54 protein-coding genes and 1 pseudogene (2 of these 55 cut by a window edge) are annotated in these 57,671 nt (G+C 62.5%); 29 read left to right on the forward strand and 26 right to left on the reverse strand.

What is annotated here, in order from left to right; all coding sequences use genetic code 11:
- The 6 genes from NY08_RS10495 to NY08_RS10520 all read left to right on the forward strand — a co-directional run.
- Positions 1-397, forward strand: partial view of an alpha/beta fold hydrolase gene (locus tag NY08_RS10495; protein WP_235387159.1) — the 3' end only. The gene continues 533 nt to the left of window position 1, outside the view; the window shows 397 of its 930 coding nt (coding positions 534-930); the start codon falls outside the window, past its left edge; it ends in the stop codon at positions 395-397.
- 2 nt (positions 398-399) lie between these two features.
- Positions 400-1,278, forward strand: coding sequence for a metal-dependent hydrolase (locus tag NY08_RS10500; RefSeq protein ID WP_045196259.1), 879 nt, complete (start codon positions 400-402; stop codon positions 1,276-1,278).
- Positions 1,275-2,381 (forward strand): PDR/VanB family oxidoreductase, encoded by a 1,107-nt coding sequence (locus NY08_RS10505; protein WP_045200145.1) that lies wholly within the window; start codon positions 1,275-1,277, stop codon positions 2,379-2,381. The genes NY08_RS10500 and NY08_RS10505 overlap by 4 nt, the downstream gene beginning before the upstream one ends.
- Before the next feature lie 51 nt (positions 2,382-2,432).
- A complete protein-coding gene (locus NY08_RS10510) occupies positions 2,433-4,223 on the forward strand; it encodes an N-acyl-D-amino-acid deacylase family protein (protein WP_045196261.1) in 1,791 nt (596 codons plus the stop codon).
- 153 nt (positions 4,224-4,376) lie between these two features.
- Positions 4,377-5,063, forward strand: coding sequence for a TetR/AcrR family transcriptional regulator (locus NY08_RS10515; protein ID WP_045196263.1), 687 nt, complete (start codon positions 4,377-4,379; stop codon positions 5,061-5,063).
- Positions 5,064-5,119: 56 nt separating this feature from the next.
- Complete coding sequence (locus NY08_RS10520; protein WP_144407344.1) at positions 5,120-5,569, forward strand: hypothetical protein; 450 nt, start codon at positions 5,120-5,122, stop codon at positions 5,567-5,569.
- A 56-nt stretch (positions 5,570-5,625) separates the two neighbouring features.
- Here the strand turns inward: NY08_RS10520 and NY08_RS10525 are convergent, their stop codons facing one another.
- Genes NY08_RS10525 through NY08_RS10570 form a run of 10 tightly spaced genes read right to left on the reverse strand, consistent with a single transcriptional unit; the run spans position 5,626 to position 14,954 of the window.
- Complete coding sequence (locus NY08_RS10525) at positions 5,626-6,366, reverse strand: TetR/AcrR family transcriptional regulator (RefSeq protein ID WP_082073758.1); 741 nt, start codon at positions 6,364-6,366, stop codon at positions 5,626-5,628.
- Entirely contained in the window at positions 6,363-6,956 is a 594-nt protein-coding gene (locus tag NY08_RS10530) for a hypothetical protein (protein WP_052683750.1), read from the reverse strand. The genes NY08_RS10525 and NY08_RS10530 overlap by 4 nt, the downstream gene beginning before the upstream one ends.
- Positions 6,957-6,993: 37 nt before the next feature.
- Positions 6,994-8,115 carry an MlaD family protein gene (locus tag NY08_RS10535; protein ID WP_082073759.1) on the reverse strand — a complete coding sequence of 374 codons (1,122 nt, stop codon included), beginning with the start codon at positions 8,113-8,115 and terminating at the stop codon, positions 6,994-6,996.
- Positions 8,112-9,137, reverse strand: a complete 1,026-nt coding sequence (locus tag NY08_RS10540; RefSeq protein ID WP_045196269.1) for an MCE family protein — start codon at positions 9,135-9,137, stop codon at positions 8,112-8,114. Before NY08_RS10540 ends, NY08_RS10535 begins: the two co-directional genes overlap by 4 nt.
- Positions 9,134-10,207, reverse strand: a complete 1,074-nt coding sequence (locus NY08_RS10545; RefSeq protein ID WP_045200149.1) for an MCE family protein — start codon at positions 10,205-10,207, stop codon at positions 9,134-9,136. Before NY08_RS10545 ends, NY08_RS10540 begins: the two co-directional genes overlap by 4 nt.
- Entirely contained in the window at positions 10,204-11,193 is a 990-nt protein-coding gene (locus NY08_RS10550; protein WP_045200151.1) for an MCE family protein, read from the reverse strand. The genes NY08_RS10545 and NY08_RS10550 overlap by 4 nt, the downstream gene beginning before the upstream one ends.
- Positions 11,190-12,194 (reverse strand): MCE family protein, encoded by a 1,005-nt coding sequence (locus NY08_RS10555; RefSeq protein ID WP_045196271.1) that lies wholly within the window; start codon positions 12,192-12,194, stop codon positions 11,190-11,192. Before NY08_RS10555 ends, NY08_RS10550 begins: the two co-directional genes overlap by 4 nt.
- On the reverse strand, positions 12,191-13,315 hold the full coding sequence (locus tag NY08_RS10560) for an MCE family protein (protein WP_045196273.1): 1,125 nt from the start codon (positions 13,313-13,315) through the stop codon (positions 12,191-12,193). The genes NY08_RS10555 and NY08_RS10560 overlap by 4 nt, the downstream gene beginning before the upstream one ends.
- Positions 13,312-14,157, reverse strand: a complete 846-nt coding sequence (locus NY08_RS10565; protein ID WP_045196275.1) for an ABC transporter permease — start codon at positions 14,155-14,157, stop codon at positions 13,312-13,314. Before NY08_RS10565 ends, NY08_RS10560 begins: the two co-directional genes overlap by 4 nt.
- Positions 14,157-14,954, reverse strand: coding sequence for an MlaE family ABC transporter permease (locus NY08_RS10570; RefSeq protein ID WP_045196277.1), 798 nt, complete (start codon positions 14,952-14,954; stop codon positions 14,157-14,159). Before NY08_RS10570 ends, NY08_RS10565 begins: the two co-directional genes overlap by 1 nt.
- Positions 14,955-15,187: 233 nt before the next feature.
- Between NY08_RS10570 and NY08_RS10575 the strand changes: the two genes are divergently transcribed.
- A complete protein-coding gene (locus tag NY08_RS10575; protein WP_052683753.1) occupies positions 15,188-17,185 on the forward strand; it encodes an SDR family oxidoreductase in 1,998 nt (665 codons plus the stop codon).
- Positions 17,186-18,159: 974 nt separating this feature from the next.
- Here the strand turns inward: NY08_RS10575 and NY08_RS10580 are convergent.
- Positions 18,160-18,678 carry an SDR family oxidoreductase gene (locus tag NY08_RS10580; protein ID WP_235387163.1) on the reverse strand — a complete coding sequence of 173 codons (519 nt, stop codon included), beginning with the start codon at positions 18,676-18,678 and terminating at the stop codon, positions 18,160-18,162.
- A gap of 542 nt (positions 18,679-19,220) precedes the next feature.
- Here NY08_RS10580 and NY08_RS10585 point away from each other — a divergent pair.
- Positions 19,221-20,117 (forward strand): metal-dependent hydrolase, encoded by an 897-nt coding sequence (locus tag NY08_RS10585; RefSeq protein WP_045196281.1) that lies wholly within the window; start codon positions 19,221-19,223, stop codon positions 20,115-20,117.
- Positions 20,118-20,355: 238 nt separating this feature from the next.
- On the opposite strand, the gene NY08_RS10590 is transcribed toward NY08_RS10585, so the two are convergent.
- From NY08_RS10590 to NY08_RS10610, 5 genes are all read right to left on the reverse strand, one after another.
- Positions 20,356-21,381 carry an NADP-dependent oxidoreductase gene (locus tag NY08_RS10590; protein WP_052683754.1) on the reverse strand — a complete coding sequence of 342 codons (1,026 nt, stop codon included), beginning with the start codon at positions 21,379-21,381 and terminating at the stop codon, positions 20,356-20,358.
- 143 nt (positions 21,382-21,524) lie between these two features.
- A complete protein-coding gene (locus NY08_RS10595) occupies positions 21,525-22,415 on the reverse strand; it encodes a dipeptidase (RefSeq protein ID WP_235387165.1) in 891 nt (296 codons plus the stop codon).
- 241 nt (positions 22,416-22,656) lie between these two features.
- Entirely contained in the window at positions 22,657-23,391 is a 735-nt protein-coding gene (locus NY08_RS10600; RefSeq protein WP_052683964.1) for a dienelactone hydrolase family protein, read from the reverse strand.
- A gap of 102 nt (positions 23,392-23,493) precedes the next feature.
- Positions 23,494-24,585, reverse strand: coding sequence for a 2-dehydropantoate 2-reductase (locus NY08_RS10605; protein ID WP_052683755.1), 1,092 nt, complete (start codon positions 24,583-24,585; stop codon positions 23,494-23,496).
- Positions 24,586-24,619: 34 nt separating this feature from the next.
- Complete coding sequence (locus tag NY08_RS10610) at positions 24,620-25,114, reverse strand: SRPBCC family protein (RefSeq protein ID WP_045196285.1); 495 nt, start codon at positions 25,112-25,114, stop codon at positions 24,620-24,622.
- A 264-nt stretch (positions 25,115-25,378) separates the two neighbouring features.
- Here NY08_RS10610 and NY08_RS10615 point away from each other — a divergent pair, with 264 nt between their 5' ends.
- Positions 25,379-26,086 carry a TetR/AcrR family transcriptional regulator gene (locus NY08_RS10615; protein ID WP_082073763.1) on the forward strand — a complete coding sequence of 236 codons (708 nt, stop codon included), beginning with the start codon at positions 25,379-25,381 and terminating at the stop codon, positions 26,084-26,086.
- Positions 26,087-26,781: 695 nt separating this feature from the next.
- Entirely contained in the window at positions 26,782-27,885 is a 1,104-nt protein-coding gene (locus NY08_RS10625) for a membrane protein (protein WP_045196289.1), read from the forward strand.
- A gap of 1,368 nt (positions 27,886-29,253) precedes the next feature.
- Here the strand turns inward: NY08_RS10625 and NY08_RS10635 are convergent.
- The gene (locus NY08_RS10635) at positions 29,254-30,546 is read right to left on the reverse strand and encodes a PucR family transcriptional regulator (protein WP_052683758.1); all 1,293 of its coding nucleotides are present in this window, start codon (positions 30,544-30,546) and stop codon (positions 29,254-29,256) included.
- Between the two features lie 170 nt (positions 30,547-30,716).
- On the opposite strand from NY08_RS10635, the gene NY08_RS10640 reads away from it, so the two are divergent.
- From NY08_RS10640 to NY08_RS26590, 4 genes are all read left to right on the forward strand, one after another.
- The gene (locus NY08_RS10640; RefSeq protein WP_045196292.1) at positions 30,717-32,195 is read left to right on the forward strand and encodes a class I adenylate-forming enzyme family protein; all 1,479 of its coding nucleotides are present in this window, start codon (positions 30,717-30,719) and stop codon (positions 32,193-32,195) included.
- Between the two features lie 32 nt (positions 32,196-32,227).
- Positions 32,228-33,970, forward strand: a complete 1,743-nt coding sequence (locus NY08_RS10645; RefSeq protein ID WP_045196294.1) for a DUF3556 domain-containing protein — start codon at positions 32,228-32,230, stop codon at positions 33,968-33,970.
- Positions 33,967-35,385: a phytoene desaturase family protein gene (locus tag NY08_RS10650; RefSeq protein ID WP_045196296.1), complete on the forward strand. Its 1,419-nt coding sequence runs from the start codon at positions 33,967-33,969 to the stop codon at positions 35,383-35,385. Before NY08_RS10645 ends, NY08_RS10650 begins: the two co-directional genes overlap by 4 nt.
- Before the next feature lie 84 nt (positions 35,386-35,469).
- A complete protein-coding gene (locus NY08_RS26590) occupies positions 35,470-35,604 on the forward strand; it encodes a hypothetical protein (protein WP_268748831.1) in 135 nt (44 codons plus the stop codon).
- 174 nt (positions 35,605-35,778) lie between these two features.
- On the opposite strand, the gene NY08_RS10655 is transcribed toward NY08_RS26590, so the two are convergent.
- Together NY08_RS10655 and NY08_RS10660 are read right to left on the reverse strand one after the other, a co-directional pair.
- Positions 35,779-36,729 carry an alpha/beta hydrolase gene (locus NY08_RS10655; RefSeq protein ID WP_045196298.1) on the reverse strand — a complete coding sequence of 317 codons (951 nt, stop codon included), beginning with the start codon at positions 36,727-36,729 and terminating at the stop codon, positions 35,779-35,781.
- A gap of 40 nt (positions 36,730-36,769) precedes the next feature.
- A complete protein-coding gene (locus NY08_RS10660) occupies positions 36,770-37,567 on the reverse strand; it encodes an SDR family NAD(P)-dependent oxidoreductase (RefSeq protein ID WP_045196300.1) in 798 nt (265 codons plus the stop codon).
- A 77-nt stretch (positions 37,568-37,644) separates the two neighbouring features.
- Here NY08_RS10660 and NY08_RS10665 point away from each other — a divergent pair, with 77 nt between their 5' ends.
- Positions 37,645-38,208 (forward strand): TetR/AcrR family transcriptional regulator, encoded by a 564-nt coding sequence (locus NY08_RS10665; RefSeq protein WP_045196302.1) that lies wholly within the window; start codon positions 37,645-37,647, stop codon positions 38,206-38,208.
- Entirely contained in the window at positions 38,205-39,518 is a 1,314-nt protein-coding gene (locus NY08_RS10670; RefSeq protein ID WP_045196304.1) for a lipase family protein, read from the forward strand. The genes NY08_RS10665 and NY08_RS10670 overlap by 4 nt, the downstream gene beginning before the upstream one ends.
- Before the next feature lie 413 nt (positions 39,519-39,931).
- On the opposite strand, the gene NY08_RS10675 is transcribed toward NY08_RS10670, so the two are convergent.
- The 3 genes from NY08_RS10675 to NY08_RS10685 form a co-directional block, all read right to left on the reverse strand.
- Entirely contained in the window at positions 39,932-40,174 is a 243-nt protein-coding gene (locus NY08_RS10675; RefSeq protein ID WP_045196306.1) for a hypothetical protein, read from the reverse strand.
- Between the two features lie 5 nt (positions 40,175-40,179).
- Entirely contained in the window at positions 40,180-40,425 is a 246-nt protein-coding gene (locus NY08_RS10680) for a hypothetical protein (protein WP_045196307.1), read from the reverse strand.
- Positions 40,426-40,671: 246 nt separating this feature from the next.
- A complete protein-coding gene (locus NY08_RS10685; protein ID WP_200893185.1) occupies positions 40,672-41,388 on the reverse strand; it encodes a helix-turn-helix domain-containing protein in 717 nt (238 codons plus the stop codon).
- A 66-nt stretch (positions 41,389-41,454) separates the two neighbouring features.
- On the opposite strand from NY08_RS10685, the gene NY08_RS10690 reads away from it, so the two are divergent.
- Entirely contained in the window at positions 41,455-42,891 is a 1,437-nt protein-coding gene (locus NY08_RS10690) for a CoA transferase (RefSeq protein WP_045200161.1), read from the forward strand.
- Positions 42,892-43,118: 227 nt separating this feature from the next.
- Here NY08_RS10690 and NY08_RS26640 read toward each other — a convergent pair whose 3' ends face one another.
- On the reverse strand, positions 43,119-43,484 hold the full coding sequence (locus NY08_RS26640; RefSeq protein WP_144407345.1) for an acetyl-CoA hydrolase/transferase C-terminal domain-containing protein: 366 nt from the start codon (positions 43,482-43,484) through the stop codon (positions 43,119-43,121).
- Here NY08_RS26640 and NY08_RS25495 point away from each other — a divergent pair.
- Positions 43,374-43,730 (forward strand): IS3 family transposase, encoded by a 357-nt coding sequence (locus tag NY08_RS25495; protein ID WP_442970824.1) that lies wholly within the window; start codon positions 43,374-43,376, stop codon positions 43,728-43,730. The two genes, NY08_RS26640 and NY08_RS25495, sit on opposite strands and share 111 nt — an antisense overlap.
- On the opposite strand, the gene NY08_RS10705 is transcribed toward NY08_RS25495, so the two are convergent.
- The gene (locus tag NY08_RS10705; protein ID WP_045196313.1) at positions 43,699-44,601 is read right to left on the reverse strand and encodes a LysR family transcriptional regulator; all 903 of its coding nucleotides are present in this window, start codon (positions 44,599-44,601) and stop codon (positions 43,699-43,701) included. The genes NY08_RS25495 and NY08_RS10705 overlap by 32 nt on opposite strands.
- A 70-nt stretch (positions 44,602-44,671) precedes the next feature.
- Here NY08_RS10705 and NY08_RS10710 point away from each other — a divergent pair, with 70 nt between their 5' ends.
- The 8 genes and pseudogenes from NY08_RS10710 (at position 44,672) to NY08_RS10745 (ending at position 52,186) form a co-directional block, all read left to right on the forward strand.
- A complete protein-coding gene (locus NY08_RS10710; RefSeq protein ID WP_268748832.1) occupies positions 44,672-45,922 on the forward strand; it encodes a CaiB/BaiF CoA transferase family protein in 1,251 nt (416 codons plus the stop codon).
- Complete coding sequence (locus NY08_RS10715) at positions 45,919-47,211, forward strand: MFS transporter (protein WP_045196317.1); 1,293 nt, start codon at positions 45,919-45,921, stop codon at positions 47,209-47,211. Before NY08_RS10710 ends, NY08_RS10715 begins: the two co-directional genes overlap by 4 nt.
- Before the next feature lie 44 nt (positions 47,212-47,255).
- Positions 47,256-48,050: an enoyl-CoA hydratase/isomerase family protein gene (locus NY08_RS10720; protein WP_045196319.1), complete on the forward strand. Its 795-nt coding sequence runs from the start codon at positions 47,256-47,258 to the stop codon at positions 48,048-48,050.
- A gap of 66 nt (positions 48,051-48,116) precedes the next feature.
- Entirely contained in the window at positions 48,117-48,899 is a 783-nt protein-coding gene (locus NY08_RS10725; protein WP_144407346.1) for an enoyl-CoA hydratase/isomerase family protein, read from the forward strand.
- 98 nt (positions 48,900-48,997) lie between these two features.
- Positions 48,998-49,664: pseudogene (locus NY08_RS10730) on the forward strand (IS256 family transposase); the annotation flags it as partial.
- Between the two features lie 800 nt (positions 49,665-50,464).
- Entirely contained in the window at positions 50,465-51,070 is a 606-nt protein-coding gene (locus NY08_RS10735; RefSeq protein WP_158462528.1) for a fumarylacetoacetate hydrolase family protein, read from the forward strand.
- Between the two features lie 13 nt (positions 51,071-51,083).
- Entirely contained in the window at positions 51,084-51,719 is a 636-nt protein-coding gene (locus NY08_RS25130) for a TetR/AcrR family transcriptional regulator (RefSeq protein ID WP_052683763.1), read from the forward strand.
- Between the two features lie 29 nt (positions 51,720-51,748).
- On the forward strand, positions 51,749-52,186 hold the full coding sequence (locus NY08_RS10745; RefSeq protein WP_082074015.1) for a nuclear transport factor 2 family protein: 438 nt from the start codon (positions 51,749-51,751) through the stop codon (positions 52,184-52,186).
- A gap of 85 nt (positions 52,187-52,271) precedes the next feature.
- Here the strand turns inward: NY08_RS10745 and NY08_RS10750 are convergent, their stop codons facing one another.
- Entirely contained in the window at positions 52,272-53,195 is a 924-nt protein-coding gene (locus NY08_RS10750; protein ID WP_045196323.1) for a malate dehydrogenase, read from the reverse strand.
- Positions 53,196-53,441: 246 nt separating this feature from the next.
- Between NY08_RS10750 and NY08_RS10755 the strand changes: the two genes are divergently transcribed.
- From NY08_RS10755 to NY08_RS10765, 3 genes are all read left to right on the forward strand, one after another.
- Positions 53,442-54,632: a 4-hydroxybenzoate 3-monooxygenase gene (locus tag NY08_RS10755; protein WP_045196324.1), complete on the forward strand. Its 1,191-nt coding sequence runs from the start codon at positions 53,442-53,444 to the stop codon at positions 54,630-54,632.
- 54 nt (positions 54,633-54,686) lie between these two features.
- Positions 54,687-56,150 carry a benzaldehyde dehydrogenase gene (locus tag NY08_RS10760; protein WP_045196326.1) on the forward strand — a complete coding sequence of 488 codons (1,464 nt, stop codon included), beginning with the start codon at positions 54,687-54,689 and terminating at the stop codon, positions 56,148-56,150.
- A 205-nt stretch (positions 56,151-56,355) separates the two neighbouring features.
- Positions 56,356-57,099, forward strand: a complete 744-nt coding sequence (locus NY08_RS10765) for an IclR family transcriptional regulator (RefSeq protein WP_045196327.1) — start codon at positions 56,356-56,358, stop codon at positions 57,097-57,099.
- Positions 57,100-57,140: 41 nt separating this feature from the next.
- Here NY08_RS10765 and NY08_RS10770 read toward each other — a convergent pair whose 3' ends face one another.
- Positions 57,141-57,671 carry the 3' portion of an IclR family transcriptional regulator gene (locus NY08_RS10770; protein ID WP_045200169.1) on the reverse strand. The gene runs 207 nt beyond the window's last position, so the window shows 531 of its 738 coding nt (coding positions 208-738); its start codon lies beyond the right edge, outside the window; it ends in the stop codon at positions 57,141-57,143.

Here is a 57,671-nt window from a genome sequence, read left to right on the forward strand (position 1 = left end):
CATGTCAGGGGTACTGCCGCGGGCGTTCTTCCGCGTGTTCGGAACGCGCTATCTGTGGTCGTTGTTCCTGCGCATCGTCGAACGGATCGACCGCCGAGACATCCACCTGGCCGAGACGCTGACCGACGACATGGTCTCGGGCCTGCGTATATACCGCGCCAACATCTTCCGCACCGTTCTGTTTCCGCACGACCGTTTCACCTCTGTACCGACCCAGTTGCTGATACCCACTCGAGACCCGGCCGTGCGTCCGGCCTCGTTCTCGAACATCGACCAGTGGACCGCCGAGGTCGACATCCGTCGAGTCAAGTCCGGGCACTGGCTTCCCTTCAAGGACCCCGAGCTGGTGGCTTCGGCCGCAACAGCTTTCATCGACAAGCACACAGGAAAGGATTAGCCGTGGACCCCCTCGATCCAGGTGTCGTCTCGCTCACCGCGCGCAACGTCGAATTCGATTGGACAGCGACACCGCTGCATTGGCTTCCCGACGAACCGGTCGCCTCGCACACCATCAGCGCCTTGAACTTACTGCTCCCGGAGGGCGAGAGGTGGTTCTGCTCCACCTACGCCGAAGCTCTCCCGCTGATCGAGGACGAAAGGCTGCGGGAAGATGTCCGCGGCTTCATCGGACAGGAAACGATGCACGCCGAGACCCACAATGTGGTGCTCTACGACTTTCTGGACACCCATGGAATAGATCCCCGCCCGTTTGCCGCGCAGGCCGAATTTCTCATGCGCCGTGTTCTCGGCCCACGCCCCACCGGTTCACCGAAACGTCGACGTCAGCAACTGATCGAACGTATCGCCTTGATCGGGGCCATCGAGCACATGACGGCCTTCCTGGGGGACTACGCACTGAATTCGCAGTGGGACGAGCTGGGCGGCGACCCCACCATGATCGATCTCTATCGATGGCACGGTGCCGAAGAGGTCGAGCACCGCAACGTCGCGCACGACGTCGCGCAATACTTCGGGGTCGGATACTTCCGCCGCAATATCGCCATGATCATCGCGTTCGTCGGATTCTTGGTTCTCATGCTCCGCGGCACGAAGTACATAGTCCGCCAGGACCCAGCGCTGAAGAACATGGGATACCTGCGCATCTACATTGCTTGGACGAAAGCGATGAAGCGCGACGCCTTACCGTCACTTGCCCACATGACCTGGGGGGTAGCGCGATATCTCAAACCCTCCTACTCGCCGGAACACGAAGGCAACACCGCCCAGGCTGTCGCCTACCTCGCATGGTCCCCGGCAGCGCGCGCGGCAGCGCGATGACCAACGCTTTTCCGATTCCCACCGATGCGCCGCCGCATCTGTACGGACGCCGCCGCCGGGATCTGTTTCTCGGTGTCATCTCCACCCTGATGAACGCACACATGGCCGCGGTCGGAATGCTCCGCAGAACGATGCCTGCCGGGCAACCGGTGGACAGAACTCTCGCGGTCGTCGTCAGCAGCCGCAGTGTCGAAGCCCACGACGACAACGTCGTCGCCCTCACCTTCACTCGACCCTCCGGCGAAGCTCTCCCGCCCTGGCGACCCGGTGCCCATATCGATCTCACGCTCCCCTCGGGCCTGCGGCGTCAGTACTCACTGAGCGGAGATCCGGCCGAGGCGGACCGATACCGGATCGCTGTGCGGCGAATACCCGACGGTGGGGGCGGGTCGGTGGAGGTGCACGACGTTCTGGACGTGGGGACCGAGATCGTGATTTCGGAACCGCGGAATGCGTTCGCTTTTGCGGTGCCGGGCTACGGGTCACCGGCCCGGCATCTACATTTCGTCGCAGGTGGTATCGGGATAACCCCCATCCTGCCGATGCTCCGCCTCGCGGACAGCCTCGGCATCAGCTGGTCGATGGTCTACACCGGCCGCAGTACCGACTCGTTGCCGTTCGTAGCGGAGGTGCTCGCATTCGGCGACAAGGTGACCATCCGCACCGACGATGTCGACGGCCTACCGACGTCTGCCGAACTTCTCACCGGCATCCGCCCGTTCGCAGCGATCTATGCCTGTGGACCCGCTCCGATGATCAGTACGTTGCGGATCGGTGCCGACGCCCTCGCCGACTGCGAGTTTCACTACGAAAGATTTTCTGCGCCACCGATTGTCGACGGGCAAGCGTTCACGGTCGAACTCGCCCGGTCCGGTCGAGTCGTCGACGTGCCCGCCGACGTATCCGCACTCGACGCGATCGTTGCGGTGCAACCCGACACCACGTACTCCTGCCGGCAGGGGTTCTGCCGCACCTGCATCGTCGGAGTACTCGGCGGCGAACCGGATCACCGTGACGGCGCTCTGACCGACGCAGAGCGAACCGACCACATGCTGATCTGCGTATCACGCTCACAGGGTGATCGGCTCGTGCTCGACCTCTGATCGCGCCTCGAACAACTCGCCAACGCCCCACCCTCGAAAGGAGCACCACCGATGCACGACTTCGACCTGGTCGTAGAGAACGGGCTGTGGTTCGACGGCACCGGAGCCGAAGGACGGATGCGCAACCTGGGCATCCGCAACGGACTAATCGCCGAGATCTCTGCGGATCCACTACCTGTGGGGAGCGCCACCGAGATCGTCGATGCGAAAGGTAAGTGGGTGATGCCCGGATTCGTCGACGTACACACCCATTACGACGCGGAAGTCCTCGTGAATCCGGCCCTACCGGAGTCGGTGCGGCACGGCGTCACGACCGTGGTCATCGGCAACTGCTCACTCTCGACCGTTTTCTCCAGCCCCGAAGAGTGCGCGGATCTGTTCAGTCGAGTCGAGGCCATCCCGCGCCAGTCCATGCTCGACATTCTCAGCGACCACCGAACGTGGACGAGTCCCTCCGCCTACGTATCGGTCCTGGAATCTCTGCCGCTCGGTCCCAACATCGCGGCGTTCATCGGCCATTCCGATATCCGCACCACGGTGCTGGGCATGGCCAAGGCCACCTCGGATAGGTACCGCCCCTCGCAGATCGAACTCGATGCGATGGGTGAGATGCTCACCGAGAGCCTCGACGCCGGCTTTTTGGGTCTGTCGTCGATGACCAACAAGCTCGACAAGATCGACGGCAAGGAATTCCGATCACGCTCACTGCCCTCGACGTACTCGCGGTGGCGTGAAATGCGTTTCCTCAATCGAATCCTGCGTGATCGTGGCCGCATCCTGCAAAGCGCGCCGACCATCAACTTTCATCCCAACATCGCCGCGTTCTTCGCCGAAAGCTCCGGGTTCGGCGGTCGGCCCAAGCTGAAGACATCACTGCTCTCGGCCGCGGATTCCAAGGCATACCCACCGATCGTCTACTTCATGCTTGCCGCGGCTCCCCTGTTGAACAAGTTCGCCAAGACCGACTTTCGCTGGCAACACCTGCCCGTCCCGTTCACCGTGTACGCCGACGGTATCGACCTCGTCGTGTTCGAGGAGTTCGGTGCCGGTGCCGCTGCATTGCATCTGCAGGACGAAGTCGAACGAAACGAACTACTGGGCGACGAGAACTATCGCCGATGGTTCCGCAAGAACTACGACGACAAACTCAGCCCCCGCATATGGCACCGAAACTTCTACGACGCGGTCATCGTGGCCAGCCCTGATGCAGCCATCGTCGGTAAGACATTCGGGCAACTCGCCGACTCCCGCGGAATTCACCCCGTCGACGCCTACCTCGATCTGGTTGTCCAGTACGGCAAAAAGCTCCGTTGGCGAACAACGATCGCCAATGACCGACCGAAATTCGCCGACAGGCTCGCCCGAAGTTCCGGAGTGCAGATGGGGTTCGGTGACGCCGGAGCGCACCTGCGCAACATGGCGTTCTACAACTATCCGATTCGACTGCTCAAAAGAGTTCACGACACCGGCTTCATGACAGTCGAGCACGCCGTGCACCGACTGACCGGCGAACTGGCCCAGTGGTACGGGATCGATGCCGGCCATCTGCGTCTCGGCGACCGCGCCGACGTGGTGATAATCGACCCGTCAGGCCTGAACGCGAGCGTCGACGGCGTATACGAAGCACCGATCGAACAATTCGGTGGAATCTCTCGCATGGTCAACCGCAACGACGACGCAGTCGACGCCACGGTCATCGCGGGAAGAATTGTGTATCGCCGGGGGCGGTTCACCTCGGACACCGATGGCACCGGACGGTTCCTCAAAGCTGGTTCACCGCCGACCGACACCGCGGGCAGCGATCCAGCAAACCGGGCGCTGCGGCTCACGTCGAAGGTCTAGTACGCGATCAGAAGACCCCGGGTCGATTTGCGAAGTTCCGGAAAGTTCGACTGTCGAACAGATTTCGACAGTGCAGGTCACCCCGCGCCGACGCGGGCGCGCCCGACGTGTGACCCAGCGGGACGGGTGAGAGGTGTAGCCGGAGGGAAATCAATGAGCATCGACGAACCGAAGAACATCGACGAAGCGCTGAGCGCATCGACAGAGTTCGACACTGTGGAGCGTTGGAGGAGATCGAAAATCGACCGCAGACATTCCCTGATCGACGACATACTCGCTGTCGTCCGATCTCACGGCCACGACCCCGGCCTCGATGTCATCGTGAGCGAGATGGGGGTATCGAAGTCGTTGCTGCGAAGGAATTTCGTCGACAGTTCCGATCTGGCCGAAACGGCCCTAGCGCGCTACGTCTCGGTGGAGATCGAACCGCGGATTCGATCAGCCTTGTCGTCGCAGAAGACCGATCACCCAGTGATTCGGGCGGTGACCGGAGCGTATGTCGAGGTATTCACGCATGACCGGCCCGCCTATCTGTTCGTCACAACGCACTCGGCAGCGTCGGGTAGCAAGCTCATCGCCGATACCGACTACCGAATTGCACGGCTGATCACTGCAGCGCTGGGCACGTCTCTCGGCGCGCAGAAAATGAGCACAGCGGGCACCGCTCCGATTGCGTTTGCCATCCTCGGAACTGTGAGGCTCTGCGTTCACTGGTGGGCCACACAAGAACTCGTCACCGCAGATGAACTCGTCGCATGTGTGGCGACAATGTTGGAGGGCGGCATACGCGGGATCACCGCCGACGAAATTTGCGGGATGACCGCCGACGAGATTTGTTGATCCACAGCATGTTTTCGGAAAGCGGCCGACATCTGAAGTCTGAGACAGGTATGTGCGTGCTCGGTCGTGCAGCGGGTACCGCCCTCGACAGCGTCGTCGTCGAACGGTCGCGAGCGCTCGTGACCTATGCCGCGAACGCGGTGCACATCGCGCTGTCTTTGGCACCGCACAGACCGCTCGGCCGCGCGTTGTCACCGGGTGGTTCGATTGACCTGCTCGTGGCGGAGGGGGGCGTTCTCGACCGGATCGGCGGGTCGGCAGATGCGATCGACGTGCTGCTGGGGCCGGATGGTGTTCTGGAGCGACTCGGTGCAACGGGCGGAGCGCTCGAACAGATCTCGGAATTGAACGCGGCAGTGGCTGCCCTGGTCCCGCATCTGGCCGAGTTGGCTCCGAGCATGGCTACCATCGCCGAGTCCTCTGCTCACTTGAGCGCAGCAGTAGCTCGCGTACCCGGGCTGCGGGTCAAGACCACACGTTCTCGTGTCCTACGGGGACCTACATGATCGGGCATCGTTGCGCGAGGGACACATCGAAGACCGCGCCCCGCCTCGTGTGTGCCCTACGTCGATGGGGTGACCCCAGGAGGGCGAATCGATCTGAACAACGCGGACACGTCGGCAGCCATTGCTGCGTTCGCGAGCTCGATCTGCGCGAACGCCCGCAGCTGTCCACGCGCCCGGGCCCACAATCGGTCTCGCTTGAGATGGTCGCGGTCGGCGAAGGTGGCCAACACTATGCCGCGTATGGCGTCCATGGCGAGGTAGACGATGTTGCGCAGGACCCTCCACTGAGCTCCGCCGCCGTTGGGATCGCGGACGCTGAACGCACCGATCACACTCTCCATCATGGCCGGGCCCAGGTCGTCGAGCAGTGGTGCCAGTTCGGGATCCGTCCGGGCCGCCACCCACAATTCCACCGTGGCGACGAACACCGGACCTTTGTGCAGGTCCCAGAGAAGATCGAGCATCTGACCGATCAGGTCCTTCGACATGTCGAACTGGCGCACCTGATCGAGAGCATCTTGGGCTCGCCGAGCAACCAGATGTTCGACGGCGGCCGCGACCAGGTCGGCCTTCGACCCGAAATGATGGATCTGCGCCCCGCGTGTGACCCCGGCTTTTTCCGCGATCCGCGCCGTGCTCATCCCGACGTAACCGAATTCGTCGAGACACTCGATGGTGGCATCGAGTAGTTTTGCGCGCATCGCCGAGCTGCGCTGGGCCTGCGTTCGAGGCCGTGCCGGTGGCGTCGGCGGTAATGCCGAATCTGCGGAGGCCCCGACGGACCCGTTATCGGTCATAGCAATTGAACATCGTCGAGCAGCCAGCCATCATCGCCACGTACCAATCCGATCTGCAGTCGATTGCGGTCCACACGAGGTTCTGGTGTTGCAGTGTTGGTGACCGATTGATCGATGAAGTAGAGCAGAACAGCGGAATCCTCGTCGGCCTCGACCACGCCGGCCTGCACGATCGACGCTGCCGCAGACGCCTTCGCCTGCGTGACTGCATCGCGGAGCACCTCACCGACCTTCGTGTACTCGTCCGCGAACTTCTCGGTCGAGTTCGCGGTCACCTTGGTAATTGTCTCATCGAACGTTCGGTAATCGTACGAGGTCAGATCGAGGGCGTATTGCCGACCGGTCGTCATCGCGGTGTCGCGGGCGTCGAGCTCGCGTGCCGACTGGAAAAACTGGTAACCGAAGTAGGCGCATCCAGCGATCAGTGCGCAGACCAGCACTGCAGCGGCCGCCCGCAGTGTCGCACGGACCCGAGAACGCGGGACCGGAGCAGGCCTGTCCTGCGAAGGCGACTCGTCGGTGGCCGTCTCCTGCGGTGTGGCCGGTTCTGTGTCCGTCCCGGACGCATCGTCGCCGCCTGTGGTCGGCATCGTGTTCTCTCTTTCGATCGTTATGGCGCAACGGATTTCACCCGGTGCCGTTCGCGTACAAGTTCGCTAGGTCTTCTGCGATCGTCGGCGCACTGTCCGCACCTCTCGGGGGAATTCCTCCCGGCGGGACGCACCGGAGATCGCGCTCGAGGGGCCTCGGCTCCGTCTCGTACGGGGTTCGCCTGTCGGTGTCGTAGAAGCATGGAACGCCGAGGGTCGGGACGAGGTCGACCTGGAGCCGGTTGTCCTTGACCGGCGATGCCAACGTGGCCAGCCCGTCCGGCACGGTGGTCAGGAAGCGGTCGATGGCATCGGTTCGAGCCCCGATGATCTGTGCGGGTCCGACGGCCGAGGTCAGCAGTGCGGCGACGCCTGCACTGTTGTCGTTCACGAGGGGAAGTAGTCGATCGAGCAGCACGTCTGGGATGGTGATCAGGTTCGCGCGGATCTGTGTGTCGTTGTCGGCGGCGAGGTCGGTGGCTGTTCGGGCGGCGGAAATGAGCTCGGGAATCGACGCTGTTCCGCTTCCGCTGTCGACGAGCAGCTCCGATGCGTCATCGAGAATCCGCTCGATTTCTTCTCGTCTAGGCGCGATCACTTCGGTCAGATCGCTGACGCTGTCGAGCAGCTCGCCGAGTTCGGTGGCCCGACCGGGGAGACCGACGCCCAGCTCTCGGGTGACCGTGTCCAGGTCTGCCGGGTTCACACTGTCGATCAGCGTCACCAGTCGGGCGAGGACCGAGGAGATCGCCACCGGTGCACCCGTCTGAGCGAGCGGAATGACCCCTCCGTCGGGGAGATACGGCGCAGTGTCCGATTCGGAGAACAGGCGCAGCTTGAGCACCGGGGCTGCTGTGTCCTGTCCGACAGCTGCGGTCGCTGCGGTGGGTATGCGGGTATCGGGCGCAGCAGAGACCTCGATCCGGACCAGTTGCCGGCCCGGGTCCGGTACGACCGAAGTCACCTGACCGATCGGCACACCTCGGTAGTCCACCTCCGACCGCACCGCCAGCCCACCGGCATCTTCGACCTCCACACTGAAGGTGAGGTCGTTGCCCAGTACGCGCAGCCCACCGGTGGCGTCGACGATGTATGACGCACAGGCGAGGGCGAGCACAAGGAAGAGTGCTATGTGCGCCACGATGCGGCGCGTGCTCATCGCGGAGCTTCTTGCGTGGGTGGGGCGGGCGGCAACAAGTCGTCGACCGGGCCGCCGACGATTTGTTCGAGGTCGGCGTTGAGATCTGTGTTGAGGTAGTCGCCGGGTGACGCGTCCGACAGTAACTCCGCAGTACGTCCGAGGCGCTGGTCGAGGCCCTCGACGTCGTCACGGAAGGCGGTCAGCTGGTCTGCGATCGGGCCGAGGTGCGATGTGATGTCGACCAGCTCACCTTCCGAGGTATCGAGGACCGCTCGAGTCGATGCGCTGAGCCTTTCGATTCTCGGTACCAGCTCGGCAAGCGATCCGCGCTGGTCCGACACCAGCGTCAGACCGTCGTCGATCGACGCCAGACGTTGCTGTAGGTCGGTGTTCTGCTGCGTCGTGGTCGCGGCGAACTCTCCCAGCTTGTCGATGGCGCGGCCGATCGAGTCGTGATGGGCCGCAGTGACCGACAGTGCCGAGTTCAGTCGCACGAGAAGGCCTCGGGTGAGCTCGCCCCGGCCGTTGAGGGCAGCGTCCGTTTCGTGCAGAATCGTGCCCAATTGTCCGAGTCCGGCTCCGCCGACGAGCGACCCGATCGAGAGCAACAATTTCTCGACATCGGGTCCGCGGCTGGTGTGGTCGGTATCGAGCGTGTCGCCCTCGACCAGCGTCTCGGCAGAAGAGTCGGTTCCGGGGGTGATCTCGATGAACGCATCGGAAATCGGTGTGGACAACTCGATTCGCGCGGTGGTCCCTGTCTTGAGTTCGACGTCGGTGCGCAGTTGCGTGCGTGCGCTGGCAACCGCGTTGTCCACTTCCAATTCGCTGACGTATCCGATCACGGCCTGACCGATCCGAACCTCGCCGCCGACAGGGAGCAGCGACACGTCGGTGAATCGCATTGTGACCGAGTAAGTCTGCGCATCGTCGTGCGCGATCGGCGACAGGGACTGCAAACTGATCCCGCATGCGGTGGTGAGGCATATCGACGACACCGATGCCGCTGCGGCTGCGAGTTTTCGGAGATCGGCACTCATCCGATGGCCTTTCCCCAGATTTCGGCCAGCAGTGGAGATTCGCCGGGAACGGTGATCGGGTTGTAGAGCCCAGGAGCCGAGCACAACGGTAAGGGCGTCCTATTGCACAGATCTCGAGCCGAAGGATATTGGGACAGCGTGGACGAGAAGTCCAGCCGGACGCGGAGGCGGTTGTCGGGACCGACCGCGTCGGAGACGTTGCCGAGCGCCACCGGCGCGACCTCGAGGAGTTCGGCGAGTTGTGGTCCGCGAGCGTTCAGGTCGGACGCGAGACCTCGAAGCTGTGCCACCGTGTCGGTCATGTCTGCGCCGTGCTCGGAGACGATCGAGCCCAACGACGACATGACGTCGTCGAGTCCGGTGAGCGCTGCGGTGACTGTGCCGCGTTGGCGATCGAGTACCGTCGCCGTCGATTCGACCGAGCGGGCAAGCGAATCGAGCTGGGTTCGATTGTCGGTGACCGCATCGAGCAGTGTCCGCAACCCGTCCACGATCTCGGCAATGTCGTCCGATCCGTTTCCCACGACGGTAGTGGCAGAGGACAAGCTGGCGATGGCGCGTGCGACCGCATCGCCGTTGCCGTCCAACGAGTGCGCGAGAGATCCCACCAACAGACCTGCGGAGGACTGATCGGAGTCCGGCGCAGGTGCAAGAGCCCCGACCAGGTCGTCGACTGCGGTGAGCACTGCGTCCCAGGACATCGGCGAGTGGGTCCTCTCGATCGGAATCGTTGCATCCGGTTCCAGAAGGTGTCCCTCGGTTGCCGGTTCGAGCTCGATATATCGGTCGCTGATGACAGAAGGACTCACCACCCACGCGTTCGTGTCGGCAGCTATCTCGGTGTCGGCTGACACGCTCATCGTGACCTCGATGGAGGAGAGTGCCTGATCGACCGAATCGACCGATCCGACAGGGACACCGAGCACCGTCACGTGAGTTCCCGGCACGATTCCTTCGGCACTGCCGAACTCTGCGTGCAGGTGCACTGTCGGTTCTGGCCACAGCACTACCGTTCCTGCGATCAGTGCGGCCACCGTTGCGGCACCGATCACCGGGATCGGCCACCTCATGCGCATCCCGATCCCAGTCCGAGAAGACACAGCCAGTTGTCCGGGACGAGACCGGTGGGCGAATTCAGATCGAGGAACTTACCGTTCCCCGTTGCATTGGCAAGGTATCGGGCGGTGGGTCCGAAGTCATCGACCAGGCGAGTCAGCGAGTCGCGGGAACTCTCCAGGAGAGCGGACACCGACCGGATCCGAGGCAGTAGCGAATCGATGGTCTCGCGGTTGTCCGCCAGATAGCGCGAAAGAACGTCCGTCAGGGCAGCCAGCTCGTCGATGATCGACGAAATCGCGTCGCGACGGTCTGCGACCGTCGCGGCCACTATGTTCGCGTCACCGACCAGTGCGATGAGCAGATCGCTCTGGTCGACCAGGGTGGATGTGGTCTGTTGCGCGCTGGCGAGCAGTCGATCGACGTCGGTGGCGTTGCGGTTGACGGTGTCGGCTATGTCGGTGAGTCCGGTCAGCGCGCCGCCGAGGAGTTCCCGGTCCTGTGGAGCTGCCGCTGCCAGCGTGTCGACCATCGTCCGTAGTCGACCCAGATCGACCTCGGTGGCGGTCGTTGCCACCGACCGGCCGATGTCATCGATCGTGAATGCCGTGGTGGTGTTGGCCAGCGGAATCGTGTCCCCTGACTGTAATTGTCCCGTTCCGGAAGGCTCGATGCTCAGAGCCCGCCTCCCGAGCAGAGTCAGAATCTCGACCGTGGCACGGGTATCGACGCCGGCCACTGTCTTCCTGTCGAGCTGGAAAGCGACATCGACGTGTGTTCCGTCCAATACGAGCTCGGTGACGGTGCCTCGGGGAACTCCTGCCACCAACACCGGGTCCCCCACCTGCATTCCGCCTACGTTGGCGATTTCGGCGTCGAGAGTGACGGCTCGAAAGTCGTCGACGAGTTTCGGAATCACCAACGCCCCGACCAGAATCAGGAGAGCCAGGCCGATCGCAGCGGGCCCGACCCATTTGCTACCGGGCTCTTTCCATCTCATCGGCACACCTGCGATCTGGTGGACGTGGTCGGGGCCAATTCGACTCCGAATGCGGACAGTGAAAGGTTGCAGAAATAAAGGTTGAGCCACCCGCCGTAGCTGGTCAACGCGCCCAATTCCGCGAGGACCCCGTCGAGGTGATCGACGAGACCGACCAGGGCATCCTGCTTGTCGATGATGGCTCCGGTGGCGCCGTCGAGTGAGCGTGTCGTCTCCGCGAGGTCGGGCGAGAGCCCTTGAACCAGGGCATTGGTCGACGACGACAACCCCTCGATCGAGTCCAGTCCTGATGTCAGCAGGTCTCGGTTGCGCTCGAGTCCGTCCATCACGCTGGCGAGGGTGTCGACGATGTGTGTCACTCGAGGGCTCTGGGCTGCAATGTCACCGAGTACTGCAGCGAGGTCGGTGACGAGTTGGTCGATGATCTGCGACCGTTGTCCGATACTGTCCGCGATCGTGATCGTGGACAGCAGCAGGGAATCGATGGATGTGTTCTGGCCCTCGAACACGTCGATGATCTCACCTGCGACCCTGTTGACAACGGCGGGGTCCAGGGCGTCGAACAGGGGCCGGAACCCTCCGAGCACCGCGGACAGATCGACCGAGGGGATGGTTCGTTCGATCGGGATGAGCGCTTGGGCAGGCAGCGCGGGATCGGTATTCGTGGTGGGGATCAAGGTCAGGTTTCGGGCACCGAGCAGATCGGCGTAGCGAATCGCAGCAGTGGTGTCGGCCGGTAATCTCTGAGTGTCCGACACCTCGAATGTGACGAGCGCGTCGTGTTGGTCGGTGACGTCGATGTCGGTGACCTTCCCGGTTCGTACTCCTGCGATTCGGACGTCGCTTCCGGTCACGAGCCCTGTGACATCGCTGAATCGGGCGTGATAGGTGACGGTACGTCCCGCTACGGGGTCGGTGATCGTATTGGCAACGACCACCGTGCTCAGACCGGCGACCATGACGAACACGGCCAGTTTGGTTGCATCGGACCGGATACTCATCGCACGGTCACCGAGGTTCCTCGCAGGATTGGGCCGGCCAGTAGATCGGCCGCGCCACCGGGAACGCCGAACAGGGCACCGAGAACCTGGGATTCCTGGTCGCTGCCGACCGGCCCTACTGTGCCGGAGTAAGGAAACGGAGATTGCACGGTGATGCCGGCATCGATGGCGAAGTACCCGGATTCGAGAACAGGAGGAAGGCCGATGCTCAACGCTTCGATACCGCCGAAGAATGCGGTGAGCCGAGCGGGCCTGTTGTCGACCACTCCGAGCGTCGCGGACGCGTTGTCGACAACGGTGATGATTCGATCTCGATTGTCGTCGAACAGTGCGCCGAGGGTATCGGACGTGATGGCGGCACCAGCGAGGAGGCGGATCACCGACTGGCGTTGCTCGCTCAGCGTGCTACCCACGATCGCTGTGTTGCGCACGATGTCCACGGCGTCGAGAGCGAGAGCGGCGAGGGCAGCATTGGCATTGGCGGCGTCGTCGATGGTGGCACCTAGGCCGGATTCGGTCGGTATGCTGCCGATCAGCTCCGAGACCCCTTCGAGGGTGTCCCCGATTTGGTGGCCGCGCCCTCGCAAAGTCTGAGCGAGGGTGTCGAGTGTTGCGTTCACTGCACCCGGGTCGACGGCGGAAAGAGTGTCGTCGATCCGGTCGAGTGCTCCGTAGAGTTGGGCATTTTCCGACGAATCGTCGTGTGGGAGCACTGCTCCTGCGGTCAGATGTTCGGTGGTGTGCCGGTCTGACGGCACGAACTCGACGATGACGCTTCCGAACACGGTGCTGGGGACCAACCGAACGCGTACGTCGGCGGGGACGGTGTCCATGAGGGCGGGGTCGAGTGCGAGAGTGACGGTGGCTGCGGCCGGTTCGGCATCGATGCCCTCGACGGTGCCGATCTGGACGCCGCGATATCGCACCGACGAGCCGGGATCGAGTGCGCCGGCGCTGGCGGGGACGACGACGGTCACTGCGGCAGTGCTGCCGTAGCCGCTTCCCCCGCGGGCGATGAACCCGCTGTATGCGGCACCGAGAACGATCACCGTCAGCAATCCGATGACGATGCGGCCGCCTTCGCGTTGGTGCCATGATGGTCGGCGTGGATAGGTGATCATGTCGACAACCCCGGCAACTGTGGACTGATGCCCCATATTCCGATCGAAAGCACCACGTCGGTGAAGGCGATGAAGACGATCGATGTTCGGAGCGCTCGTCCGGCCGCCCTGCCCACTCCCTCGGGTCCACCTGTTGCGGTATAGCCGTAATAGCAGTGCACCGCTGTGACGCCGAGGGCGAATATGACCGTCTTGACGATGGACAGCGCTACATCGCCGGGGGCGATGAACAGCGAGAAGTAGTAGTCGTACGTACCGCTCGATTGACCGTTGAGGTATTGGACCGCGACGGCGGTAGAGACGAATGCGCCGAACAGTCCGACAAGATAGAGCGGAACGATGGCCGCGATTGCGGCGGCCATGCGGGTGGAGACGAGGTAGCGCCTGGACTCGATTCCCATCACTTCGAGCGCGGAGATCTCTTCCGAGATGCGCATGGCTCCCAGTTGGGCAGTGAAGCCGGTTCCTACCTTGGCCGCCAGGGTGATCGCGGCGACGATGGGGGCGACTTCCCGAGTGTTCGCCACTGCGGACAGCGCGCCGGAAAGCGGTGCGAGACCGACCAATTCGAGACCTCGATACCCCTCCAGCCCGGTTTGGGTGCCGACGAAGAACGCAATCGCGACGATGACGCCGACACTTCCCCCGCCGGCCAATATGCTGCCGCTGCCGAATCCGATCTCGGAGACCAGGCGCAGCACCTCTCTGCCGTATCGGGTGAGTGCCGCCGGTATCGACGCGACCGAGCGTACGACGAAGACCGAGCCGGCCCCCACTCCCGACAACGAGCGCGAAATCCGATGTGCCCGCGATCGGACGCGCGCCACGGTAGGCAGGTGCATCAGTAGGTGCCCCGATCCGGTAGCACCGTCGCAGCGAATTGACTCAGAGCAAGGTTGGCCAAGAAGACGAGCACGAACGACATCACCACCGCCTCGTTGACGGCATTTCCTACCCCCTGAGCGCCTCTTTCGGTCAGCAGTCCTTTGTAGGAGGCGACCACGGCCGATATCACCGCGAAAGAAGCGGCCTTGAGTGCAGCGACGGCGAGATCGCTCGACTGCGAGAACGTCACGAGGTTGCGGAGAAAACTCTCGGCATTGCCCTGTTGTACATAGACATGGACCAGCAAGCACGCGCCGATGCCGACCACCATGACGATGGAGTTCAGAAGCACGGTCACGATTACCGCCGCGATGATACGAGGAACGACCAGCCGTTCGAGCACGTCGATCCCCAGCACCTCGAGCGCGTCGATCTCCTCTCGAATTGTCCTCGCCCCCAGATCAGCGCATATCGCCGAACCACCTACGCCGGCGATGATCAAGGCGCAGACCAACGGTGCGGCCTGCCCGATGATGAGAAACGCGACCACGGCACCGCTGTAGGAGCCAGCGCCGATCCGGCCGGCCAACGAGCCGACCTGCAGAGCAACCGCCACCCCCAGCGGAATCATCACAAGAGCAGCAGAGACCGTGGTGACGTTCGCCAGGAACCACATCTGGCGTACACATTCCTGCCAGTGCACTCGCCGACGACGAACACTCGACCACAACGCGATGGACACGGCGATCGAGAACCGAACCATCTGGGCCGCCTCTGCAGAAATAGACCGGGCCACCGTCTTCTGCCCCACCATCCACCCCCTGCTGTCGACCATGAGACCTTCACCACAAATAAGATACCACTCTGAACGCAACTGTTGCGCTGAACCTGACGGAGGGGCAACAATTGGCCAGTAGTCGCGAACCTGCGACGAGAATCGGCGTATTTACAATCGCAGCTGAATGTATCCCGATGGCTGGCTATCTCGGAACCCTCAGCCTCGCGTGAACCTCGGACACCGACCCGACCACTGACCAGGAGTGCACTGTGAGCGTCACCTTCTTCATCACCGGCGGAACCGGATTCCTCGGCAGACGAGTCGTCCAGGAGATACTCGACCGCGACCCATCGGCAACGATCTACGTGTTGGTGCGAGCGGGATCGCTGGATCGCGTTGCGTCCCATCACCGGGTGCTGCCGATCATCGGGGATCTCACCGAACCGGGCCTCGGTATCGACGACGGCGTACTGCCGGACCGTCTCGATCACGTCGTGCACCTCGGTGCCGTCTACGACCTCACCGCAGGTGACGATCAGGCAACGACGAATGTTCAGGGAACACGCGAGGTGGCCCTTCTTGCGCTCCGCACCGGTGCTGTCATGCACCACGTCTCGTCCATCGCAGTCGCGGGCGACTTCCGGGGCAGATTCACCGAGCACGACTTCGATCTGGGACAGGACTTTCCCACTGCCTACCACCGCACCAAGTTCGAGGCCGAGAAACTCGTGCGAGGCATGGAGGGACTCGAATGGAAGGTCTACCGCCCGGCAGCGGTGATCGGGGACTCGAGAACCGGCGAGATGGACAAAATCGATGGGCCCTACTACCTTTTCGGCGCACTGAAGTTGCTCTCCGCGCTGCCCTCCGCACTGCCGGTGGCAGTCCCCGCCATCGGCGCGACCAACCTTGTTCCCGTCGACGTGGTCACCAGCGCCCTGGTTCATCTGATGCTGACCGACACCGGCACGGAACGAGTGTTCCATCTCGTCAGCCCCACGCCCCAGCCCGTTCGCGAGGTGTATCGAGCATTGGCCTCCGCCGCCGGTGCACCGCGTCCGATCGCGTCGCTGCCCGGATCTCTGGGGAGGGCGGCGTTGCGAAAGCCCCGCCACCGGCAACTGCGACGGATGCGGGCAGCGGCACTGCAGCGGCTCGACATACCGAGTGTCGTACTCGAACACTTCGCAATTCCTACCGAATTCTCCTCTGCCATAACGACGTTGGCTCTGCGAGACAGTGGCATCACATACCCGCCGCTCGCCGACTACGCCACCGCCCTGTGGACGTATTGGTACAACCACCTCGATCCCAACCGCGCCCGCAGACCATCGACCCGAGGGCCGCTGGCGGACCGCCACATCGTCATCACCGGCGCGTCTTCGGGCATCGGCCGCGCCACCGCGATCAGGGTGGCCGAGATGGGTGCGCAGGCAATCCTGTTGGCCAGGAACGAAGAACAGTTGATGGCGACCGTGAACGAGATTCGCAGCAACGGTGGACGTGCATTCGGTTACGTGTGCGACGTGACCGACGCTACTGCGGTGGACGCTACTGTCACCCGCATACTCGGTGAGCACCATCACGTCGACATGCTCGTCAACAATGCCGGAAGGTCCATTCGTCGTTCACTCGCTCGGTCGACGGACAGGTTCCACGACTTCGAACGAACCATGGCCGTGAACTACTTCGGTGCTGTCAGAATGACCATGGGTCTGCTACCGCAGATGCGGGCACGCAGATTCGGGCACGTGGTCAACATCTCCAGTGCCGCAGTACAGAATCACGTACCGAGATTTGCTGCGTACGTGGCGAGCAAGTCTGCGCTCGACGGATTCAGCGAGGTAGCAGCCGCCGAGCTGTTGCATGAAGGAATCACGTTCACCACCATCCATCTTCCGCTGGTGGACACACCCATGATTTCTCCGTCCGATGGCTATCACGCCGGACCGATCACGAGCCCCGAGACCGCGGCCGCAATGGTGACACGCGCCCTGACCAAGCGGCCCCGACGAATCGACGTCCCCCTCGGAACGATCGGCGAATGGGGGCACACGTTCACACCCCGCTTGAAACTGTGGATCGCGAGCGCCATGCATCAATCCATGGGCGACTCTCCCGCAGCCAGAGGCACCGTCCCCGCCGATGTGCCGGGCACCATGCAGATCGGCGTGGACGACGCCCACCCGGTGTCGAATCGACGCGATAAGCACACGCCCAGAGCTCTTCGTCGACTCGCATCCATGGTTCCAGGTGCGCAGTGGTGACAAGCTCCACTCGCCGTCACCACCGGGCACAAAAAGCACCGTAGCGATGGGGTCGTTCCAGCCCTCCGGTCACGGACTCGCCCGACATGGCCACCCGAGCACCGAGCGAAGGATCGAGCGCAGCCGACCGACAACTAATCGCGGCGTGGACCACACCGATCATCGACTCGTGCACCCCTTACGTCAGTGTCTCGGCACACTCCCCGGCCGTCCGTCGGAGAGCGAAGGAGCTGTGGGTTTCGAACGAGCAAATCGCTCGAAGCTCACGCTGCAGCGTCCGGGTCGTCGATGATCGCACTCGGTACTTTCCAACTCGCACAACATTTCACACCGGCCACCTCCGCGCAGTGCAGCATCTGGCAGAAACACCGGCTTCGCCAACGTCCTCGGCGTGGGCCTACCGGCCCTCGTCGAGGGCAACGCCTCATTCGACCCGACGACCCACTCGTCCGGAATTGAACCGTCATACCCGCGGCACACCACGCGGCGCTGTTCTCCGCACGCGACCGCCACAACACCGGATCCGACCTCGACCGCACTGTGGACTTCGCAGACCTTCGACCGGGCCACACTCCCCCAAAGGGAGCTCGATCAATCCTCTGCAGCGCTACACCGCGAACGCAGCCTTCGTCTGGCGTGTTTCTCGGGGTAGACCAGCTGTCGGCAGCACGGGGCTGTGACGGCAGACAGTACGCACTCTCTCGTCCTGTACGAACGGAGTGACGCCCGAACTAGTCAGATACGGTCGAACTTCTCGCGAACTAGCTCGCATTGTCGATCATCGCCGAATTGCGTTCTCGTCAAGTGTGAGAGCCGCCTTTGCTCGAGTCGGGATCGCTGAGACCGGACGCAATTTCGGTTCGACGAATGCATTTCTTCATCGGCATATGAGATGGCCCTCCCGATCAATATGCCCAATGCGGTTGCTGCGCCGAACCAGCCGAGGAGCGCGCATATGACCCACCCCAACATCGCTACCCCCCTTCGGCGGATCCGGGTCCGCTGCGTGAACGAGTCTGCGAGACGCGATCACGCGGCCGATTACTGGACATCTTCGAGTACACGACGACCCAGTCGTTACCACAAGTAGCGAAACGACGGTTTGTCACGAGCGCGGTTGTGCACTTCATGAAGCTCTCTATGGATGAGACGTGATGCATGACAGCACCGGTGCGGAGCGCAAGAAGGGCCACCTCGCGTGTTCCCTGAACATTCGTCGTTGCCTGATCGTCACCTGCGGTGAGGTCGTAGACGGCACCGAGGTGCACGACGTGATCGAGACGGTCCGGCAGTACGCCGTCGTCGATACCGAGGCCCGGTTCGGTGAGATCCCCGATGATCGGCAGCACCCGGTGATGGGACGCAACGCGATCCAGCGATCCCGCTCGCACCAACACGTAGATCGTTGCCGATGGGTCGCGGTCGAGTATCTCCTGGACGACTCGTCTGCCGAGGAATCCGGTTCCGCCGGTGATGAAGAAGGTGACGCTCACAGTGCACTCCTGGTCACTGGTGCGGTCGGGTTGGTAGACGAAGTGCGCGCGATGGCGCGGCTCGCCGGGGCCGATCATCTAAGCAAGCAATTCATGCCGGAACAATCCGACGGTTCATCTTTTCTGTGTTCTTGTCGATGAAAGCTGTTGCGGTCGAGGTCGGTTGCGGAGGCGAACCAGCCGAGCACCAGAAGAAGAACCCCTTGCATTTTCACGCACCATCTCTCCTGGAACTGGGGTGCACATAAGCCCATGGGTGATGGACCCCGCCGACCTCGAGGCCCGTCGCCACCCAGTGCATGCCCATCTGCTGGACTCCACAAGCGGCAGAATGCCGGCATTCGATTCCCCTTGTTGTGCACTTCGCCCCCTGGGAGGGTTCGTGCCGTGCCTCCGAACCTGCAGCTCAGGATTCCGTCAGCCCGATCGTGACCGCCCCGTGGGCCATGAGTGTGACGCAAAGTCTCAACGTGTCCGAATCATCTTCTAGACTTTGTCTGGAAGTTTTTCTAGACTTGGGGAACCTTACTTCTCGTCGGCTAATGGAGGCATCAGTGGCGAACGTCAGCGTCCGATCACCTATCCGCGCGCGACGAATCAGGTTCTCGTACCCGGTAGCAATGAGCCGACATTTCGTCGACGGTGACTTGATCATGAGCCACGCAATCGCAATGCTGTCGGCCGTGTTCCCGGAGGGCGAGGACTTCTTCGTGAGGTCGGTCAGGCATTACCGCGCCGACATCACCGATGCCGCTCTCCAGATCGAAGTTGCCGGGTTCATCGGTCAGGAGGTCACCCACGGTCGGGAACACCGCGAGGTCAACGCAAAGTTGCAGCAAATGGGGTACCCGACCCGTATACGAGAACGCGTCACCAAACGGATTCTGAGTGTGATCTATCGTGTTGCGCCACAACGTGTGTCACTGGCTCTGACCGCAGCGCTCGAGCATTACACCGCCACTCTTGCGGCATTGTTGCTCACCGATCCGAAAGCACGTGAACTCATCACTTCAGACGAAATACGCAAGCTGCTGCTGTGGCACGCCTACGAAGAGGTGGAGCACAAATCCGTCGCCTTCGACGTGTACCGGCATATCGGTGGCAGTGAGCGTTTGCGGATCTGGACGATGCGAGCAACACACGCCGCATTCCTGGGATCGCTATGTCTGGCAACGCTTGTATCCATGCTGGGTGACCGCACCACCTACAACCCGGTGCGACTCGCACGAAGCGTGTCGGCTCTGCGTCGGAACCCGTGGTTCACACGTGGCCTGATTCACGAGCTCGGTACTTACCATCGTCGTGGTTTTCATCCCGATCACAATCAGACAGCGCATTTGCTCGAAGCATGGGGTTCAGAACTGTTCGGCGACAACGGTTTGTTGGCCGAGAACATGCAAAGCAGCAAGATCGATCGAGCCGTTCGAGCACCTCGGTAGTACGCCCGCGGTGTGCTCGCCCGCGCCCGCACCGCGGGCGACCACTTTCTTCATATCGAGCAGTATTCGCCACCGACCGCTTCGAGGGCTTGCGCCGCGCGACGGTGCTCCTGCCGCGATGCGTTGCACAGGAACAGAACCCAAGTCATACAGGCAGGGAGAAGCCTGCTGCCATCACGGACGGCGTGTCAGGTGATCCGGATGCTGCACCTCAGTCAAGTTGCTGGTCCTCGGACACTCACGACAACCTGGGCTGCACGGAACCTGTGTCGACCGACCGGCTCTCCCGGCACAATCGGCCCGTTGCCCTGTCTGTCAGAAGGCAACTACCAATCGTCCCCGCAGACCGCCTTGCATGAGCCGCCGGTAGGCGCTCGACACCTGTTCGGGCAGAACGATGCCTGCTACGCGCAATGTGAGCGCACTGTCTCGGCGAAGTCGCGCATTTGTTCCAGCAGATTGTCTCGGCGTGGAAATTTTCGACGAACACCGGAGTCCAATGCACACCGTGGTCGGTGTGGCCGGTCTGCATACGCGCAGATACCGCCGTCCGACCAGCCTGCACTGCGCGAAGAAGTGCGCAGTCTGCGACGTTGGCGGCGTCGATGAGTCCGTGAACGGGTCCGACCGCTTCGATGACTTCGCCCGCGAAATCATCCGTGCGATCGACGATCACATCGGCGGCAAGCTGTTCGAGAAAAGCGCGGTCCGACTCTTTTGCGTCGACGACCACATGCAGGCCACGCTCCTTGGCCAGCTCGATGACGAACCCACCGACCGTTCCGGCCCCACCGGTGATTGCGACGGTCTCCCCGGCGACGAGCCCGAGCGCATCGAGCCACACTCGGGCGGTGAGTGCATTGGTGAGAAAGGATGCCGCTTCGACGAAACTCTTCCCCTTGGGCGCGAGAACGACCGAGGCTACATCGGCGACAACGTATTCAGCATGTGCACCTCGACCGGAGTAGCTGTCTACCACGGCAATCACCGAATCACCCGGTGCGAAACACTTCTGAGCACCAGGTCCGACTTCGTCGATCACTCCCGACAGATCCCATCCTGCGACGACCGGGGCGGTTTCGCTGGGAACCGCGGCATCGACCTGGCCCACCAAGTAACCCATGCACAGCATTGTCTCGGAGACCTTGATATCCGCGGCAACAGTCCGAATCCTGACCTGGCCAGGCCCCGGGTGTGGCTCGGGCAACTTCAGGACCCCCAGCACCTTTTCCGGATCGCCGAATTGTGTGAATCCGATGCGCATCTGTTTTCACCTCGATCGGAAAGTCTTCGGGGACAACGGTCTCGGTCGGCGACGCCGCACGGTTCGAGAGGCCGCACGGCACCGTTGAATCCTGGTAGAAGCACTATGGGGTCTCGAGTACTCAGTCGCCGCCGGTGGGAGGCTCACGATCGTCGCTCGCCCAGGTCGAGAACTCGTTGAGCGTTACCCCCCATTATGGCGACGATGTCATCGTCGCCGAATCCATGCCGGGACAGCGTAGCGGCCAAGTTGACTACATCGAGCGAAGACCGATAGCCCTCGACGTAGTCGGGGACTCCGTTCTTGTCCGTTCCGATCGCAAGGTGGTTCACTCCCACCAGCTCAGCGATGTGTCCGGCGTGGCGGGCGAAGTCGATCAAGTCGTTCATGGCGTGCCCTCGCATGCGTGCCGGCCATAGACCGATCAGTCCCCCGGTCCCGGCGATGGCCGTGATCTCTGCGTCGGAGATGTATCGGGGGAACGCGCGCACCGCCGAAGCCGCAGTGTGCGATGCGATGACAGGGTGGATCGATTCCTTGCACGCGGCCAATGTTGTCGCCGCGTCGGCGTGCGCCAGGTCGACCACAATGCGATGGCGATTGAGTTCTGCCACCAGCTCGCGGCCGAAGCGTGTCAGTCCACTGTTCGTGCGTGATCGGCGCCCTGTCAGGGTCGTGCAGACTTTGCCGACCTCGTTGTCTGCGTAATGCATGAGACCGAGTACGCGTACTCCGCGCTTGTGCAGGTGTTCGACAGCGGCCAGATCGCGCCCGAGAAAGTCTGCTCCCTCCACCCCGAGCACGAGCCGAGTGTCTGCTGTGCCGCGCTCGCCGATCTCGGCCTCGCGAGTTGCGGCGACTAGCTGCGCGTCGACCGCCGCCGAGGCAGGACGGGTCAGACGCCAGGCGGTTCCCAGTCGGTCTCCGACCGCGGTGACCACCGCGTAATCGACACCTGCGGAGGACAGATTGGTCAGTGGGTCATCAGGTAGGCCAATCGTGATCTCAGCGGCCCGTCGAACCAATCGTGGCATGACCGACTGCGGGTGCGTATGAATATCTACGACGACGGACCGGTCGACGAGCTGTGCAGCGTGGTGCCGTTGCGTGATGGACGGCATCCACGGACGGGTGGGAATAGTCGTTCTCCTCTGTCTCGGATCGGACCGATACCCCAAGTGGTGCAGCGGCATCTGCGGTTCTCGTCGACCAGCGACACATTCGGTCCGCTCTTTCCGACGACATCGACCATTCGGTGTCGACTCTGGCCGGCAACTAGCCTTGTCTGTCGGAGTTGTGCGAGAAGCGTGCGGACAGAAACTCGAAAACCCGAGTCCATGCGTCGGTGGCGGCAGCCTGATTGTAGCCGAATCCTGTTATGCGCAAGAGCTTTTCGGGAACAAGGTCGATGTGGTTGGCGAAACCGTGTCCGACCCCGGGGTAGGTCTTGATATCCGACTCGACGCCGCGTGAGTCCAGAGCTCGTCGAAGCCGGTGCTCGCCGCGCGGCAGCAGAGGATCTCGCGAACCGAACGAAGCCACAACTGGGCAGGACTGTTCCGAGATGGACTTGTAGCTGGTGAGGTAGCCGTAGAATGCTGCCGCAGCGACGTAGCGGCGATCTGCTTCCAGAAGGGCGAAACCGCCGCCCATGCAGAACCCGACGATCGCCACTTCGCCGTTGCACAGAGCGTCGTCGAGAATGGCTGTGCGTGTCAGCTCGATCACCTCGAACGCCGGCCCGCGGCGCATTGCCAGTGACCTCATCGTCGCGACCATGCACGTGAGCTTGCTGCCCCCACCGGTGTACAAGAGCGGTGCTACCGCCAAATAGCCCTGTTGCGCTACGATTCTCAAACTTTCGACGATGTCGCTTTCACTACCGGTGATGTCGTGCACCACCATCACCGCCGCAGTCGGCGCGGCGTGCGTCGACGGTCGGGCGGTCAGGGACTCGAAGGGGTGCCCTTCGGCAATCGTTCGGCGTTCGATGGCAACGGGATGAGGCATGAGATCGACTCCTGCTCGGGCACCGTGACCTAGCACGCTGCGTGGCAATGGTGTTGCGGTTCGTCGTTCGAATCCCAGCGGCATTCGATCGTCGACTACGGGTCAGCGCGTTGGGCCGATGTCGGTGGTGGAGCGCGTAGGACGGCGCAGGTGAGGTCTGGAGCCGAGTGTCCAACGGCTTCCCGGCGGTCGCCCGCGCCGAGCTGCATCCATCTCTGCGAGCAGCTCGGGGCCCGACCATGTGCGGCCGGTGCGTTCGGCGAGATGAACCAGCCGAACCAGTGTTTCGTTGACCGGCGCGCGTCGTCCCAGGCTTTTGGCCAGTGCCACTATTTCGCCGTTGATGTAGTCGATTTCGGTGGATCGACCAGCGTGTAGATCGTCGAACAGTGAGGACCGCGCATGGGAATCGATGGCGACCGCCTCTGCGGAGATCTTGAGAAAGATACGGGTGGGTGCCTCTAGCGCAAGGGGCAACACAGCCAGGGGTGCCGATATCGGGCTGTCGAATGGCTGCCCGGCTGCGCGCAGAAGATGTAATGCTTCTCTCTGCGCTGCAGCAAGGACTCGTCGATACGGTCGTCGACTCAGTTGCTCTCGAAGTGGCAAGCCGGACAGGCCATTGACGGCGTTGTTGAGGTTGAGCACCAGTTTTCCCCACTGGAGAGCAGGCATGTCCGGGTGCGCAACCGCGCGTATGCCTGCCGAGGTGAACAGCGTGACAAGTTCGGGGTACCCGGCTGCGAGCGCGATGCTCCCACGGCTTGCTTGGTGGTAACACCCCGGCGCTGTCTTCACGACATTGAACGGAATCATGGCGGGAATCACCGTCGACGAATGCAGCTGCTGAGCGATCAAGCCAGCGTTACGAATTCCATTCTGGGCACTGACTATCGTCGGCACAGAACGCTCGGCCCTTCCAAGGCTGGCAGCGGCAGCTGCGGTTGCACCGGATTTGGTTGCTATCAATGCAATGTCGGCACCTGCAGCCGCGTCGGCGCTGGTTTCGACCGTGCACGCGGAGGGCTCGATCACGACCGAATCACCGTGAAGGCTCGACAATGTCAGACCGTGTTCGGCGCATTCGCGGGCGAGCTTCGCACGTCCTATCAACACGACATCATGACCAGCTGCCTGCAGTCGACCTCCGAGATAGCAGCCGATGCTTCCGGCACCCAACACAGCGACTCTCATCGAGGCAAACCTCCGGGAAGGCGGCAACGTTCGATCACAATGCATCGAGTCGTGCAGAGAACCGGCGACGCAACAGTGCTGACAACACAGGAGTCACGACTAGGGACAGCAACCGAAGAAATGGTGTGGGCTCGACAACGAAACGCCAGTGAAGCACCGAGCCCGAACCGTCTCTTACCACGCGATGTTCCTCGGCGATCACGGTCGAGAGAATGGGCCGTCGGCTGTACCCGGCGACATAGAAGGCCCTACGCCGCGTGAGATCGTCCCACAAGAAGTAATACTCGTCGAACTTCATGACCCCGCCCGGCGTAGACAACCTGCGCACGGTCCCTTCTCTACCCGGCACCGGCGCTGAGTGCTCCTCGCGAAAACCGGGAAAAAACACAGATCCGTGCAGATCGGCGAACGCCTCCCACACTGCCTCGGCCGAAGCTCTCAAAGGCACTGAGACGTCGATGAGTCCAAGCCCGTCGGCCAAGAACTCCTCGTCCGCAGCTTTGCCGGGCCAACGCAGATCAGTCGTCATGTTCGCGCTCCTCGTGCGCTAGGTGAATTTCTCGAGATGAGTCCGTCTCTGGACGAACTCTGCGGTGGAACATGTGGACAAACAGCATCGGACCGCAGCTCAGACCGCGTACAACCGATCCGCAGAGAGTGGTCTGTCCCGAGACAGACAGGCGGTGCCCTTTACTTCGACCAGCATGCAGACCCATCAACTCAAAGTCAAGAATAATTTCCAGACAATGGACTCTCGAGCCCTCTTCGTCGTCACCGATCGACGGTTCCAGCCATGTCCGCGACCTACCATGTGGTGGTGCCCTCCACTCATCGCGAAGACCCTGCTCCCGCACAGGGCGCAGCACGTACACAACGTCGCCACCGTTCGGCTGGACAAGCTCGCCGAGAAGCACTGCTGCGAGCCGCCATCGATGTGATAGCCGCACACGGCGTCGCAGGCGTAACCCACCGCGCGGTCACAGAAGCCGCGGGCGTGCCACTGGCCACCGTCAGCTACTTCTTCGATTCCATCGACGACCTGACCACCGAAGCGATCCGAACTTTCACCGCACGTCGTGTCGAGGAACTCCACACCCGCGTCGAGCAGTCCGCCGACTCATCGGTACCCGGCGCACTCGTCAACCAGACAGTGGCCGACAATCGACTATCCGACCGAGCGCAGATCCTGGCAATGTTCGAGTCCTACCTCTACGCGGCTCGCGAGCCGTCCATGCGCGATCTCGTCACCGACATGCTCGGATCATTCGAGGCGCTCGCCGCCACCACGCTCCGAATAGCCGGAGCCCCATCGCCCGAGCCGATTGCACGCTCATTCGTAGCGCTGGTCGACGGATACTCATTGCATTCGATGGCATCCGATCGTCAACAAGTACAGACCGCCGAACTCAACGACGCACTCAGTGCAATGTTCCTCGGATACCTTCTGCAACAAGGGCATACCGAGCAAGCAATAAACATGGCCGCTGACCGACGCAAATAGCGCCCGCCAAGAGGCCGATCGTCGGTCAGGTCAGCCGCGACTGCGAACCAGCACGACTCATACGTGGTGATCGGGTTCCCATCCTCAGCGTTCTCGCAAGATAGTCACCGAGAGCACGAGCTTGCACAGTGTCGAGCACTCTGGCAGCTCGGCTTGCGCAGACTCCATCGCCAAGCTGCGCATCTTCTCCAGCATTTCGGTCGTTCGGGCTATCTCCCCTGAGTCAGGAAGCCATCCTGGACCATGTCGCTCGATCAGATGCTGGGTCACGGTGCCGACCATAGACTCGGCGATGCCGTTCACCTTCGATGACGTCTACTCGTGCAAACCGACGAGATGTTCGAGGGCGAAGCCGTACTGGCTCAGGTCGACGAAGACCTAGAGGAGGGTGGGGGCGAGAATCTCGCATTTGGTCACCGTCGATTCCGGAGTATGAGATTACAGTTCCGGCTTACTGACCACGGCAACCTCCAGCGCGCTTGTATATGCAATGGATACAAGCGGTGGTGTGGCATCACGATGACCTGTAAACCGCGCTGCGCGTAGATATCCAGTCGATACCGGATGCGCCGATACCGTCTCCAATACCTTTGAGCAACAATCGAATTCATGGACACGGCAGTGTCCCGCGGGCTCTGTGTGCCGCCTGCTGCAGTTCCGCACCCTCAGCCGGTAGACGCGCGTACGCTCACACGATGTCGGGTAACGAACACGATCAAGGGCCACGAGCAGGACCACCTGAAATTGCCGAGGCGGTCTCGGTCCTGCTGATCGCCGACCCCGGCAAACCCACTGCTCTCGCTCACAAGCTCGCAAAAAAGCTGCCGGAACGCCTGCGACACCGAGACCGCAACGAGCGCCGATGGACTGTGTCCGTGCGCAGCGAGCCGTACCTCTCCGATGAGCAGGCCGACTTCGCAGACGCCATCGACGCAGTCGAACCGTCTTCGGAGAACGACGATGTCGTCGTCTACCTCACTGATCTACCGCGGCGCGACGACACCGTGCCGGTGGTCGCCGACGTCAGCGCCGCACATCTGTTCGCGCTCGTCTCCATCGCCGCCGTCGGCGGGATTCGCATCGAGGACCGGGTGCGTGCCGTCGCCGAACTCGCGATCGCGTTCGTCCTCGGTGAACCGACACTCGCGCCGGCCGGTGCGCAGCGGCGATTTCCCTCCCAGCAGATCGACAGCGGTACGCGATATTTCGCTCCCCGGGGTCTGCGACGGCTGCGGTTGCTGTCGGGCATGGTGCGTGCGAACCGGCCGTGGCGGCTGGTCACCGGGCTGTCGAAGGTACTTGTCGGCGCATTCGCCACCGGTGCGTTCGCCTTGGCGACGAACACGATCTGGCAGTTCGCCGACACGATGGGTCCATGGCGCATGAGCGCAGCAACCTCGCTGTCGATCACGGCCATGGTTCTGTGGCTGGTCCTCGATCACCAGTTGTGGGAGCGGCCCACATCGCCGAACGAGCGCGAGCGATCCGTGCTGTACAACACCGCCACCGTCGTCACCCTGGTCATCGGTGTCCTCGTTCTCCACGTGGCCTTGTTCGGGTTGCTTCTGCTCACCGCGTCGATCGCGTTACCCCCTCCGCTGCTGTCCAGCACGCTCGGCCATGCGGTGAGCTTTTCCGACTACCTCACGCTCGCCTGGCTGCTGGCATCGATCGCCACCCTCGGCGGTGCACTCGGTTCAGGACTCGAGGACGACACCGCCGTCACCGACGCCGCCTACGGGATCCGGCAACGACAACGCATCGAGCAGACACAGAAACGCTCGACCAAGGCGCAATGACAGTCCATCGGCGACCTTGGCTGTACTGCAGGTAACGCCCGACGCGATACACAAGCATCACCTAGCCCGGGCCGCATTCACGCCGCGAACGGCACTACCGCACCGTCTTGCTGAGTTGACAGAACTGCCGCAAAATGCAATTCAAGTGGGCAACTTTCGAGAATGCTTCGTCAGGGCGTAGCTCTTGGGCACTTGGGCCGACATACATGCGAAACCTGTTTCGATACAACCGCTTCTATGACCGGCCCGAGATGTCGCAGGTGTCGACGAGGTCTGTCAGATCAAGTTGTGACAGCCTCGTGACATCGAGCCTCACGCGAAGACGACGATTGAACACATAAACCAGCCCTGAACTGCACGTATGCCAAAATTCGGTGCCGAATGAAGAAGGCTTCCGCGCGGATCTGAATCCGCTGCCTCCGTTGTCCACTCAGATCCATGGTCGGCCACTGAGGTCCACGGAACCACCCAAAAACCGCTGTCCCGGGCCAAGATTCTGGATCCATATGGACTCTGGTGCCCCCAGTCGGACTCGAACCGACACTGTGCGGATTTTAAGTCCCTGGAAGTGGATTCACCTGGACTACTTTGGACTCGATATTTGTTTATTTGCAACACTTTTCGTACATCACCGTCTTAACCGGTCCATGCACGACCGTACCGACTTGTGACACTCTCGTGACACCGAGCTACCTCCGGTGCTCCGGCACCGGACAGTCGTGATCAGCCGCGGACGACTATGGTTTCGGGTGGACGAGCGCGCCAGCCCGCATCGGCACTCTGTGCGGACTCGTGACAACGAGACTCATTCGTCGCAAGCCGACATCGCCCTGGAGTCGGTAGGCAAGTGCATCTATGTGACCCCACCGCACTTCGGCGTCGAGCAGGCAAGTTTCGTCACTGTCGTTGTACGACCGGGATTTCGCTGACCGGCTGACCGGCTGCCTGCTTGGTCCATCTTGGATTAACGGAGCCGGACGAGATGGCCGTCGCAGTGATACGCAGTGACGCCACCCAGCTCGAGGCCGGGAGTTCGCTGCCGCGATGATGCCGGCGATGCCGGCGATGCCGAAAAACTACCAAGATCGGCAACAGACACGAAAGCGTCCACGACATCGTGCGGAAACGACAGTAACCGCACCGTCAATGCATGTTGACGAAACAGCTATCTGGTGGCTCAGGCACTTATCCGTGGTGGAGTCATCATGTCAGCCGTGTCTGCCCGGGTGAGCGTTTCACAGAATTCTGCAGGCCCTAAGCCGACGCACCGATAGGTGGGTCGTCTTGCAGTGCGGATGGGCGCAGGATTACCCAATCCTCACCGCCATGACTGAGTCCTCATGGTGATCGGCGCGCCTTGACGAAGAGTCAGGACGAATGTAGTGCGTCGTCGCCCAACCAAGACTGAAGTACCAGAGCCTGTTCGATGTCGAACCTGTCCGCGCTGATGGGGCGGCCCAACATTTGCTCGGCGCTCTTGACCCGGTACTTGACGGTGTTGTAGTGCAAATGCAGAGCGAGCGCGGTGGCTTTGTGACTGGATCTGCAGTCGAAGTATGCGCGCAGTGTCTCTCGAAGTCGTTGTGCGGCTTCGGTGTTGTCGGCCAAACGCCCGAGGGTTGCCCTGATCCATTCGTGGGCACGAGCGATGTCGGAACCGACGATCGAGCTCATGGCCAGACCTGGGTCCCCGTAGTAGGTGATGGTCCGGCGGGCATCGTCGCCGAGTCGTGCAATCGACAGGGTGCGCTGCGCCTGCAGGTGTGAGCTTCTGAAACCCGCACTGCCGTATTGTGATGTCCCCAAGGCGACGCGGACATCGCCGAGGTCGACGGGCTCGAGGCCGTTGCGGACGGCGTCGATGGCCAGCCGGTCCGGTTTGTGGCCGAGCGGAATCCACACCCAGGCGCTCAGCCTGTCGGCGGCTACGAACAACGGATTCGGGCGACCTTCGACCGTCTCGCACATTTGCCTGGCCACGCGTTCCAGCTCCGGCAGAGCGTCCCGATCGGCATCCAGCTCCCTCATCCACACGATTGCTGCGCAATGGTGTTGTGCGAGTTCGTATCCGATCTGGCGGGTGAGGCGGCTCTCGTCCGACCGTTCACCGGTCGACAACAGCTCCCGTATTCGTGTTGCTCGGACGTTGTTCCGGTTGGCGAGCCACCGTTCGTGCTCGACCTGGTACGCGGTCACGACTCGTTCCGAGATCCAGTCGATGTACACGGAGCTGATCGAGAGTATTCGGTGCGACACCTGCAGTCCGACCACAGGATCGATCGAAGACGCCTGAATTCTGGCGAACACTCGATCCAACAGAGTTGTCTGCCCGAGCCGGTATGCACGCACCAGGGCAGTCACCGGGATGCCGTTCTGTGCGAGTCTGCGGGCGTACTCCATCGCAGCGGAGGGTGCGTGGAGGTGGTCTGCGGTGATGCCGTGTTGCAGAACGTGAAAGACGGTGTCGACGTTGCCCTCGATGCTTGCACCGAGCAGTTCGGCCAACTGGCTGCCGGTGCCCAGCTCTGCTATTTCCCGCTCCAGGACTTGACGGATGTTTCGTGACTCCTCGACAAGGTGCGCACTCATCTCGGCGATGACGGTCGCGACAACAGCATCGACGGACGTGGTGGTACCGGCATCATGGAATGGCAAGCGCACGATATCGACGATATACGGCCCTCCAGCCCTGGTTCGGCCGCTCTTTCTGATTCATCGTTTGTCTTCGCGAGACAACCCGGGCATCAAAGTTCATCACCGCAGGATATGGCCTGGGTCACAATGCGGTCCTAGCGTGGGTCGAACGTTCATCGCGACACAAAGGACTTCACATGCACCTTCCCGACCTGCCTGATCTTCGTGACGGAGCGGCCCCGAGCGCGCCTGCGCTCGCCGACGACAGAGTCGCCCTGACCAATGCGGAGTTCCGGGACGCTGTGCGCACCGCTGCGTCGGTGCTGTCGGGTCACGGCATCTCGCGCGGAGACGTCGTTGCGATCATGCTGCCGAACCAGGTCGAGTTCGTCGTCGCCCTGTTCGCTGCGTGGCGTCTGGGCGCAGCGGCAACACCGGTGAATCCGTCGTTGACCGCGCGGGAAATCGGATTTCAGCTCGACGATTGCGCAGCAGCTCTGGTCGTCACCGCTCCGGAACTGGCGTCCAAGACGCCCGACGATATCGCGCGGTTGACCGAACTGACAGAACAACCGGACGCGGCTCGGCACACCGACGACCCGGTCCAGACCACCCCAGGCGATCTCGCCCTGCTGATCTACACCAGTGGTACGACGGGAAAGCCCAAGGGAGTCATGCTCGACCACGCCAACCTCAGTGCCATGACGGCCATGTCCATCGAGGCTTTCACCCTCGACGCCGAGGTGCACAGCCTGCTGATCCTCCCGCTGTTCCACGTCAACGGCATTGTCGTCAGCATCCTTTCGCCCCTCGCCGCCGGAGGACGTGCAACGATCGCCGGCCGGTTCGACCCATCGAGTTTCTTCGACCGTGTCGAAGCTGCCCGGCCGACGTTCTTCTCGGGTGTGCCGGCCATCTTCGCAGTGCTCACGCACCTCCCGGAGACGGTCACGCCCGATACCAGCTCTCTGCGGTACGCCGTCTGCGGAGCGGCACCGGCGAGCCCGGCGCTGCTGGCTGCCTTCGAGGCCAGGTTCGGCGTACCGGTGGTCGAAGGCTACGGACTGTCCGAGGGCACTTGCGCCTCCACGGTCAACCCGCTCAACGGCACCCGCAAGCCGGGCACCGTCGGCCTCCCTCTACCCGGCCAGCGCATTCGTGTCGTCGATGAGAACGGTGCCACCATCGACGACGGCCGACCCGGAGAGGTTCTCGTGAAGGGAGCCAACGTGATGCGCGGCTACCTCGGACGACCCGACGAGACGGCGGCGACCGTTCAGGACGGCTGGTTGCGTACCGGCGACATCGGCCGAATCGACGAGGACGGATACCTGACGCTGGTCGACCGCGCCAAAGACATGATCATCCGTAACGGCGAGAACATCTACCCCAAAGAAATCGAGAACATCGTCTACCAACTGGCGGGCGTCTACGAAGCAGCGGTGGTCGGGCAACCGCACGAGACGAGGGGCGAGGAGCCGGTGCTGTTCGTCTCGCTCACCGCCGACTCCAACGTCACCGAAGCCGAGATCGACGCTCACGTGAAAGAGTCGCTCTCCAAATACAAGTGGCCCGTCGACATCATCGTCGTCGACGAGGTGCCCAAGAATCCGGTCGGGAAGATCGACAAGCCCTCGCTGCGTCAGCGACTGGCCGCGCCCGTCCCCACCACGTAAATCACCGTTCGACTTCTCCGGAAAGGACCACGATGGGCCTGTTGTCTCCGACCCTGCCCGACATCGACCTCGGACACTGGCGGCGTCTGCCGCAGCTCGAGCGACTGAAGCTGCAGGTCCAGCATTGGGGCGAGCACGGTTTCGGCACACCTGCCGGCGCGTATCTGTTCTACGTCGTCAAGATGATCGCGTACGTCACGATCCCCCTGTGGATCATCTCGTCGTCGACACCACAACTGGGTACCCTGTCCGAGATCGGGTCGTGGTGGACCGAGCCGATCGTTTTCCAGAAGTTCGTGCTGTTCACCGTCCTGTTCGAGGTGCTGGGATTCGGGTGCGGCTCGGGGCCGTTGACCATGCGCTTCTTTCCCCCGGTCGGCGGGTTCACCTACTGGCTACGGCCAGGGACGGTGCGGCTGGCACCGTGGCCGAACAAGGTCCCCCTCACCAACGGCGACACCCGCACCATCGCCGATGTCGCCGCATACGTGGTGCTTCTCGGAGCACTGATCTGGGGTCTGGTCTCCGACGGCGTCCCCGGTGGAACAGGTGCAGCCGGGATGCTCGACCCGGTGTTTCCGATCGCTGTGATCATCGCATTGGTCGTCGTCGGGTTACGAGACAAGACCATCTTTCTCGCGGCTCGCTCCGACCAGTACTTCGTGATGATCGTCGCCTTCTTGTTCCCCTTCGTCGACATGATCATCGCGCTCAAGCTCGTCATGCTCGCAATCTGGTGGGGTGCAGCGACATCCAAGCTGAATCATCACTTCCCCTTCGTGGTGGCAGTGATGATTTCCAACAGTCCGCTGCTGCCGAGCACGTGGCTCAAACGAAAGCTGTACCGCAACTTCCCCGACGACATGCGTCCGTCGACGTTCGCGAAATTCGCTGCGCACCAAGGAACGGTGATCGAATACGTTCTGCCGGCCATCCTGATCTTCTCGATGAATTCGACGCTGACGACCGTGGTGCTGATCGGGATGACGATCTTCCACCTGTTCATCCTGTCGACCTTCCCGGCCGGGGTACCGCTGGAATGGAACCTGTTCGTCATCGGGGCAGCGTGGTTCCTCTTCGGCAACTACACCGGCAGCGAATACTCGCTGTGGAACGCCACCACCGTGTGGCCGTACGTGATCGTCGTAGCACTGATCGCGGGCATCGTCGTCGGAGGTACCAAGCCGCAGTGGATCTCGTTCCTCATGGGAATGCGGTACTACGCGGGGAACTGGGCCACCAACACCTGGATCATGCGGCCCGGCATCGAAGAACGACTGCAGGCAGAGATCACCAAATCGGCACCGATGACGAAATTTCAGCTGCTCAAGCTCTACGACGAAGACACTGCCGAGTTCATGATGCAGAAGTTCAGTGCCTGGCGGTCCATGCACAGTCACGGCCGGGCACACATGGGCCTGATCTCGCGTGCTGTCGACAATCGCGAGGACTACGTCATCCGGGAGGGCGAGTTCATCGCCGGGGCAGTGCTGGGCTGGAATTTCGGCGAAGGGCACCTGCACAATCACCAGATGCTCGAGGCCTTGCACCGCAGGTGCCAGTTCGCCGACGGCGACATCCGAGTGGTCATGATCGAAGGACAACCGATGCACCGAGCAACCCAAAGCTACCGAATCGTCGACGCCGCAACCGGTCTCATCGAGGAAGGGACGGTTGCAGTGGCGGACATGATCACCCGCCAGTCCTGGCTCGACGAGACCGGGTTCATTCCGGTCACCGTCACCGCACGGCCCGACACAGTGGGTCGACAGTGACGACAGCGACCGTCGTCGGATCCGGGCCGAACGGGCTCGCCGCGGCGGTGACCCTGGCGATGGCCGGAGTCGAGGTGACCGTCCTGGAAATGGCCGACAAGGTCGGCGGCGGTACCAGAACCTCCGAACTCACCTTGCCGGGTGTGCTGCACGACGACTGCTCTGCGGTGCACCCGGTGGGTGCAGCGTCGCCGTTCTTCAACAGCCTGAACCTCGCCGCCCACGGATTGACGTGGAAACATCCGGAGATCGCTGCGGTGCAACCCCTGGACAACGGCCGCGCCGGGGTGATCCACCGATCCGTCGCGGACACCGCGGCCGGACTCGGCATCGACGGCGCTGCCTGGCAGCGGTTCTTCGGACCCCTGTCGGACCGATTCGACGATTTGACCACCGACTTCTTCCGGCCGCTCCTGCACGTGCCCCGTCACCCCATCACGTTGACCAAATTCGGCATCAATGCGCTGGCACCGGCGTCGCTGACCGCTCGGCGGTTCAAGACGCCGGAGGCACGCGCGGCGTTCTCCGGTGTCGCGGCCCACGCACTGTATCCACTGACGCGGCCGACCACCTCCGCTGTCGGGGTGATGATGATCGCTGCGGGACACAAATACGGGTGGCCGGTGGCCGAGGGCGGCTCCCGAGCGATCAGCGACGCGATGGTCTCGATACTGACCGAATACGGCGGAAAGATCGAGACCGGCGTCAGAGTGACTCGTCTTCAACAGATTCCACCGAGCGACATCGTGATGCTCGATCTGTCACCGACCGCGATCGCCGACATCGCCGGCGACGCGCTGCCCAAGCGAGTGGCCCGGCCCTACCGTCGATGGCGTTACGGGCCAGGAGCCTTCAAACTGGACCTCGCCGTCGACGACGGAATTCCATGGACCAACGAGAACGCCCGGCGCGCCGGAACAGTACACCTCGGTGGAACATTCGAGGAGGTGGCAGCTGCCGAACGCGATGTCCACCGAGGCATCATGCCGCGACGGCCGTTCGTTCTGCTCGGCCAGCAGTATTTGGCCGACCCGAGCCGCTCTCGGGGAAATGTTCACCCGATCTGGACCTACGCCCACGTCCCCCACGGCTACACCGGTGATGCCAGCGAGGTGATCATCGACCAGATCGAACGTTTCGCACCCGGATTCCGCAAACGCATCGTGGGCCGCGCTGTTCGATCGACAACCCAGATGCCCACCTACAACCCCAACTACGTCGGAGGCGACATCGTCACCGGCTCCAACGACCCCGGCCAGGTGGCGTTGCGCCCACGCATCAGCATCGACCCGTATTGGACAGGCATCGATGGCGTCTACATCTGTTCGGCAGCTACACCTCCGGGAGGAGGCGTCCACGGAATGGGCGGATACAACGCAGCGCAGGTCGCGCTGCGTCGATCGAGAAGTCGCTAGAACGCCCGCCCCGCCCCGGTGGCCTCGACCGGTCGGGTCGGAACCCGATGCCCTGTCCACCACAACCCGCGGCGGAGTCCGAACATGAATGTGTACGGCCAGTTGACCCTGCTCCTGCTCTTCATGCTGTCCCCGATTCTGATTCCCGGTGTGGTTCACGTGATCGGGAAGATCACCGACGCTCTCGAACACAGAGCTCACAGGCGACGAGCCGACTAGAGGGCGCAGGTGGGTCGCACCGCCGAGGTTGTTCATCGACGTCTCGTCGACGAACTCGAGGCTTTGGCGCGGTGGCTCCCCGAATGCACCGGCAGTCAACAGCTTTCGGGACGCGCAGGATCGTCGAGGACGGTATCGGCCTCCGAGCACGATCGCCGTAGCGAAGCCGCACGATCAGGCTGGAGGGACCGCCCGCAACGTGAGAGGCACGTTCTCGGCCAGGAACGAAAGCTGATCGGCGATGACCGAGGTGAACATGGGTTCGACGTACGGATCGAAGTGACCGCCCGAATAGGTGCGTACCGTGGCTTTGCGCACTTTCGCCGCGGCGCGTTGCGCGACCGACGCCGGGGTGACGGCATCCTCGGACGCGATCTGCACCAGCGTCGGGCAGTCGATCGCCGACATCGTGCGGCCCGGGGAATACCGCCAGATCTTCAACAGTATCCGCGCCGCCACGGTCTCGGGGTATTCGCCGTCCTTCAGGCCCGACTCGAGGACCAAGCGGTCACGCCCAGTCATCGCGTCGGGTGAGACCATCACAGCGCGTGCACCCGGTAGCCCGACACTGTCGACGTAGCGCGGCGACCGCCCGAGCACAGCGCGGACGCTGTCGGTGATGGCGGCCGGTGCCAGCCGCAACGCCTGCCTCAACCCGGTGGCGCGAACGGCGGCGATGCCGTCGATGTGGGGCACCTGCGCGATGACCGCTGCGAACCCAACGCCGTTGCCCGCCAACGTGAGTACGTGACCGCCGGCGAACGACGTCCCCCACCCGACGATTCGGTTCTCGTCGACGCCGTCGAGAGAGCGAGCGAAGTCGACCGCGTGTCGCCAATCGGCAAGCTGCGAACCCACGTCCAACAACTGGCGCGGTTCGCCGTCACTGTCCCCGAAGTACCGATAGTCGAAGACGCAGACCACGTAGCCCGCCTCGACGAAACGCTCGGCGTAGGCGTAGAGGCGCACCGCCCGAGGAGTACCGAATCCATGCGCCATCACGATCGCCGGCCGTGGTCTGTCGACGGACGCAGCGGGACGAAAGACCGTTGCCGCGCAACGAACTCCGTCCGACACGAACGACGTCTCGGTACGGGTGAAGCCGGAGTGTTCGTCGGTGGTCACGCGTTGGTCTCTCGTTCTGTAGCAGGGTGGTGATCGGATCTCACGACTTGAAAGGATTGAGGGTTTTGCCGAGGTAGTAGCCGATGCGAGTCGGAATCGGCTTCGCTGCAGCAGCAGTCACCTTGTTGACCAGCCCGGGCACGCACACCGGCGTGCCGTTGTTCACGGCCCGCCACCCTTCTCGGACGACGTCCTCGGGGCTCTGCCACAGCAGAGCGGGCAGCTTGGAGGTCGCTGCATCTCGGGTTCCCATCACGTCGTGGAACTCACTGTGGGTGAAACCGGGGCAGAGCGCAGTCACGTGGATGCCGTGCGGGCGCAACTCCATGTCGAGTGCTTGCGACATGTCGAGCACATAGGACTTGATTCCGGTGTACAGCAGACTTGCACCAGGGGGAAGCAATGCCGCCAACGACGACAGATTCACGATTCGGCCGTATCCGCGTTCTTTCATGCCGGGCACCATGAGATGAGCGAGTTCGGTGACGGCAGTGATCATCACCTGTATCTCCGCGGCGTGCGCGTCGAACGGAGCATCTGCGAAGGTGGAGTTCCCCGACATGCCGGCGTTGTTGACGAGGATGTCGACGTCGACGCCGAGGGATGTCGTCCGATCGAAAATTGCCCGGGGTGCCGAGCGATCGGCGAGATCCGCGGGCACGACGTCGCATCGCACATCGTGCCGAGACGACAGCTCGTCCGCCAGGGCGGTGAGCCGGTCCTCGCGTCGCGCGACGAGAACGAGGTCGTGTCCCTCGGCGGCGAGGTGTCGAGCAAATGCCGCGCCTATGCCCGCTGATGCTCCGGTGATCAGCGCGGTTCTTCCGGTCTTCGCCATCGACGGGCCTCCACTCTTGAACGGTATTCAAGGACGGTAGCAGGGTCTTGAAGACCATTCAAGATATGGTTGGTCGTATGCCCAGGAATCGCGGACTTCACGACCGGGAGAGCAAGCGCGAGGACATCGTGGTCGCCGCCCGCGAAATGTTCGTATCCGACGGCTTCGATCGCACCTCGATCAGCCGTCTGGCGAAAGCAGCAGGCGTCACTGCGAACACGCTGTACTGGTACTTCGGAGACAAGGACGACATCCTGGTCGCTGTTCTGACAGCCATCGCCGCCGAGGACGCCACGGATTACCTCCAGATCGTCGATCTACCACTGGCCGACCGGCTGTACTGGCTGGTGGAGCGGCTCCGCAGAGTCGGCCCACTGGTCTCCACCGTGCACGATCGGGTGACCGAGTCCGAGGCCATCGATCAGTGGCACAACGGGTTTCATGCCTTCGCGGAATCGCTGTTCGCCGCCGATATCGCGGCTGCAGGACTGTCCGGAGAGGCGGCCGATGCCATGCTCCGCATCGGTACGTTCGTCGTCGAGGGATTGCTGACTCACGCAGCGTCGCCCGAAGTCTCCCGAGCAGTCATCGAGCAACTCGTCGACACCATCGCACCCTCATCAGGAAGTAACCCACTATGAGTACCGAACCCGATACCGCTTCGACCGGTCGTCCGCGAGTCGCAGCCGACCACGCCGACTCGGAATCGATCATCGCGATTCCCAGCATGGACCCGTTCTATCGGGCCCCTGCCGGTTTCGAGCGCACGGAGCCGGGAACCGTGTTGCGGTCCCGCGCGGTGACCCTCGCGTTGTTCGGTGTCATTCGGCAGAAGGTGTCGGCGTGGCAACTTCTGTACCGGACCACCAGCCTCGACGGGGCAGCGCGTGTCGCGGTCACGACGGTGGTTCTTCCCGTCGGGGGCCGAGCGCGACCGGAGCGAGCACTGCTGTCCTATCAGTGCGCGATCGACGCCGTGTCGGATCGGTGTTTCCCGTCCTACGTTCTGCGGGCGGGCGCTCGAGCCGTCGGCTCCGTACCGCAGTTCGAGTTCATGATCATCCTGTACGCACTGCGCCGCGGATGGGTTCTGTCCCTTCCCGATCACGAGGGCATGGACGGGCTGTGGGGAGCACCGATCGAGCCCGGTTACTGCACACTCGACGGCGTCCGCGCGGCACTGTCTTTCGAGCCGCTCGACCTCACAGCCACCACCCCTGTCGCGCTGTGGGGGTACTCGGGCGGCGGATTGGCGACGTCATGGGCCGCCGAGGCTGCGGCCGGCTACGCCCCTGAACTCGACATCGTCGGCGCAGCACTCGGATCGCCCGTCGGCGACCCCGGATCTGCATTCTCCCGCCTCAACGGCACGATCTTCGCGGCGCTGCCCGCGATGGTGGTGGAAGGCCTCCGTCGCACCTACCCCGTACTCGACCGCCTCGTTCGCGAACACGTCGCTGCTGCCGGGCTCGAAACCCTCTCATCCCTGCACCGCAAGACGACAGTGCACGCCGTCGCGTCCATGGTGATGCACGATCTGGAGCGGCACCTCGATATCCCGATGGCAGACCTCCTGGCGACACCCGAGATGGTGCAGATTTTTCAGGATATTCAGCCCGGCAAGTCGGCACCCGAGTTTCCGCTTCTCGTGGTGCAGGCGGTGCATGATCCGATGATCGACGTCGACGACGTGGACGGGCAAGTACGCCGGTATCGCGCTGCGGGAGCGAACGTCACCTACATCCGCGATCGTCTCAGCGAACACCTGTCGCTGCACCCGATCGCAGCCCCCGTCACTCTGGATTGGCTCTCGGATCGCTTCGCGGGCAAACCGACCGACGAATCGTCGACGAACACCGTGTGGTCATTGGCCGGATCATTGCCGGGGTTGCGCGGATTGCTCGGACTCGCGGTATCCACTGGACGCGCATTCACCGGCCGAATCGGGTGACACACAAACACATCACGACCGGATCCACTCGGTCAGGGCCGTGATCGAATCAATCCGGTCGATCGGCTCGGGTCACGCAACCTCGCCGCGTTCGGGGTCCCCATTCGATGGCTACCGCGCCGTCGCGAGATCTTGACGCGCGCACTCGGTCGTCGTCGCGGGTCTGGTTCGCGCCGCGAGACATGCAATCGATCATTCGGGGCTCATGCCCTCACCGGAGTCGTCGGGTGACGAGGCTTTCATCGCCACCGCCGCAGGCTCATGCGGCTCTGTGGCTCACGTCGACGGTAAGAAAAGGAACCAATCGGCGAAATGTCAGCACTCGCCCGGTGCTGGCGCCGACGAGGTGATCCACACTCCCCACCGGGTTGCAGCACCTACCTGCGGGAAGCCCGCTGCGGAAAGATGATGACCTATCTACGAGGTCGCTGGGTGGGACCGGTCGTGCGCTCGGAGTAGTCGATGAGCCGTTTGCGGAGTGCAGGGTCGAGCATCCTGGCGCGGTCCGGATCGGTCAATCGGACGAACAGTCGGCGCTTGTATTCGGCCACAGGTAGACCGAATTCGACGAAGACGTCCTCGGGCGGTGCTCCGCCGAACGGCTCCCACATCACGGCAAAATCCACCAAGGCATCACCCGACTTCCTCAATGCCATTGTTGTCACCGCTCCGCGGCAGTGTCGCTGTCGCCGAGGTCGTTGTCGTCGACGAACACCAGAACGCCCGTATCGAGGGCGATCGCCCATCGATGCGGTTGCGCCCAGTTCCGCCCCAGTCGATCGCCGGCAATCAGCGAGTCGGCGAAGTCTTCGACAATCGTTCCAACGACCATGCCGTTGTCGCATTGAACATGGACCTTCTCACCAATGGTGCGCCCGGCTTTTGTCATATGTCCAGTGTCGGTCATGACCGCCGTTTATTCATTTGCTCAGCTCCATTCCATAGGAAATGGGAGGCTCCGCACGGTGGGTCTAGGTCGGCTGATCTGGCGTGCCGTCGGCTCGACGCGCCAGTGCGAGTCCAAAAATTGGTGCCGAGGCGACGCGCGCTATTGCGATTGGGAGGAACGCCGTGCCGGCCTGCATCTGTTGGTGTTAAACGGTATTCGACGGGAGATTGCGGTGATGGCGGCCCAATTAGCTCCGGCTGGCGTTCATCGGGTGCACTCGCGTTTGAGTCGAAGCGCTGCGGCCTCGAGCGCCGGAACTCGGCCTCGTCGGGGTGCGCGAGGGGCGGTGAGGACGAACGCGCCGGCACCTTCGCTGGCGGGTATCGCTATTGCGGTGATGTCGGGATCGGCAAGTCCGTCGCTGCGGGCGATGCGGTCGCGTCTGATCGTGGGAAACTCGGCACTGAAGTGTTCGATCCCTTGGGGGTCGCTGCTGCGGAGCGCTGTGAGAATTCGGACCCGTGCGGGTTCGTCGGCAGTGGCGAGCAGCAGCAGCCGCCCCGCGGCGGTGCGTAGCGGCGGGCGGGGTCGATGGTCGTCGGCCACGGCCTGGGTGTGCTCAGGGGCGCGTGGACCTGCGTGGTCGAGGTAGAAGACCGCGTGCCCGACAAGGACTGCGATTGCCACGGGGGCTCGGGCCACCCGACTCAGACGTTGCAGCTCGCTGTGGTCAATACCGATCGCCGTTGCGGTGCCCGCGATGACGCTCAGCACGTGCGGTCGCAGACCCAGGTGATACTGCTTGCCGGATATTTGCAGATACCCGAGTGCACACAGTTCCTGCACGAGGTCTTGAGTCGAACTCACCGGTGCGTCGATTGCGCGCGCGATGGCCGACAACGTCGGCGGCTCGCCGCAGCGCGCCACGTGATCGAGGATCCGGTCGGTACGTAACAATGTGCGATGCCCCGCTGTGCTCACGCACATCACATTACGGATATCCGTAACGGCATGTCGACATCGACGGCGACGACGATCCTCGATGTCATGACTACATCGACCGAAACCGCGCAGCACTGCACCCCCCGTACGGCAACCCACGCCATCCTCGCCGGCATCACTCGTGTCCTCGACATCGGCGCTCCACCGATTCGGTCGAGCGCCACGATCGTCGGATCCGACCCGCTGGTCCCGTCTCCCCATCGGCTGGCGGATGCGACATCCGCCGCAATCGCTGCATTCGGACTGCAGATTGCGGGTGTGGCCGAGGACGCTGGTGGCGACCCGCAGACGGTGACCGTCCGTGCGCGGGACGCGATCGATCAACTGCGCGCGACCTACATTTCCACCATTTCCGGTGTCTCACCGACCCACATGACCGAAGACCCGCGGGCGCTGGGCAACAACGACTTCTATCGTTGCCGCGAGGGGCGGTGGATCTTCCTCATTACCACCTACGCCGGGCTTCGCGACGCGGTGTGTGATGTGCTCAACTGCCCTCCGTTTCCCGACCGTATCGCCGAGGCGGTATCCCATTGGGATGCGTTCGCGCTCGAGAATGCAGTGTGCGCGGCCGGCGGTGTATGCGCGGTGGTCCGCAGCGCCGAGGAATGGCGTGCGAGCGAGCCAGGCCGACACCTGCTCGGGCGTGACGTCATCGAAATTGCACCCATCGCGGCCAGCGCGCGGCAACCAGTCACGGTGGCGGACTCGGCGGCACCGCTCGGTGGCCTGCGGGTGGTCGATCTGACCCACGTGATCGCCGGGCCCGTATCCACCCGTCTGCTGGCCGCGTTCGGAGCCGACGTGCTGCACGTATCACGACCGGACTACCCCGATCCCAACATCATGGTGGCCATGACGGGTGGCGGTAAGCGCAACGCATTCGCCGACTTGCGAGACCCACAGCAGGACCGCCGGTTTCGCGATCTGTGCGCGGCGTCGGACGTCTTTGTCTCCAGTTATAGGGGGATGGAACGGCGTGGGTACGACGCGGACACTCTCGCAGCTGCACACCCTGGAATCATCGTGTGTGAGTATCACTGCTGGGGTGCCGACGGACCGTGGGCAGACCGCGGTGGGTTCGACCAATTGGCCTGCTCATCAACCGGATTCGCCCTGACCGAAGGGATGGCAGGGCCGCCGTCGCTACCGCCGACCTACCTGCTCAACGACTACCTCGCCGCGTACCTGGGTGCGGCGGGAATCGTGGCGGCGCTACGAAGGCGGGCTGTGCACGGCGGATCCTGGCGAGTGCGGATCGACCTCGCTCAAGTCTGCATGTGGGTACAGGATCAAGGATTGTTCGACCCCGCCGAGATAGCGGATCTACCGCGCCCGGACCACCCCGAGGTCGACATGGTCCGCGTCGGTTCGCCGTTCGGGGAAATCGTCGAACCCGCGCTACCACTCACCTTCAGCGCTGCACCCACCCCGCGTTGGGGAGTGCCGAGTCTGCTCGGCAGTTCGAACCTGTCGTGGTGAGCTTCATCGACACCCTCTGGCCCGCTTCGTGGATATGCCTGGCCCCTGCCTTCATGTGCGCTGCCCGAACCGACATCAGCTGTTGGTACCGCTCCGCGTCGTCGCAGCGGCTCGGCAGTATTGCCGATCAGACACTTGTCGGCACCGAACGGGTGTCGACGACCGATTCAGAGTGCGTATGTGCCTAGCCAGTAGCGCTATTCGGCCTGAGCCGAAGGTGTGTCCGGTCATGCCGAGTAGCTGTGGGTAGGAGCGGACGGTCGCGTCCGGATCTGCAGCGGCGATGACGAGGTGGTCGAGGGATTCGATCTGCATGGGTGGCCTCTCGTTCGGAGTCGATGGGTCAGATGAGATGTCGAGCGCGTGCAGCTTCGGTGAGTTCGTCCCCGAAAGTCGTGGTGCGCCAGGGCGATCAGCGACTGTGCGCGTTGCGTGGACGACAGTCCCTTGAGATCGACGGTTCCGTATTCGGTGGCGACCCAGTGGACGTCGTTGCGCGTTCTGGTGACCGGACCCAAGAGCTTCGGGACGATTGCTCGCTGTGCCCGATTATCGAGAACTTCGTCGGTCACCTCAAAGAAGAGATGTTTCATCACACCCGATACTCCGACCTCGACGCCTTGCACACCGCGATCGAGGATGTCGATTGGTTCAACAACGACCACATCTCGCTGCGCCTCGATGGCCTGCGCCCGGTCAGAGCCGAGCGCATGCCCTCGCGGCCTACGATTTTCATTAACGGTCAAACCCAGGGGGTCCAGTGCAGTGACCGGGCCATTGCCGTGTCCGCTGCGATAGATTCCACTTTCAGTCGTGCTGTACGGGATCACGCGCGTTGATCATTTCGATGGTGCGGGTGACGACCGGATCTGTACCGAGCTCGCTGGTGACGAGCAGGGTCTGCAGACGTGCACCACCGCTGGACAACGGCCGGTAGGCGATAGTGGGAAAAACAACCGATTGCATCTCCTGCGGCACCAGACAGACACACGCACCGGACCCTACAAGGCTGACCAGGCCGGGCAGACTGTCGGCGCGACCACCGTCGATCGGTTCGAAACGCTCTGCTCGACAGCAGCTGTAGATCAGCTCGGCGAGGCCGGGAAGTTCGCTGGCCGAGGGCAATGCGAAAACCTCATTCCGCAAGTCCGACAAATCGATCCGACTCGTCTCGGCCAACTCATGGTCTATCGGAAGCGCGCATATCAACGGTTCGTCCTCGAGCAACTGGGTGATGAGTCCGTCGGAGTTCATCAACGGTGCTCGCACCAAAGCAATGTCGAGACGGCCGTCCTGCACCATCGTCGCCAGCTCGGCAGAAGTCCTTTGGTGAAGATGAACGCGGACCGCGGGCAAGGTGGCACGGATTTCGCCGATCAGACGAGGCAACGCAGCGTAAGACACCCCACTGATGAAACCGATACGCAACGTTCCCTCGCTTCCGTCGGCTATCCGCATGGCGCGTTGCTCCGCGGCGCGATGTGCATCGATCAGACGCCGCGCGTCGACCGCGAACGCTTCACCAGCCGCAGTCAGGGTGACCTGGCGAGTGCTGCGTTCCAGTAAGCGCACACCCAAGCTTCGTTCCAGTCGCTGCATAGCCTGAGTCAGAGGAGGTTGCGCCATGCACAGCCGTGCAGCTGCCCTGGTGAAGTGCCGTTCCTCGGCGAGAACAACGAACTGCTCAAGCAACCGGCGTGAATAGTCCATACTTCTTACGGTATCAATTGGGCCTTAATTGATATTGGACTACGCATCGTGAAACAGCTTTCATTGTGATGTGAAACACTGCAATGTTGAGACGCCGCACACCCGCCCGGCACCTGGCTCATCTCACCCTCCGGTTGCAAGAGATGCCACCGGCCCCCTCGCCGGGATAAGGGTCATCGAGCTGGCGACGGTGATCATGGGCCCTTACGCCGGTCAGCAACTAGGCGATCTGGGCGCAGATGTCATCAAAGTCGAAGCCCCCAGCGGTGATCCGACGCGACAATTCGACCCCAAACGCCACCCTGGTATGGCAGGACCCACCCTCAACCTCAATCGCAACAAGCGCAGCATCGCCCTCGATCTCAAAACCGAGGCAGGGCGGGACGCATTTCTGGCGCTGCTGAAGAGCGCGGACGCGTTCATCACCAACGTCCGACCCGCCGGGCTCGACCGCCTGGCCCTGGGATGGGAGGATCTCCATTCGAGTAACCCTCGATTGATCTACGTCAGTGCCCAGGGATTTCGTAGTGATTCCGCATTGCGCAACAATGCCGCGTACGACGACATCATTCAAGCGGCCAGCGGCGCAGTCTGGCTGAACGAACAAGTTACAGGACAGCCGTACTTCGTTCCCACCGTCATCGCCGACAAGGTATGCGGTTTGATGATGGTGCAGGCCGTGCTGGCCGCATTGCACCACCGCGGTATAAGCGGCTCCGGTCAGCACGTCGAGGTTCCCATGGCGGACACCATGATCGCGTTCAATTTGGTCGAGCACCTGGCCGGTGCGTCGCTTTCGCCGTCGGACGAGAACGGTTTCGGCTACCAACGTGTACTCAGTAGAGAGCGGAAGGCTTGCCGAACCGCCGACGGCTTGATGTGCATCCTGCCCTACAGCGACAAGAATTGGCGCGACTTCTTCTCACTCGCCGGGGACGAGGTCGGCGCAGCCGACCCACGCTTTGTCACCATGGCCGGTCGAGTGGCCAACTCGGATGATCTCTACTCGCGAATGCGGTCCCTCACACCGCGATTCAGCACATCGCATTGGCAGCATGTATGCAACCGAGCCAGCATTCCTGCGCACCCGGTCTACAGCCTGTCCGAGAGCGCCGAAAGCGACTACGCCCGAGACGGCGACTTGGTGACCACTGCGCAACATCCGACCGAGGGCCCCTATCGCGTCGTGGCACACCCGAGTCGATACTCCGCCACACCACCGAGTCTGCGCCGTCACTGTCCACAACTGGGTCAAGACACCGACGCAATCCTCGACGAGATCGGTTTCACCGAGCGCCGAAACACTTTGGAGCAGCTATGAACAGCACAACGTCGACGTCCGCCACATCGACACCGACTCTCAACCGCCGCCGACAGTTGGTGACCGGGACCGTCGGCCACCTCGTCGAATACTTCGACTGGAGCGCGTACTCCTTCCTTGCGATCTATTTTGCCCACCAGTTCTTCCCCGGTGAGGACGGCTCGATGGTCCCACTGCTGAGCACCTTCGCCGTGTTCGCAGTCGGGTTCCTCGCTCGACCCGTCGGCGGAGTCGTGTTGGGCCGGATAGCCGACAAGCATGGGCGTAAGACCGCGTTGACCCTCTCCGTCGCCTTGATGGGTGCCGGTAGTCTTCTCATCGGCGTAGCGCCCACGTACGGACAGGTCGGGATGCTCGCTCCGATCGTCCTGGTGCTGGCCCGGCTCATCCAGGGCTTCTCCACGGGCGGCGAATTGGCGACCGCCAGCGCCTTCTTGATGGAGTCGGCCCCATCTCATCGACGGGGGCTCTACACCAGCTTCACCTATGTCAGCTCCAGCGTCGGCAAAGTCTTCTGCCTTGCGCTCATCACCGCTTTGGTGCACGTGGTCGGCAATGACACGACGGGGGACTGGGCGTGGCGCGTACCCTTCCTCATCGGTGCGGCCGGCGCAGTAGTCGCCTGGTGGATTCGCCGCCACGCCGAAGAGACCTACGAGCGCTCCGAGGAGCCGACCGTACCGACCACACCGTTCCGCGAGTTGGCGAAGAACCACGGCCCCTCACTTCGACGCGCATTCGTGCTCTGCTCTATCACCGCGGCCATGTTCTACACATGGACCACGTTCATACCGACCTGGGCAGTAGTGACCGCCGGAGTCGACAAGGAAAGCGCGGTGCTGGTCTCCACGGTCGCCTTCTGCTTCTACGGTGTCATACAGATCCCCCTGGGCGCTTTGTCGGACAAAATCGGTCGGCGACCGATGATTTTCGTGTTCACTATCGGCAACGCCGCGCTCACCGTCCCACTGTTCATCACCATTTCGTCGAGCGCCGTGCGATTGCTGCTCATCCAGTGCGCCGGAATGTTGATCACCTCGTGCCTGATGTCGGTATCGGGAGCCGTGATCGGGGAAATGTTCCCCGCCCGGGTACGCGTGCTGGCGACCGGCACCGCAATCTCCGTCGCTACTGCCGTCTTCGGCGGCACTGTACCCACCATCGGCACAGCTCTGCACAGCATCGGCCAACCGATCCTGTTCCCCATTTACCTGGTCGTGCTCAACCTGCTCGCACTGCTCGTCCTGGCCCGTACGCCGGAGACAGCGCACAGCGCACTTCCCCGGTAACCGGTCTCGACACCCCACCGATCTGCGAACGGATGCACCACCCCATGCCTTCCACCGAGAACGACTTGAATATCGACGTCGACGGCTACATCGGCACCATCACCCTCAACCGCCCGACCCGCAAAAATGCCTTCACCACACCCATGCTCCACACATGGGCAGCCGCTCTTCGGGATTTTCAATTGAACGATCATGTCCGTGTGGTCGTCGTGCGCGGTGCCGGCGACGCGTTCTGCGCCGGCGCTGACCTCGGAGATCTCAGCGAACTGGATCGATCGCCGCTGAGCACCCGCAAATTGATGAGCGAGCACGTCCACCAGGTCGCTCGCGCGGTCGACGATCTGACCAAACCCCTGATCGCAGGGATCCACGGACCCGCAATCGGGGCGGGCATGGACATGGCGCTGATGTGCGACTATCGCATCGCCTCGGACCGAGCTCGATTGTCCGAGGGATACATCCGTGTCGGGCTCGTTCCCGGTGACGGCGGATGCTTCTACTTACCCCGCCTGATCGGCAGCTCCCGAGCACTGCGTCTGCTGTGGACCGGGGAGACGGTCACCGCCGAGCATGCGTTGAACTGGGGAATCGTTGACGAAGTCTGCTCGGCCGACGACTTCGACACCCGCCTCCACACCTTCGCCCAGCAACTCGCCGCCCAACCACCCGCCGCAATTCAGATGATCAAAACCGCAGTGCGACAGTCCGATAGCGGCGACCTTCGCGCAGCACTCGATCTGATCGCCTCACACCAGGCGGTTGCGATGGCGACCTCGGACTCGGTTGAGGCGCTCGCTGCTCGCACCGACAAACGTTCCCCCGTCTTCGAAGGAAGATGACACAAATCCCGAACACGGTCCGCGGCGTGCCTGGCCGTGTATCAACGCCCGACAGAAAGCCTCAACGTGCCCCTGCCCGACGGCCTGGACCTCGACGTCCACGACAATATCGCCACCATCACGCTCAACCGCCCCTCGGCGTTGAACACCCTCACCTTCGAGATGATCGACGCCCTGACCGACCTCTACGACCGCGTCGATCGGGACCCCGATGTACTGGTGGTACTCCTCACCGCGGCGGGAACCAGAGCATTCTGCGCAGGAATCGACGTCAAGGAGTTGAAAAACGCCGACGCACAGGACCGACTGGCCGCGATGCCCATGGGAGGACCCCGACGCAACCTGTTCGAGGTGATGACCGAATGCGCGAAGCCCACCGTTGCCGCCGTGACCGGACTCGCCCTCGGTGCCGGTTGCGAACTCGCCCTCGCCTCCGACATCAGAATCCTTGCCGCCGACGCGAGGATGGGACTACCCGAAGCCAAGGTCGGCATGGGCGCGAACTTCGCGAGCCACATCCTGCCGCGGCTCATCCCACGGGGACTGGCATTCGAAATGCTCTACACCGGGAGAACCATCGACGCTGACACCGCGCACACCTGGGGACTCGCGAATCAGCTCGTCGACACCGACGTCCGCGCGAAAGCCGAAAATATGTGCCGGACAATCGCATCGAATGCACCTCTGACCGTCAGACGTTACAAACAAGTAATCGCGGCGGGAGCGGACCTTCCCCTTTCGGCCGCGATGCGCATCCGGGGAATACCCAATCCATACACCAGCGCGGACCGAACAGAAGGCCTCGACGCCATGCTCACCAAACGGTCCCCTCAGTGGCAAGCCCGATGACGAGGTTCTGCGTGGTCACCGAGATCGAGATGTTTCACCACGCGTGGAACACGACCCGACACGATTGTTCCCCAACGGCTCGTGCCGTCCGGGGAGAGGGACTGTCAGGTGAGGGTGCGAAATTCTGGCTGTCGGTGCTCACCGAGATCTAGAACCGCGGTGTTGCCGATGTCTGCATCGTGGTGTGCGACGGCTGAAGGGCCCGCCGGAGGCGATCAACACCGGGTGGGAGCTGGCGGTGGTGCAGACATGCATTATTTATCTGATACGCAACACTTTTCGGTTCGCATCCCGAAAATATCGGGATGAGATCGCACGTGATCTCAAGCCCGACTACACCGCTCCTTCGGAGTCGGCGGCGAAGGAATGGTTCACCGAGTTCACCGGAAAGTGGGGTGATCTGTATCCGGCGATCGTCAAGATGTGGGACAACGCGTGGAGCGAGTTCGTACCGTAGTCCTGGACTACGACGTCGAGATCAGGCGGGTGATCTGCTCGACGAACGCGATCGAGTCCGTCAACGCCCGCTACAGGCGTGCGGTGCGGGCTCGTGGGCACTTCCCCACCGAGCAGGCGGCGCTCAAGTGCCTATATCTGGCGACGCGTGCTCTGGACCCCACCGGGAAAGGTCGGGCACGATGGGCGATGAGGCGAAAGCCAGCACTCAATGCATTCGCTATCGAGATCAGCGAAGACGGCCACGATAGAGAAAGTACCCCCGCGACCGTTGATGAGGTTAGTCAGCTCAGCCAGATCAAGTTGTGACAGCCTCGTGACAGCGAGCCACACGCAGAGACCACCAACCAACCCGAAGAGCGGGCCCGAGCTGCACGAATGTGGAGATGCGACGACGAGAGAGCAGACCTTACGCGGATCTGAAATCCGCTGTCTCGGTTGTCCACTCAAATCCGTAGTAAGCCGGCGAAGTACACGCTACCACCCGAAAGCACTGTCCTAGTCCAGAAATCTGGATCCACATGGACTCCGGTGCCCCCAGTCGGACTCGAACCGACACTTGACGGATTTTAAGTCCCTAGAAGTGGATTCACCTGAACTACACTGGACTCAATATTTGTTTATTACCAACATCTTTCGTACATCGACGTCCGGGCCAGTCCATGTCCGAACGTGCCGACTTGTGACACTCTCGTGACACCGAACTGCCGCCGATGTTTCAACACCGGACAGTCCTAATCGGTGTCGGACAGCCACGGTATCGGGTGCACGGAGAGCTTCCTGGCGCACCAACGCTCTGTGCGGACTCGTGACAACCAGGCTCATTTGTCGCGAACCCATATCGCCCTCGAGTCAGTCGAAAGTGCAACGGCGAACCCCACTGCTCGGTTCAACGGCTTGTTGGACTAAAGCTGCTCCAGGCCAGCGTTAGCCATCCGGCGATGATGCTGACGAACAGTTGCCGAGGTGCCAACGATAGACACGATGCCGCCGACGACATCGCACGGAAACGATTGTCGCGCGGTCGAGATGTGATGACGATTCGAGGGATGTCGAGCCCGTGTCGGCACCGACTGCACCTTTTCAAGAATCCGCTTGCATGGGGCCCGGTGCATCCAGAACCCGAACTGGCCGCGGTGATCGGCACCACCCTGTGCCGGGCGACACCGAGCGCAGCATTGGCCGGGGTATTCGGATACACGATCATCGACGACGTCACTTCGCCCGGACTCAAGGGTGAGGACAGCGTCGAACTGGTCATGGCCGGAGGGATCGGCATCGAAGAACACTGGCGCGAGAGCACCGGCGACTACGACCGATCGTTGTATCTGACTTACCACGCGCGATCCAAAGGCACAGACACATTCGCGCCCATCGGTCCTTGGGTGGTCACTCCCGACGAGGTCGCAAACCCCGACGATCTGGCAGTCCGTGCATATCTCGACGATGAACTCGTCCTGGAAGATTCCACCGCCAACCTGACTTTCGCCGTCGGCGATGTTCTTTCGCACCTCTCACACTCGATGACACTCGTGCCCGGAGATATCGTCCACTTCGGCACCGCAGCCCGTCCGGCAGCACCGGAACGCTTCCCCACCATTCGATCCATCGACCTCACTCGGTACGGATGCACTGTTTCCATAGAGATCGACGGCCTTGGCAGACTGGACAGCACAGTTAACAGAATCCCCATGGTGATCAATCACCCCTACTGATCAGAGCACTCGAATGACCCCAATCTCGGCCGGCAAGAACGATGGTCGTCGCGCGCGCGGTGCCGCTTCCAGAGAGGCAATTCTGCGCGCGGCAACCGCTCTGTTCTCTACCCGCGGGTACGCAGCAACCGGAATATCGGCCATCGCCGCCGAAGCCGGGGTGAACTCGGGTTCGATCTACCATGCGTTCGGCAGCAAGGAGGGGCTACTTCAAGCCGTACTCAGCGCCTGCGCTGACAGTGTTTTCGATCGGATCGAGAATCCTGTCGCCGCCGATTCGGCAACTCCCTCGGACAGACTCCGCGCAGCAGCACGAATCCTGGTCGATGATCCGGTTTTTCTGCGTTTGTTCCTGCTGCTCGCCCTCGAAAAGGACGGGGACTCCATTGTCCGGGCCGCCGTCGAGGAGGTGCGTTCCCGGGCGCGATCGGTCGTGGTGGCTGCCATCGGCTCGACGCTGGAAGACGTTCCCATGGCCTACCGATCGGCAGTTGCAGACACCATCGGGCGTTTGGCTCTCGTACTTCTCGACGGGCTCTTCGTCTCCCAACAGCTCGACAGCGAGGCCGCCGATCTCGAGCAAACACTCACTCTCGTCACCACACTCACCGATCTTGCGCTCAGGAACATCACCGAACTCATACCCTGAGCCACAACTACGAGGGGTTCATGCGAAAGATGACCATCAACGATACCGACCGCAGTGCAATCGCCGACCTGGTAGCCGAGTTCGCTTGGCGCATCGACCACGAAGCCGGACACGGTGTGGAGGACCTCTTCACCGAGGACGGAACGTACGACCTCGCTGGATGGTCGCACACGGGCCGCGAGGCACTCCGCCGGTCCTACCGAATGCGAGCAGCCCAGGGCCCGCGAACCTCGCGACACATCTTCACCAACCTTCGCGTCCGGTCATCCACAACCAGCGACACTGCAACCGGTACCTGCGTGTTGACGCTGCACGCCCGCGATGGTCGGCCCCCGCACCCGCTCTCACCGGTGATGGTCGCCGACTACGTCGACACTTACCACCGTGACATCGACGGAAACTGGCGCTTCGGCACCAGAATTGTCAGCATTGTGTTCGTCCAGGTCCCCGACGATGCCGCAGTCTGACCGCTCGCTCGGTCCCGACATCCGAACATCCCGGTCGGGCAAAGGTCGACACAAACCACCTTCCGAGCTGTTCGTCGCCCTCGGCTCAAACCTGAGAAATGCTATCGGCAGCAGCGAGCACGCTGTCGCCGCCGGCGCGGAAGGCAGCGAGGTCGGAGGGGGACAGATCCCATTCCGCGATGGAACGAACACCCGATCTACCGAGCAGAACTGGAACACCCAAACCGGCACCCTTTACTCCGTACTCGCCGTCGAGAACAACGGATGCCGGAAGTGGCTCATCCGACTCGGTCACGATCGCGTCGACGAGCAATGCCGTTCCGCGTCCACTACTCCAAGTCGACGTCCGGCCGGAGTCCAGTGCCACGTGCTCGACGTACCAGGTGTCGATGTAGTTCTGGGCTACCGCTCGTTGTTCGTCGTCGAGATGAACGGGTGAGCCGTCCAACAGCAGCGAATCGTACAGAGGAACTTGCCCGGCACCGTGTTCGCCGAGCACCCAGCCCTCCACGCGGTGCGGCGAAACGCCGAGCGCGCGCCCGACACCCGTGCGCAGCCTGAGGCTGTCGTTGATGGTGTAGCCCAGCAACTTTCGCCTGTCGTACCCGGTTCGCTGATGCAACCATGTGATCAGTGCATCGGCCGGGTTGGTGAGCATGATCAAAATTCCGTTCCACCCGGACTCGATCAGCGGAACAGCGAGAGTGTCGACAATTCTGGCATTATCCTCGAGAAACACCGAACGAGAAGCGTTGAGTCGCAGAGGAACTGCGGCGCTGAGAATCACGATGTCGGAGTCGGCTGCGTCGTCGGCGGATCCCCCGCGGACCGTCGAGGATCCGTCGACGCCCGCCACGTCCTGTAGATCCATGACGTGACTGGTCACCATGTTGGGCTTCGTGTCGACGATGACGACATCGTAAGTCGGCGGACGCAGTAGCAGATTGAAGGCGACCGAGGAACCTATTCCGCCGGCTCCGCCGAAGATCGTGACTTTGTTCGTATTCATATTCGTGTCCCTTGCGCTGATCGGCGTGAAGATTCTGGGTGTGTGCGGCGACACACCGAGTGTGTACCGAGAACCACCGGGCCCACAGCACTGCTCTCGCGATGCGGAAAAGACCACGAGACCGACGTTCACCGAAATCGAAAATATTTCACTGACTGAAAGTGCCCTTGGTCTCATCGCGGCGAACCGGTCACAGTGATAGGCACCACAGCCGCGTAACCCGCGGCGAATTTCGAGGAGACATTCATGAGAACACCAACCATCCGCACCCGTGTCGGAATTGTCGGTGCCGGACCAGCAGGGCTGATGCTCTCGCATCTGCTGCACCTACGCGGTATCGACTCGATCGTCCTCGAATCGCGCTCGCGTTCGGACGTCGAGGGAACGATCCGTGCGGGTGTCCTTGAGCAGAACACGGTCGATCTCATGGTTGAGACAGGAGTCGGCGACCGGGTCAAGGCGGAGGGGCTCAGGCACAGTGGTGTCGAATTCCGTTTCGCCGGTCGCGGTCGGCGGATCGATTTCGAGGAACTGACCGGAAGGTCGGTCACTGTCTACCCGCAGCACGAGGTTCTCACGGACCTGATCGCTCGCCGGCTGGATGACGACGGCGACGTGCGCTTCGAGGTTTCGGATGTGACCGTGCACGACCATCAGAGTGACAACCCGACAATTTCGTTCGTGGACAAGGACGGTTCCGAGCAGCTCATCGCCTGCGACCTTGTCGCGGGCTGCGACGGATCGCGGACCGGCACCCGGTTCCTCATTCCCGAGGCGCAGGTCCGTACCGATCACTTCCGGCAGTACCCATTCGCCTGGTTCGGCATTCTGGCCGAGGCTCCACAGACATCGGAAGAACTGATCTATGCGCACCACGAGCGAGGTTTCGCGCTGTGCAGTACCCGCACTGCGGACGTACAGCGCCACTACCTCCAGGTCGACCCGGAGGACACGGTCGAACAGTGGTCCGACGATCGAATCTGGGACGAGCTGCACAAGCGGGTCGACGGCGAAGGTGCCGAAGTGCGTGAGGGCACGATCTTCTCGAAGTCCGTGCTCCAGTTCCGAAGCTTCGTCTGCGAACCACTCCAGCACGGACGCCTGTTCCTTGCAGGAGATTCGGCGCACACGGTTCCGCCTACCGGCGCCAAGGGAATGAACCTCGCGATCGCCGACGTGTTCGTACTGTCGAACGCGATGGCAACCTACTTCGAGACACGCGACGACCGTGGTCTCGTGTCGTATTCGGAGACCGTGCTGCCGAGAATCTGGAGAGCGCAACATTTTTCGTACTGGATGACCAGCATGCTCCACACCGCACCGGGAGCGACGAACTTCGACCTCCGGCGTCAGATCGCCGAACTCGACACCGTCACCCGATCTGCTGCCGGAAGAACGCTCATTGCCGAGAACTACGTCGGCGTCGCGTTCGGCTGAGACTGCCACAACTCAGAGCACACACCACACAGCCAACTCATGAAAGAGACGCAAATGAACACGTTGTTGTCCACTCCCGCCTGGGAATCCAAAATCTTCACCGGCGAATGGATCGCCGGAGGAGCAGAGGATCGCCTCGTCGTCGAACCCGCTACGGGTAAGCACCTGACGACCGTCGGCATGGCCACGGCCGATGATGTCGCAGCCGCTGCGGCGAAAGCAGCTTCGGTGCAGAAGGATTGGGCTGCACTACCTTTCTCGGAGCGTGCGCGCGTGCTGCGTCGGGCCGGCCAGCTGTTCGAGGATCATGCGGAGGAGATCGGCGAGTGGATCATTCGCGAGGGAGGCGGCATCGGGCCGAAGGCCGCAATCGAGACGCACACTGCGGCGGAGGAATGTTTCAACGGCGCAGCGTTGGCAGCACACCCGATCGGTGAAGTTCTTCAGTCGGAGCAGCCGAGATTGAGCTTCTCGCGGCGCGTCCCGGTAGGGACGGTAGGCGTCATCGCACCGTTCAACTTCCCACTCATTCTGTCGATCCGCGCCGTGGCACCTGCCCTTGCCCTCGGCAATGCCGTGATTCTGAAGCCCGACCCCAGGACCGCGATCTGCGGTGGCGTCGTGCTCGCCCGAATCTTCGAGGAAGCTGGACTTCCTGCTGGCCTGCTCAGTGTCCTCCCAGGCGGAGCGGACGCAGGTGAGGCGCTGGTCGTGCATCCCAGTGTTCGCGTCATCGCATTCACGGGATCCACACGCGCCGGCCGCGCGGTGGGCGAACTCGCGGGACGACACCTCAAGCGGGCACATCTCGAGCTGGGCGGAAACAACGCGCTCATCGTTCTCGATGACGTCGATGTCGAAAAAGCCGTGTCCGTCGGCGCTTTCGGCTCCTTCATGCATCAGGGTCAGATCTGCATGCAGACGGGTCGACACATAGTGCACGAGCGGATCGTCGACGACTACATTGCGGCCCTCGCCGAGCATGCGGATCGACTCCCGGTCGGCGACCCGTTCACATCGCAGGTGGCGCTCGGACCGATCATCGACTCGGGGCAGCGCGATCGGATCCACAAACTGGTCGGAGCGACCGTGGAGGCTGGGGCAACTCTTTCGGCCGGTGGGACGTTCGACGAGCTCTTCTACCGCCCAACGGTCCTGGGCCACACCCCGCATACGGCTCCCGCGTTCGCCGACGAGGTCTTCGGCCCGGTCGCGCCGGTCACATCGTTCGCGACCCTCGACGAGGCTGTCGACATCGCGAACCAGACCGAATACGGACTGTCCCTCGGCATCCTGACAGCCGACGGCATGCGCGGACTCGAACTGTCGCAGCGGATTCCGTCCGGACTCGTGCACATCAACGATCAGACCGTCGGCGACGAAGCCATCGCGCCGTTCGGTGGAGTCGGCAACTCCGGCAACGGCGGCCGGGTCGGCGGCCTCGGCGCGAATCTCGATGCCTTCACCGAGACCCAATGGGTCACGGCGCAGAGTTCGCTTCCGACCTACCCGTTCTGAGCAAACCGAGACGAGGCAATTCTCCCCACGTCCTACCTGGCCGCCCCTGCGGTCGTCGCCCAATCGGAAGCAATTCGAGACTGGCAACGTGCTCCGACACGATGGCTCGGACGTCGTGAACGTGTGCAGGACGAGAATACTTCGGTCGCGCGGAGACGACGGCGGTTCTGTCGCATGCACGGTGCGTGGGGATACCCTTGCCGACATGAAGTCCACCACCCGCGGCATGCTCGCGCGTGCCGCGGGTGTGTTGTCGGCGTTCGACGCCCACAATCGCACTTTGACCCAGTCCGATATCAGCAGACGAACCGATCTTCCGCTGCCGACCGTACACAGAATATGCGCCGAGTTGGCCCGTCTCGGTGCCCTGGAGAAGGTCGACGGTGTGAAATTTCAGGTCGGAGTCCGCCTGTGGGAAGTCGGATCACTTGCACCTCGCTCGCACGGTCTGCGCGAGATCGCTCTGCCCGTCATGGAAGATCTGTACGAGTCCACCCACGAGAACGTTCAGCTCGTGGTCCGAGAAGGGCTCGAAGCGCTGTACATCGAACGGATCTCGGGTCGGGATGCGGTCCGGCTGAAAGGGAGAGCGGGTGGAAGGCTCCCGATCCATGCGTCCAGTGGTGGCCTCGTTCTCCTTGCCCACGGGGGGCCGACTCTCCTCACCGACGTTCTGGACGCGGGCCCACAACGGCTGACCGAGAACACTGTGGTGTCGGAGAACGGGCTACGAAAGCTGTTGGACGACATACGACGAAACGACTTCGTGGTCTGCAACAAATTTCTCGACGAAGTGACTGTCGCAATTGCGGCACCGCTTCGAAGCGCCGACGGCACCGTAGTGGCCGCGATGTCGGTCGCACTATCAGCAGATACCGACCATCGCCCGCTCGTTCCTGCACTGCGCACCGCCGCTCGGACGGTCTCGCGGTTGCTGGGCTCCGGGTAGTCCTTCCATCAGCCGTCGAGCGTCGTGGAGTGCAGGAGACGTCATCGACGTAAGGTTCGGCTGATTCCGGCGGCAGCGACGCGAACTCCGTGCGCGAGTCCGGACAGATTCTGGTGGATGGAAGGGACCACGACCGAAATGGCTGCCACTGCCGCCCCGCTTCGAGCGAACACCGGCGCGGCGGCCGACGCGTTGCCGTCGGTCATCTCGTTGCGCGATATTGCGAATCCGGTGGATCGAATTTCTGCCAGCACCCTGCGAAGCCGGTCCGGATCGGTGATCGTCGCGCTCGCGAAGGCCGGTAGGCCCTCGGCGATAATTTCGTCTCGTACGTGAGCCGGGGCGAACGCAAGCAGAACTTTCCCCGGCCCGGTCGCGTGGAGAGGAAGCCGGTGGCCCACTTTCGAGGACACCGATCCGCCTGATCTACCCAGACGCTCGACATACAGTGCGCGGCCACGATCCATCACGACCAGGTGCACAACCTCGTGGGTTGCTTCGACGAGGTCTTCGAGAAACGGGAGGGCAACGTCCCTCAGCTGCCGCTCCTGTGGTGCCAGCGCGCCGAGCTG

This window comes from Rhodococcus sp. B7740 (genome assembly GCF_000954115.1).
Lineage (GTDB): Bacteria > Actinomycetota > Actinomycetes > Mycobacteriales > Mycobacteriaceae > Rhodococcoides.

What these genes read in the sequence shown, in the direction of transcription:
- NY08_RS10615 (WP_082073763.1), top strand. Translation starts at nt 25,379, where the DNA reads ATGTCCGCGACCTACCATGTGGTGGTGCCCTCCACTCATCGCGAAGAC.
- NY08_RS10645 (WP_045196294.1), top strand. Translation starts at nt 32,228, where the DNA reads ATGGGCCTGTTGTCTCCGACCCTGCCCGACATCGACCTCGGACACTGG.
- NY08_RS10680 (WP_045196307.1), bottom strand. Translation starts at nt 40,425, where the DNA reads ATGACCGACACTGGACATATGACAAAAGCCGGGCGCACCATTGGTGAG.
- NY08_RS10605 (WP_052683755.1), bottom strand. Translation starts at nt 24,585, where the DNA reads ATGAGAGTCGCTGTGTTGGGTGCCGGAAGCATCGGCTGCTATCTCGGA.
- NY08_RS10595 (WP_235387165.1), bottom strand. Translation starts at nt 22,415, where the DNA reads ATGCCACGATTGGTTCGACGGGCCGCTGAGATCACGATTGGCCTACCT.
- NY08_RS10705 (WP_045196313.1), bottom strand. Translation starts at nt 44,601, where the DNA reads ATGGACTATTCACGCCGGTTGCTTGAGCAGTTCGTTGTTCTCGCCGAG.
- NY08_RS10625 (WP_045196289.1), top strand. Translation starts at nt 26,782, where the DNA reads ATGTCGGGTAACGAACACGATCAAGGGCCACGAGCAGGACCACCTGAA.
- NY08_RS10590 (WP_052683754.1), bottom strand. Translation starts at nt 21,381, where the DNA reads ATGCGCATCGGATTCACACAATTCGGCGATCCGGAAAAGGTGCTGGGG.
- NY08_RS10765 (WP_045196327.1), top strand. Translation starts at nt 56,356, where the DNA reads ATGAAGTCCACCACCCGCGGCATGCTCGCGCGTGCCGCGGGTGTGTTG.
- NY08_RS26640 (WP_144407345.1), bottom strand. Translation starts at nt 43,484, where the DNA reads ATGAAACATCTCTTCTTTGAGGTGACCGACGAAGTTCTCGATAATCGG.
- NY08_RS10720 (WP_045196319.1), top strand. Translation starts at nt 47,256, where the DNA reads ATGCCTTCCACCGAGAACGACTTGAATATCGACGTCGACGGCTACATC.
- NY08_RS10525 (WP_082073758.1), bottom strand. Translation starts at nt 6,366, where the DNA reads ATGACCGATAACGGGTCCGTCGGGGCCTCCGCAGATTCGGCATTACCG.
- NY08_RS10670 (WP_045196304.1), top strand. Translation starts at nt 38,205, where the DNA reads ATGAGTACCGAACCCGATACCGCTTCGACCGGTCGTCCGCGAGTCGCA.
- NY08_RS10550 (WP_045200151.1), bottom strand. Translation starts at nt 11,193, where the DNA reads ATGAGATGGAAAGAGCCCGGTAGCAAATGGGTCGGGCCCGCTGCGATC.
- NY08_RS10760 (WP_045196326.1), top strand. Translation starts at nt 54,687, where the DNA reads ATGAACACGTTGTTGTCCACTCCCGCCTGGGAATCCAAAATCTTCACC.
- NY08_RS10600 (WP_052683964.1), bottom strand. Translation starts at nt 23,391, where the DNA reads ATGCCTCATCCCGTTGCCATCGAACGCCGAACGATTGCCGAAGGGCAC.
- NY08_RS25130 (WP_052683763.1), top strand. Translation starts at nt 51,084, where the DNA reads ATGACCCCAATCTCGGCCGGCAAGAACGATGGTCGTCGCGCGCGCGGT.
- NY08_RS10745 (WP_082074015.1), top strand. Translation starts at nt 51,749, where the DNA reads ATGACCATCAACGATACCGACCGCAGTGCAATCGCCGACCTGGTAGCC.
- NY08_RS10610 (WP_045196285.1), bottom strand. Translation starts at nt 25,114, where the DNA reads ATGACGACTGATCTGCGTTGGCCCGGCAAAGCTGCGGACGAGGAGTTC.
- NY08_RS10565 (WP_045196275.1), bottom strand. Translation starts at nt 14,157, where the DNA reads ATGCACCTGCCTACCGTGGCGCGCGTCCGATCGCGGGCACATCGGATT.
- NY08_RS10560 (WP_045196273.1), bottom strand. Translation starts at nt 13,315, where the DNA reads ATGATCACCTATCCACGCCGACCATCATGGCACCAACGCGAAGGCGGC.
- NY08_RS10750 (WP_045196323.1), bottom strand. Translation starts at nt 53,195, where the DNA reads ATGAATACGAACAAAGTCACGATCTTCGGCGGAGCCGGCGGAATAGGT.
- NY08_RS10640 (WP_045196292.1), top strand. Translation starts at nt 30,717, where the DNA reads ATGCACCTTCCCGACCTGCCTGATCTTCGTGACGGAGCGGCCCCGAGC.
- NY08_RS10510 (WP_045196261.1), top strand. Translation starts at nt 2,433, where the DNA reads ATGCACGACTTCGACCTGGTCGTAGAGAACGGGCTGTGGTTCGACGGC.
- NY08_RS10505 (WP_045200145.1), top strand. Translation starts at nt 1,275, where the DNA reads ATGACCAACGCTTTTCCGATTCCCACCGATGCGCCGCCGCATCTGTAC.
- NY08_RS10690 (WP_045200161.1), top strand. Translation starts at nt 41,455, where the DNA reads ATGACTACATCGACCGAAACCGCGCAGCACTGCACCCCCCGTACGGCA.
- NY08_RS10545 (WP_045200149.1), bottom strand. Translation starts at nt 10,207, where the DNA reads ATGAGGTGGCCGATCCCGGTGATCGGTGCCGCAACGGTGGCCGCACTG.
- NY08_RS10585 (WP_045196281.1), top strand. Translation starts at nt 19,221, where the DNA reads ATGGAGGCATCAGTGGCGAACGTCAGCGTCCGATCACCTATCCGCGCG.
- NY08_RS10540 (WP_045196269.1), bottom strand. Translation starts at nt 9,137, where the DNA reads ATGAGTGCCGATCTCCGAAAACTCGCAGCCGCAGCGGCATCGGTGTCG.
- NY08_RS10665 (WP_045196302.1), top strand. Translation starts at nt 37,645, where the DNA reads ATGCCCAGGAATCGCGGACTTCACGACCGGGAGAGCAAGCGCGAGGAC.
- NY08_RS10715 (WP_045196317.1), top strand. Translation starts at nt 45,919, where the DNA reads ATGAACAGCACAACGTCGACGTCCGCCACATCGACACCGACTCTCAAC.
- NY08_RS10660 (WP_045196300.1), bottom strand. Translation starts at nt 37,567, where the DNA reads ATGGCGAAGACCGGAAGAACCGCGCTGATCACCGGAGCATCAGCGGGC.
- NY08_RS10530 (WP_052683750.1), bottom strand. Translation starts at nt 6,956, where the DNA reads ATGCCGACCACAGGCGGCGACGATGCGTCCGGGACGGACACAGAACCG.
- NY08_RS10535 (WP_082073759.1), bottom strand. Translation starts at nt 8,115, where the DNA reads ATGAGCACGCGCCGCATCGTGGCGCACATAGCACTCTTCCTTGTGCTC.
- NY08_RS10675 (WP_045196306.1), bottom strand. Translation starts at nt 40,174, where the DNA reads ATGGCATTGAGGAAGTCGGGTGATGCCTTGGTGGATTTTGCCGTGATG.
- NY08_RS10515 (WP_045196263.1), top strand. Translation starts at nt 4,377, where the DNA reads ATGAGCATCGACGAACCGAAGAACATCGACGAAGCGCTGAGCGCATCG.
- NY08_RS10755 (WP_045196324.1), top strand. Translation starts at nt 53,442, where the DNA reads ATGAGAACACCAACCATCCGCACCCGTGTCGGAATTGTCGGTGCCGGA.
- NY08_RS10555 (WP_045196271.1), bottom strand. Translation starts at nt 12,194, where the DNA reads ATGAGTATCCGGTCCGATGCAACCAAACTGGCCGTGTTCGTCATGGTC.
- NY08_RS10570 (WP_045196277.1), bottom strand. Translation starts at nt 14,954, where the DNA reads ATGGTGGGGCAGAAGACGGTGGCCCGGTCTATTTCTGCAGAGGCGGCC.
- NY08_RS26590 (WP_268748831.1), top strand. Translation starts at nt 35,470, where the DNA reads ATGAATGTGTACGGCCAGTTGACCCTGCTCCTGCTCTTCATGCTGTCC.